At 59.8% G+C, this 57,671-nt stretch carries 43 protein-coding genes and 2 CRISPR repeat arrays (1 of these 45 cut by a window edge); of the genes, 13 read left to right on the top strand and 30 right to left on the bottom strand.

Going from position 1 to position 57,671, the window contains the following annotated elements; translation table 11 throughout:
• The 3 genes from QSJ36_RS00680 to QSJ36_RS00670 all read right to left on the bottom strand — a co-directional run.
• Positions 1 to 815: the 5' portion of a phosphatidylserine decarboxylase gene (locus QSJ36_RS00680; RefSeq protein WP_285466101.1), read on the bottom strand. Its footprint begins 82 nt before the window's first position; the window shows 815 of its 897 coding nt (coding positions 1-815); it begins with the start codon at positions 813 to 815; its stop codon lies off the left edge, out of view.
• Between the two features lie 60 nt (positions 816 to 875).
• Positions 876 to 1,535 carry a tetratricopeptide repeat protein gene (locus QSJ36_RS00675; RefSeq protein WP_285466100.1) on the bottom strand — a complete coding sequence of 220 codons (660 nt, stop codon included), beginning with the start codon at positions 1,533 to 1,535 and terminating at the stop codon, positions 876 to 878.
• Positions 1,536 to 1,810: 275 nt separating this feature from the next.
• Positions 1,811 to 2,489: direct repeats of the CRISPR family, unit length 31 nt; unit sequence GTTTCAATCCACGCACCCGTGAGGGTGCGAC.
• Positions 2,490 to 2,980: 491 nt separating this feature from the next.
• Positions 2,981 to 4,126 (bottom strand): thiamine pyrophosphate-dependent enzyme, encoded by a 1,146-nt coding sequence (locus tag QSJ36_RS00670; protein WP_285466658.1) that lies wholly within the window; start codon positions 4,124 to 4,126, stop codon positions 2,981 to 2,983.
• Here QSJ36_RS00670 and QSJ36_RS00665 point away from each other — a divergent pair.
• Positions 4,052 to 4,321, top strand: a complete 270-nt coding sequence (locus QSJ36_RS00665) for a hypothetical protein (RefSeq protein WP_285466110.1) — start codon at positions 4,052 to 4,054, stop codon at positions 4,319 to 4,321. The genes QSJ36_RS00670 and QSJ36_RS00665 overlap by 75 nt on opposite strands.
• Positions 4,322 to 5,030: 709 nt before the next feature.
• Here QSJ36_RS00665 and QSJ36_RS00660 read toward each other — a convergent pair.
• Positions 5,031 to 6,716, bottom strand: a complete 1,686-nt coding sequence (locus tag QSJ36_RS00660; RefSeq protein ID WP_250715264.1) for a sulfatase — start codon at positions 6,714 to 6,716, stop codon at positions 5,031 to 5,033.
• 184 nt (positions 6,717 to 6,900) lie between these two features.
• Here QSJ36_RS00660 and leuS point away from each other — a divergent pair, with 184 nt between their 5' ends.
• Positions 6,901 to 9,474, top strand: a complete 2,574-nt coding sequence (leuS, locus tag QSJ36_RS00655) for a leucine--tRNA ligase (protein ID WP_285466105.1) — start codon at positions 6,901 to 6,903, stop codon at positions 9,472 to 9,474.
• Positions 9,475 to 9,497: 23 nt separating this feature from the next.
• On the top strand, positions 9,498 to 10,151 hold the full coding sequence (gene rpe, locus QSJ36_RS00650) for a ribulose-phosphate 3-epimerase (protein ID WP_022396713.1): 654 nt from the start codon (positions 9,498 to 9,500) through the stop codon (positions 10,149 to 10,151).
• Positions 10,152 to 10,249: 98 nt separating this feature from the next.
• Here rpe and QSJ36_RS00645 read toward each other — a convergent pair whose 3' ends face one another.
• The 5 genes from QSJ36_RS00645 to QSJ36_RS00625 form a co-directional block, all read right to left on the bottom strand.
• The gene (locus QSJ36_RS00645; protein ID WP_146019258.1) at positions 10,250 to 10,936 is read right to left on the bottom strand and encodes a PEP-CTERM sorting domain-containing protein; all 687 of its coding nucleotides are present in this window, start codon (positions 10,934 to 10,936) and stop codon (positions 10,250 to 10,252) included.
• A 618-nt stretch (positions 10,937 to 11,554) separates the two neighbouring features.
• Positions 11,555 to 12,451: a phosphatidylserine decarboxylase gene (locus QSJ36_RS00640; protein WP_285466101.1), complete on the bottom strand. Its 897-nt coding sequence runs from the start codon at positions 12,449 to 12,451 to the stop codon at positions 11,555 to 11,557.
• Between the two features lie 60 nt (positions 12,452 to 12,511).
• Positions 12,512 to 13,171: a tetratricopeptide repeat protein gene (locus QSJ36_RS00635; RefSeq protein WP_285466100.1), complete on the bottom strand. Its 660-nt coding sequence runs from the start codon at positions 13,169 to 13,171 to the stop codon at positions 12,512 to 12,514.
• A gap of 275 nt (positions 13,172 to 13,446) precedes the next feature.
• Positions 13,447 to 14,125: direct repeats of the CRISPR family, unit length 31 nt; unit sequence GTTTCAATCCACGCACCCGTGAGGGTGCGAC.
• Between the two features lie 491 nt (positions 14,126 to 14,616).
• Complete coding sequence (gene ilvB / locus QSJ36_RS00630; protein ID WP_257995609.1) at positions 14,617 to 16,425, bottom strand: biosynthetic-type acetolactate synthase large subunit; 1,809 nt, start codon at positions 16,423 to 16,425, stop codon at positions 14,617 to 14,619.
• A gap of 196 nt (positions 16,426 to 16,621) precedes the next feature.
• Positions 16,622 to 17,230, bottom strand: coding sequence for a beta-phosphoglucomutase family hydrolase (locus QSJ36_RS00625; protein ID WP_022396708.1), 609 nt, complete (start codon positions 17,228 to 17,230; stop codon positions 16,622 to 16,624).
• A gap of 161 nt (positions 17,231 to 17,391) precedes the next feature.
• Here QSJ36_RS00625 and rpsT point away from each other — a divergent pair, with 161 nt between their 5' ends.
• Together rpsT and QSJ36_RS00615 are read left to right on the top strand one after the other, a co-directional pair.
• Positions 17,392 to 17,655, top strand: coding sequence for a 30S ribosomal protein S20 (gene rpsT, locus QSJ36_RS00620; protein WP_022396707.1), 264 nt, complete (start codon positions 17,392 to 17,394; stop codon positions 17,653 to 17,655).
• Between the two features lie 79 nt (positions 17,656 to 17,734).
• The gene (locus tag QSJ36_RS00615; RefSeq protein WP_022396706.1) at positions 17,735 to 17,956 is read left to right on the top strand and encodes a hypothetical protein; all 222 of its coding nucleotides are present in this window, start codon (positions 17,735 to 17,737) and stop codon (positions 17,954 to 17,956) included.
• A gap of 161 nt (positions 17,957 to 18,117) precedes the next feature.
• On the opposite strand, the gene QSJ36_RS00610 is transcribed toward QSJ36_RS00615, so the two are convergent.
• On the bottom strand, positions 18,118 to 19,317 hold the full coding sequence (locus QSJ36_RS00610) for a 4-hydroxy-3-methylbut-2-enyl diphosphate reductase (RefSeq protein ID WP_022396705.1): 1,200 nt from the start codon (positions 19,315 to 19,317) through the stop codon (positions 18,118 to 18,120).
• 82 nt (positions 19,318 to 19,399) lie between these two features.
• Here QSJ36_RS00610 and QSJ36_RS00605 point away from each other — a divergent pair, with 82 nt between their 5' ends.
• The 3 genes from QSJ36_RS00605 to QSJ36_RS00595 are packed head-to-tail and all read left to right on the top strand — an operon-like array spanning position 19,400 to position 22,452.
• Positions 19,400 to 20,446: a tRNA-dihydrouridine synthase family protein gene (locus QSJ36_RS00605; RefSeq protein WP_285466097.1), complete on the top strand. Its 1,047-nt coding sequence runs from the start codon at positions 19,400 to 19,402 to the stop codon at positions 20,444 to 20,446.
• Between the two features lie 12 nt (positions 20,447 to 20,458).
• Positions 20,459 to 21,598: a transglutaminase-like domain-containing protein gene (locus QSJ36_RS00600; RefSeq protein WP_285466096.1), complete on the top strand. Its 1,140-nt coding sequence runs from the start codon at positions 20,459 to 20,461 to the stop codon at positions 21,596 to 21,598.
• Complete coding sequence (locus QSJ36_RS00595; protein WP_285466094.1) at positions 21,595 to 22,452, top strand: diacylglycerol kinase family protein; 858 nt, start codon at positions 21,595 to 21,597, stop codon at positions 22,450 to 22,452. Before QSJ36_RS00600 ends, QSJ36_RS00595 begins: the two co-directional genes overlap by 4 nt.
• A gap of 46 nt (positions 22,453 to 22,498) precedes the next feature.
• Here QSJ36_RS00595 and QSJ36_RS00590 read toward each other — a convergent pair whose 3' ends face one another.
• From QSJ36_RS00590 to QSJ36_RS00535, 12 genes are all read right to left on the bottom strand, one after another.
• The gene (locus QSJ36_RS00590) at positions 22,499 to 22,825 is read right to left on the bottom strand and encodes a hypothetical protein (protein ID WP_285466092.1); all 327 of its coding nucleotides are present in this window, start codon (positions 22,823 to 22,825) and stop codon (positions 22,499 to 22,501) included.
• A 277-nt stretch (positions 22,826 to 23,102) separates the two neighbouring features.
• On the bottom strand, positions 23,103 to 23,885 hold the full coding sequence (locus tag QSJ36_RS00585) for an enoyl-ACP reductase (protein WP_285466090.1): 783 nt from the start codon (positions 23,883 to 23,885) through the stop codon (positions 23,103 to 23,105).
• 66 nt (positions 23,886 to 23,951) lie between these two features.
• Entirely contained in the window at positions 23,952 to 24,827 is an 876-nt protein-coding gene (gene folD, locus QSJ36_RS00580; RefSeq protein WP_285466088.1) for a bifunctional methylenetetrahydrofolate dehydrogenase/methenyltetrahydrofolate cyclohydrolase FolD, read from the bottom strand.
• Positions 24,800 to 25,528, bottom strand: coding sequence for a lysophospholipid acyltransferase family protein (locus QSJ36_RS00575; protein WP_022396698.1), 729 nt, complete (start codon positions 25,526 to 25,528; stop codon positions 24,800 to 24,802). Before QSJ36_RS00575 ends, folD begins: the two co-directional genes overlap by 28 nt.
• Positions 25,529 to 25,543: 15 nt before the next feature.
• Positions 25,544 to 27,187 carry a hypothetical protein gene (locus tag QSJ36_RS00570; RefSeq protein ID WP_285466086.1) on the bottom strand — a complete coding sequence of 548 codons (1,644 nt, stop codon included), beginning with the start codon at positions 27,185 to 27,187 and terminating at the stop codon, positions 25,544 to 25,546.
• Positions 27,188 to 27,208: 21 nt separating this feature from the next.
• Positions 27,209 to 29,722, bottom strand: a complete 2,514-nt coding sequence (locus QSJ36_RS00565; RefSeq protein WP_285466085.1) for an Amuc_1098 family type IV pilus outer membrane protein — start codon at positions 29,720 to 29,722, stop codon at positions 27,209 to 27,211.
• A gap of 135 nt (positions 29,723 to 29,857) precedes the next feature.
• Positions 29,858 to 31,582 (bottom strand): alpha-amylase family glycosyl hydrolase, encoded by a 1,725-nt coding sequence (locus QSJ36_RS00560; protein ID WP_285466084.1) that lies wholly within the window; start codon positions 31,580 to 31,582, stop codon positions 29,858 to 29,860.
• Between the two features lie 71 nt (positions 31,583 to 31,653).
• A complete protein-coding gene (locus QSJ36_RS00555; protein ID WP_285466082.1) occupies positions 31,654 to 33,036 on the bottom strand; it encodes a CCA tRNA nucleotidyltransferase in 1,383 nt (460 codons plus the stop codon).
• Positions 33,037 to 33,044: 8 nt separating this feature from the next.
• On the bottom strand, positions 33,045 to 34,346 hold the full coding sequence (locus tag QSJ36_RS00550) for a hypothetical protein (RefSeq protein WP_285466080.1): 1,302 nt from the start codon (positions 34,344 to 34,346) through the stop codon (positions 33,045 to 33,047).
• Between the two features lie 518 nt (positions 34,347 to 34,864).
• A complete protein-coding gene (locus QSJ36_RS00545) occupies positions 34,865 to 37,105 on the bottom strand; it encodes an inorganic phosphate transporter (RefSeq protein ID WP_102722810.1) in 2,241 nt (746 codons plus the stop codon).
• A 114-nt stretch (positions 37,106 to 37,219) separates the two neighbouring features.
• Complete coding sequence (gene hrpB, locus QSJ36_RS00540) at positions 37,220 to 39,805, bottom strand: ATP-dependent helicase HrpB (RefSeq protein WP_285466078.1); 2,586 nt, start codon at positions 39,803 to 39,805, stop codon at positions 37,220 to 37,222.
• A gap of 37 nt (positions 39,806 to 39,842) precedes the next feature.
• Entirely contained in the window at positions 39,843 to 40,808 is a 966-nt protein-coding gene (locus tag QSJ36_RS00535) for a phosphatidate cytidylyltransferase (protein WP_285466076.1), read from the bottom strand.
• A 561-nt stretch (positions 40,809 to 41,369) separates the two neighbouring features.
• Between QSJ36_RS00535 and QSJ36_RS00530 the strand changes: the two genes are divergently transcribed.
• Positions 41,370 to 43,589: a carboxy terminal-processing peptidase gene (locus QSJ36_RS00530; RefSeq protein WP_022396689.1), complete on the top strand. Its 2,220-nt coding sequence runs from the start codon at positions 41,370 to 41,372 to the stop codon at positions 43,587 to 43,589.
• Between the two features lie 175 nt (positions 43,590 to 43,764).
• Positions 43,765 to 45,453: a ribose 5-phosphate isomerase B gene (gene rpiB / locus QSJ36_RS00525; protein ID WP_285466074.1), complete on the top strand. Its 1,689-nt coding sequence runs from the start codon at positions 43,765 to 43,767 to the stop codon at positions 45,451 to 45,453.
• Between the two features lie 421 nt (positions 45,454 to 45,874).
• Here the strand turns inward: rpiB and QSJ36_RS00520 are convergent, their stop codons facing one another.
• From QSJ36_RS00520 to dnaG, 7 genes are all read right to left on the bottom strand, one after another.
• Positions 45,875 to 46,564, bottom strand: a complete 690-nt coding sequence (locus QSJ36_RS00520) for a hypothetical protein (protein ID WP_285466073.1) — start codon at positions 46,562 to 46,564, stop codon at positions 45,875 to 45,877.
• A gap of 32 nt (positions 46,565 to 46,596) precedes the next feature.
• Entirely contained in the window at positions 46,597 to 47,010 is a 414-nt protein-coding gene (locus QSJ36_RS00515; protein WP_022396686.1) for a hypothetical protein, read from the bottom strand.
• Positions 47,011 to 47,235: 225 nt separating this feature from the next.
• Entirely contained in the window at positions 47,236 to 47,532 is a 297-nt protein-coding gene (locus tag QSJ36_RS00510) for a hypothetical protein (RefSeq protein ID WP_146020038.1), read from the bottom strand.
• Positions 47,533 to 47,822: 290 nt separating this feature from the next.
• The gene (locus QSJ36_RS00505; RefSeq protein ID WP_285466069.1) at positions 47,823 to 48,875 is read right to left on the bottom strand and encodes a TQO small subunit DoxD; all 1,053 of its coding nucleotides are present in this window, start codon (positions 48,873 to 48,875) and stop codon (positions 47,823 to 47,825) included.
• 95 nt (positions 48,876 to 48,970) lie between these two features.
• Positions 48,971 to 49,720 carry a M15 family metallopeptidase gene (locus tag QSJ36_RS00500; RefSeq protein ID WP_285466067.1) on the bottom strand — a complete coding sequence of 250 codons (750 nt, stop codon included), beginning with the start codon at positions 49,718 to 49,720 and terminating at the stop codon, positions 48,971 to 48,973.
• A gap of 20 nt (positions 49,721 to 49,740) precedes the next feature.
• The gene (rpoD, locus tag QSJ36_RS00495; protein WP_102722820.1) at positions 49,741 to 51,834 is read right to left on the bottom strand and encodes an RNA polymerase sigma factor RpoD; all 2,094 of its coding nucleotides are present in this window, start codon (positions 51,832 to 51,834) and stop codon (positions 49,741 to 49,743) included.
• A 59-nt stretch (positions 51,835 to 51,893) separates the two neighbouring features.
• A complete protein-coding gene (dnaG, locus tag QSJ36_RS00490; RefSeq protein WP_146020039.1) occupies positions 51,894 to 53,696 on the bottom strand; it encodes a DNA primase in 1,803 nt (600 codons plus the stop codon).
• Positions 53,697 to 53,928: 232 nt separating this feature from the next.
• Between dnaG and QSJ36_RS00485 the strand changes: the two genes are divergently transcribed.
• Both QSJ36_RS00485 and rimO read left to right on the top strand, forming a co-directional pair.
• A complete protein-coding gene (locus QSJ36_RS00485) occupies positions 53,929 to 55,365 on the top strand; it encodes an NfeD family protein (RefSeq protein WP_285466063.1) in 1,437 nt (478 codons plus the stop codon).
• A gap of 26 nt (positions 55,366 to 55,391) precedes the next feature.
• Positions 55,392 to 56,750, top strand: a complete 1,359-nt coding sequence (gene rimO, locus QSJ36_RS00480; RefSeq protein WP_102727001.1) for a 30S ribosomal protein S12 methylthiotransferase RimO — start codon at positions 55,392 to 55,394, stop codon at positions 56,748 to 56,750.
• A 112-nt stretch (positions 56,751 to 56,862) separates the two neighbouring features.
• Here the strand turns inward: rimO and QSJ36_RS00475 are convergent, their stop codons facing one another.
• Positions 56,863 to 57,480, bottom strand: a complete 618-nt coding sequence (locus QSJ36_RS00475; RefSeq protein WP_102731142.1) for a hypothetical protein — start codon at positions 57,478 to 57,480, stop codon at positions 56,863 to 56,865.
• A gap of 32 nt (positions 57,481 to 57,512) precedes the next feature.
• On the opposite strand from QSJ36_RS00475, the gene QSJ36_RS00470 reads away from it, so the two are divergent.
• Positions 57,513 to 57,659 carry a hypothetical protein gene (locus QSJ36_RS00470; RefSeq protein ID WP_156340816.1) on the top strand — a complete coding sequence of 49 codons (147 nt, stop codon included), beginning with the start codon at positions 57,513 to 57,515 and terminating at the stop codon, positions 57,657 to 57,659.
• The last annotated feature ends 12 nt before the right edge of the window (positions 57,660 to 57,671 follow it).

The following is a 57,671-nucleotide window of genomic DNA, read 5'->3' as shown; positions in this document are numbered from 1 at the left end:
GCCAGGCGTATTCTGCCCGGTTCAAAAAAGCACATCACCGTGGAGCCTCCAAAGGCAAAATACCCCTTCTCCCCCCCTCTTGCGGCGGGAACGTCCGGAACGTACGTCTCCTCAATCAGCCCCACCCCGGTGGCGCCCACCTCCAGCATGGCGACCTCTCCCCACAACTCCGACCGGATCAGGGTCAAATTCCTTTTATTAGTCCATAGCCACGCCAGCCGGCGGCGCAGGCAGTACGGAGACACGCTCGCCAGCGGACCGCCCAGCCTCGTCCACGGGCCGGGCACCCCGGACACCGGAAAATGAAAACGGTGGTAATCCGTGGGGCACAGGCGCGACAAAACGACGGCGCCTTCCGCATACCGTCCGGCCAGCGCTTCACTCCCCATAAGGGAGGGCAGGTCAAAACTCTGCCCCTTCACGAAAACGCTCTTGATTCGGTCAGCGCGTTCCCAGCCCATGTGCCGGGCATCCGCGGGAAAAACGGCCGTATCCTCCCCACCGGCCAGAGGGCGAGCTCCCGGTTTCAGGCGGCGGTAGAAAAAATCGTTGAAATGCTTGAACTCTCCCATCCCCTTGAGGGAATCCTCCATATTGATGCCGTACTCCTCCACAAAAGAGTGGATGGAACGCGCGCTGGAAGGACGGTTCTTCAGCCACCCCAGCAGACGGGAAAAAACGCCGCGCTTGATCAGGACATGCAGTGCAGCCCGGCCTGTGGAAGTGCCGTAAATCCATTGCAGGTACTTCTCCCCCAGCACCTGTTCCCGTTCTTCCCTGCCCGTGTAGCGGTTGTAATAGCGTATGCCCTCCATGAAACGCCTAGAGTGTCGCCCGCTTCCCCATTTGTCCAGCCGAAAGAGACTCGCCGCTTCCTATTTCTCCTGTGCGCGCTCCGGATCCTCCTCCATACCGGAATCCTTTCCTTCCGCCGCGCGGTCATACCATTCCCGTGCAAGATTCAAATCCTGCGGAACTCCATTGCCGTGTTCATAACAGGCGGCCAGCAGGTACTGGGCGTCCCTCTCGTCCGCGTCCACAGCCTTACGCAGCCAGTACATGAACAAATCCTCATTCTTCTCCACCAGGCCGCCTTCCCGGTACTCCAGGGCCAGGTCAAACATGGCCTCCGGCTTGCCCTGCTCCGCTGCAAGCTGCAGCCAGTGCAGGGCCTGCGTATCGCTCTTCTCCGCGCCCAGGCCTTCATGAAAACAATCATACAGGTCAAAGGCGGCATCCGCATCTCCCGCATCCGCCTTCTGCTTCAACCCGGGCAACGCCCTGTGAAACCACTCCTCCGCCCGGTCCGGGTCCTTCTCCACGCCGTCCCCCTCCTGGTAAATGCGCCCCAGACGGAACTGGGCGGAGGGATTCCCGGCTTCCGCCTGCCGGACGATCTTACGTTTCCACTCCTCCAGAAACTTCTTCATCCTGCCGCTTCTCCATTTCAGCGCCACCAGAAAAACGACCGCTACCAGCACCATCAGCAAAATAGGCGTCCATTCCAAAAAATCATTCAACCAGTCTATATGCATCTTATCTTTATATTGGATTGCTCCGGCTTCATCCATCACAAACTGTGAACGCGGAAAAATATCCCATGCCGCAGGAAATGCACCGCTTGCCTGCTTCCCTTTTCCGGACAGACTGTCCGGAAACCATAATAAACCATCCGGAAAGTTGTTCATCCGGCGTCCTCCCCAACATAAAAACCCTCCTTAAAAGAATATTAAATAAATAACCATTTAAAACCATTTATCAAAATAATCACCTCCCTTACCATGCAGACATCATTAAAAACAACTGCACTATTCATTCTACGCACCCCGTGAGGGTGCGACTGACATGGACAAGCCGCTTTGTCTTGGCTCCCGGGTTTCAATCCACGCACCCGTGAGGGTGCGACCCCATCAGCCCCCCCCACTAAATTTGATTGGCAGAGTTTCAATCCACGCACCCGTGAGGGTGCGACTCTGAAATCGGGGAGTTGTTCACCATCCCCAACAGTTTCAATCCACGCACCCGTGAGGGTGCGACTGCTGACTGGCAACGGTAATCCTCAGCAACTCTGGTTTCAATCCACGCACCCGTGAGGGTGCGACCCTCATGTGCCGGACATGGCCGCGGCTGGTGAAGTTTCAATCCACGCACCCGTGAGGGTGCGACACGATTCAAGATGCGGTTAATGCCGGAATTGTGGTTTCAATCCACGCACCCGTGAGGGTGCGACCTAATACTTTTATATCTCTAATACACCTTCGGTGGTTTCAATCCACGCACCCGTGAGGGTGCGACAGCTTGGAAGGAGCCGAAAATGGCCGATATGGTAGTTTCAATCCACGCACCCGTGAGGGTGCGACTGCATCCTTGCAGTATGCTATGACATTAAGCCTGTTTCAATCCACGCACCCGTGAGGGTGCGACAACTAGTGTATGACAAGAGTTTTGCCCATGACCTGTTTCAATCCACGCACCCGTGAGGGTGCGACGGCCTGGAGGATACGGGTTGAGCATCAAGGACGCAGCAAGGGGTTTGCGCCAACCTGATGCGGAAGCCGGATACGGTCAGGCCCGATAAGAGGTGATTCTTTTGTCAATATCCATTTCCCAATCACTTGCAGCAAGCGTCGGTCTCCCGGGAATTTTCTGTGAGCTTGGGGTTGGCGCAAGGCGGCATCAGACGCGGCGTTATTCCGTAATATTCCATCTTCGCCGCGTCCGGTCCGGCTTGCATTCAACTTGGTTCATTGATGCTAGCCGTTCCCCTCTGCCGCGTCCAGCAACATCTTCCATGTTCCTTCAAACAGAACCGTGCATCCCCGGAGCCGCCAACATGGAGACACATAAACAACAGGCCTCCCGGGCGGCGCGCCGTTTTCCCCATTGCCGGAAGCCGAATTCCCCTCCGGTTTCCGCTGCCATTAAAAAGGAGCCGCCCTTGCGGACGGCTCCCGTTAACGAATGAATGACGGAATATCCCTTACAGGGCCGTCGGAATTTCCTTGCCCAGTTCGGACGCCTTCTTGGCGGAGCCGTCCCCGGCAATGCGTTCCAGAATCACGTCCTTGTAGCTCATGCCGCCCAGGATGATCGGCAGCACATGCACGTCGTGAGGAACCATTACGTCCAGCACGTACGCCTCCGGGGATTCAATCATGCGGGTGATGGCCGCCGGAAGTTCCTCTATGCGGAGCACGCGCTCGCACTTGACGCCGAATCCGGCGCAGATGAGCGGGTAGTTCGGGTAGATGACGTCTTCCGTCTTGTGGGTGGGGTCATAGCTGTCGTGCGGGTCCGCCAGGAAGGTCTGGGCCCGGTTGGAGTCATATTTCAGGTCTTCCCACTGCACCACCATGCCCAGGTGCTGGTTGTTCAGGATGATGCATTTGACAGGCAGGCGCTCCACGTGAATGGTAGCCAGCTCCTGAATGTTCATGAGCATGGAGCCGTCTCCGTCAATGTTCACCACCAGCTTGTCCGGACAGGCCAGGCACACGCCCATGGCGGCGGGAAGGCCGTAGCCCATGGTTCCCAGGCCGCCGGAGGTAGCCAGACGACGGGGCTTGTCGAATTTGAAGAACTGGGCGGCAAACATCTGGTGCTGGCCCACGCCCGTGCAGATAATGGGATCCTTGTCCGCCGTCTGGCGGTAGAGTTCCTCAATGACGGCCTGCGGGGAGATATAGCCCTTGCGGTCTTCATAGGAGAAGGGGTATTGCTTCTTCCAGTCTTCAATCACTCCGAACCATTCCGGAGTGCGGGTAAAGCCGGAGGATTTGCGTTCCCAGCCTTGAGCGGCCAGAGCGGCGTTGAGAACCTGGAGGGCGTCCTTCACGTTCGCGCGGATGGGGTGCGCCACCTTCTTGTTCTTGTTGATCTCGCTGGCGTCAATGTCAATGTGGACGATGGTGGAGTCCGGGCAGAACATGTTGACGGCGCCGGTCACGCGGTCGTCAAACCGGGCGCCCAGGGCGATCACCAGGTCCGCTTCATTCACGGCGTTGTTCGCAAACACGGCTCCGTGCATGCCCAGCCAGCGCAGGGAAAGAGGGTGGGTCTCCGGCATGGCTCCTATGCCCATCAGGGTGGTCGCCACGGGAATCTGGGTGCGTTCCGCAAATTCCAGCAGGTCCGCGGAGGCTTCCGCGGAGATGATGCCGCCGCCGCCAAGCCTGCCGCAGCTCCGGCTGCCGAACCCGGCACGACGGAGGAAACTCCTGCGGAAGACGCTACCGGAACGGAAGAAACTCCCGCTGCGGATAACGCGACTGAAGGCGGCGACGCCACGGCGACGGATGACGCCGCTTCCGACGACTTTTAAGATGCCTCCCCTTCCGGGGATGCCATCGCCTTAATTTCCACCACGCTCCGCCGGCACGTACGGCGGGGCGTTTTTTATCCCCGTTCCTCCGGAACAAAAGCAAGTTTGCCGTTATTTTCACCTTCTCCTCATCCTGAAAAAAGAGAACGGAAAAAATGCGTTTTTAAGCGGGACCGTATTTCCGGGAAGGGGAAACTTCCTCCGCTGAATATCGGAAAAGCTACCGCAGGAAAGGCAGGGAGGCTCCCTGCCCGGATGGGGGCAGAATGGCCGTGCCGGGGAATACGCCGTTTTCCCGTGTTTTCCCATGGACAGCCTGCGGAGGAATGGCTTGCCTGAAAAGCCCGGAGGATTTCACGGGAACCGCATGGAGCGCCGCAAGCCTTTGCGGCAGATGAAAAGAAACTGAGAGCCAGCGAACGGATATTGAAAAAAGTCCGTTAATCAAAACAGCGTACGCCCTCCGGCCGCCTGTTCATGCGGAAGCCGCAGAAATTGGCGGCGCTTACCGCAGGTCTTTTCAGAACAGGAACGCGGCGCGGAGAAAAGCGCCTGTGAACAGCCCGTTTCATGGAGAAACTGCCCTTCCGGCAAAGGCGGTCACAAGCTGGATGCCCTGCCGGAAGCAGGGCATTCCCATTCACCCGCCTTCACCAGAGGCACATCTGCCGGCCCTGATGGAAAAGAAACCGGAAACTGCTGCGGAATCTCAATTCCCGCCCTTCTTCACCTGGTCGGGCCACGGAACGGAGCTTCCTTCCGGCGCGCCCAGTTCATTACCCTTCTTGTAGGTGGGCATCTGCGCCTTCCGCTCGCGGAGCAGCTTGCCCATCAGGCCGGCCATTTCCTTCAACTTCCGCGGCTCCCTGGCAGCCAGGTTTTCCTTTTCACCGATATCCTTCTTCAAGTTGTACAGCTCAAAGCTCTGGTTCCCATGACGGTAAATCAGCTTCCAGTCCCCGTGGCGCAGGGCGGTGGAAGCACCGTACTGAGGAGCCTGACGATTGTTTTCCCCCCAGTTGTTGGGCTGGTGGAACAGCAGGGGACGGTCCGCAGGGAACCGGCCTCCCTTGAGCAGCGGGACCAGGCTCAGGCCGTCCAGCTTCTGCGGAACCTTGGCGTTCCGGCATCCCGCTATATCCAGAAGGGTCGGGAAAAAGTCGTCAATCACCACCGGAACAGCGCACCTGGAACCGCCCTTCGTCACGCCGGGCCAGGAAACGATCATGGGCTCCCGGATGCCGCCCTCCATGCACGATCCCTTGCCGAAGGAAAGGGGATAATTGGCGTCCTCATTGCCCAGCCTGCCGGAAATGGCCAGGCCGCCGTTGTCCGACATGAACACCAACACCGTGTTCTTGTCCATGTCATGCTCCTTGAGGTACTTCATGATATCCCCCAGGCTCTTGTCCATCCCCTCGATCAACCCGGAATAATGCTTCTCCACCGGAGACCACTTGTGCCCGTCCTCCGGATTCTTGTAGGAATCCGCAAACCTCTTGTCGTAGGCGCGTTCATCCAGCGGGGAGTGCAGGGCGTACTGGGCCATGTACAGGTAAAAGGGCTTGCCGGCCTCCTTCGGATTGGTCCTGATGGCTTCCAGCCGCTTGAGGGCCTCAAGAGTCAGCGCCTCCGTCAAAAACACGTCGTCCTGGTAATAATTATTCTCATCCAGCCCGCGCACATGGTTGAACCCTTTTCCGTAATGCTTGGAACCCCGGTAATCTGCCGGGTGACCGATCTCCGTACCCGCAATATTGTAGTCAAACCCCATATTCAACGGGTTGGATCCCGGCGTTCCCTGGGTGCCGAAATGGGCCTTCCCGCAGTGCACGGTGACGTAGCCGCACTTCTTCAGCATCTCCGGCAGCGTGGCCGCCGTGACGAAGGGGCGCGTCATGTTGTAATGCATGTCTTCCCCGGAAATGGGGCGTTTCGTCGTCCCCCGGGCGGGAATCCCGACCGGCTGGAGGCCGTTGAGGGCCCAGTCCGGCGGCTGGAGATTTTTGTTGTTGCGGTCCGTCGTTCCGTTCTGCTCCCTCACCCAGCAGGTCACGCGGTGCCGCGCCGGATTCATGCCGGACATCAGGCTCACGCGGGAAGGCGTGCAGAGGGGGTGGGCGTACGCATCCGTAAACGTCATGCCCTGCGCGGCCAGCTTCTCCATGTTGGGCGTGCGGTAGCGCTTGTTCAGGAACGTCTTCTTCGGGTTGCCCCGGTCGTCGGACCAGAACGGGTGGGACGTATCCTGCCAGCCCATGTCATCCACCAGGAAAACGATGATATTGGGCTTCTTTCCGGAAACGGGGTGGGAAGTATTGCTCTGGGCGGACGCCCCGGCAAGCAGGGAAAACGCGCCGCAGGCGGCGGACAGGAGACAGGCGGAGAACTTCATGGTCGCAACATATTTAATATAATCGTCAAAATCCTTTCAACCTAAAAATACGCACAAGCAACCTCTGGTCTTTCCTCTTTTTTCCGGAAAAAGGCATCATCCTCCGGGAAGCGGCGGAAACGCTTTTGCGCCACCGGGTTTAGGCTTGATTGGCCAGCGGGCGGAGTATACATTCCTCCCCATCATGTCCGAGCGCAAGAAACCATATCCCTTTGACGTTTTTGAACCCAAATGGCAGCAGATCTGGGACGAAAGGAAAACCTTTAAAGTAAGCAATCCCGGAGAAGAGGGCTTTGACGCGTCCAAACCCAAATACTACGTGCTGGACATGTTCCCCTACCCCAGCGGCGCGGGCCTGCACGTGGGCCATCCGGAAGGGTATACCGCCACGGACATCGTGGCGCGCTTCAAGCGCATGAACGGCTTCAACGTCCTTCACCCCATGGGGTGGGACTCCTTCGGCCTTCCCGCGGAGCAATACGCCATCAAGACCGGGCAGCACCCCTCCGTCACCACCTTCCGGAACATTGACAACTTCCGCCGCCAGCTCAAGATGCTGGGCTTCTCCTATGACTGGGACCGGGAAATAGCCACGACGGACCATGAATACGTACGCTGGACCCAGTGGATCTTTCTCCAGCTCTACAACTCCTACTACAACAGGGAACTGAAAAAGGCGCGCCCCGTCTCCGAACTGGAGGAACAGGGGCTGAGCCGCGAGGAAATCGACCAGCGCCGCCTGGCCTACGTGGCGGAAGCGGCCGTCAACTGGTCCCCGGACCTGGGCACCGTCCTGGCCAACGAGGAAGTGGAGGAATGGAAATCCAAGGGCCACCGGGTGGAACGCCGCCCCCTGCGCCAGTGGATGCTGCGCATCACGGACTACGCGGAGCGCCTCATTGACGAACTGGAGCCGCTGGACTGGCCGGAATCCATCAAACTGCTCCAGCGCAACTGGATAGGCAAATCTGAAGGGGCGGAAGTGGACTTCACCCTGAACGGGGAAACCATCACCGTTTACACCACCAGGCCGGACACCCTCTTTGGAGCCACCTACATGGTCCTCTCCCCGGAACACCCGCTGGTGGACACCATCACCACGCCGGAACAGAAAGACGCCGTGGAACAGTACCGCGCCCAGTGCGCCTCCAAGAGCGACCTGGAACGCACGGACCTCTCCAAGGAAAAAACGGGCGTCTTCACCGGAGCCTATGCCGTCAACCCCGCCAACGGGGAACAGGTCCCCGTCTGGATTGCGGACTATGTGCTGATGGGTTACGGCACGGGAGCCATCATGGCCGTTCCGGCCCATGACGAACGCGACTTCGCCTTCGCCCAGGTATTCGGCCTCCCCATTCTCCAGGTGGTCCAGCCGCCCAGTGAAGACATTGACTGGCGCGGCTTCTGCGGTTATGAAGGCGCCAGCGTGAACTCCGGCTTCCTGACGGGGCTGCCCACTCCGGAAGCCAAGGAAAAAATGATCCTCTGGCTGGAGGAAAACGGCAAGGGCCGCCGCAAGGTAAACTACAAGCTCCGTGACTGGCTCTTCTCCCGCCAGCGCTACTGGGGGGAACCCTTCCCCATCGTCTGGGAAGACGGCCGCCACCGCGCCCTGCCGGAAAGCGAACTCCCCGTGCTCCAGCCCGATCTGGACGACTTCGCCCCCACGGGCGACCCCCGCGGCCCGCTGGTCAGGGCCACGGAATGGATTGCGTACACTCCCACGGCCCACCGTGAAACGAACACCATGCCCCAGTGGGCCGGCTCCTGCTGGTACTACCTGCGCTACCTGGATCCGGAAAACACGGAACGCTTCGTCAGCCGTGAGGCGGAACAATACTGGATGGGCTCCACCGGCAACCCCGGAGGCGTGGACCTGTACGTGGGCGGCACGGAACACGCCGTGCTCCACCTGCTCTATGCCCGCTTCTGGCACAAGGTTCTCTTTGACCTGGGCTACCTCACCACCAGCGAGCCCTTCCAGAAGCTCGTCAACCAGGGCCTCATCCTGGGGGAAGACGGCCAGAAAATGTCCAAGTCCCGCGGCAACGTCGTCAACCCGGACGACATCGTCCGCGAATACGGAGCGGACTCCCTGCGCCTGTATGAAATGTTCATGGGGCCTCTCAAGGACGTGAAGCCCTGGGCCACCAAGGGGGTGGAAGGCATCTCCCGCTTCCTGGCCCGCGTCTGGCGCGTGGCCTTCCGGGAAAACCAGGAAGGCGAATGGGAAATCAACCCCAAGCTGGCGGCGGACGCTCCGGAAGCCGACGTGCTCCCCGTGCGCAAGGAACTGCACAAAACCATCAGGAAAGTGACGGAAGACATCAATGACATGTCCTTCAACACCGCCATCGCCAAAATGATGGAATGCACCAACGCCATGACCTCCGCGGACGTGGTGGACGTACAGGACTATGACGCCTTCCTGACGCTGCTGAACCCCTTTGCCCCCCATCTCACGGAAGAAATTCACAGCCGCCTGCAAGCGAAATTCCCCGCCCTGGCGGAAACGCAGCTCTGCCAGAAAAACTGGCCTGTCTGGGAGGAAGCCCTGCTGGTGGAAAACACCGTTCCCATGGTCATCCAGGTGAACGGCAGGCTGCGGGACAAGCTGGAAGTGCCCAAGGACATCTCCCGGGAAGAACTGGAAAAGCTGGCCCTGGCCTCCGCCAAGGTAAAAATCTTCCTGGACGGCGTCACCGTGCGCAAGGTAATTGTCGTGCCCGGCCGCCTGGTCAACATCGTAGCCAACTGACACCCCGGAAAGACTCTGCCATCATGACCATGATCGCCCCGTCCCTGCTGGCCGCCGACTTCTCCCGCATCGGGGAGGAAGCGCGCCGTGCCTTTGACTCCGGAGCCGACTGGCTGCACCTGGACATCATGGACGGCCACTTTGTGGACAACATCTCCTTCGGCCCGGAAATCTGCGCCGCCGTCAGAAAAGCGGTGGGGCCGGACCGTTTCCTGGATGCCCACCTCATGATTGAACGGCCGGACCACTACTTTGACCGCTTTGTCAAAGCGGGCGTCAACCTCATCTGCTTCCATGTAGAGCTGGGGGACCCCCACTACATCCGCGACACCCTCAGGCGCATCCGGAAAGCCGGAGTGAAAAACGGTCTGGCCGTCAACCCGGCCACTCCCTTTGACGCCGTAGTTCCCTACCTGGAGGAAATAGACCTGCTGCTGGTCATGTCCGTGGTGCCGGGCTTCGGCGGACAATCCTTCATGCCCTCCGTGCTGGACAAGGTGGAAAAAGCCGCCGAATGGCGCACGGAGCACCAGGCCCCTTTCCTGATTCAAATGGACGGAGGAATCGGCAAAGACAATGCCGCGCAGTGCGCCCTGGCCGGGGCGGACGTGCTGGTGGCGGGCTCCTCCACCTTCAAGGCTCCGGACATGGCCCGCGCCATTGCGGAAATGAAGTAACCTGCGAACGGTCCTTACCCAGCCCGTTATTCCGGAAAATCAAAAAATCCGGCATTCCCGGGAGGAGTGCCGGACTCTTTCATTCATGGCTCCGTTAATCAGAACCTGCGGCGGCGCATCAGCAGGGCGGCCAGCCCCAGCAGGCCGAGGGAGGCGGAAGCCGGTTCCGGCACGGCAGCCAGCGTCACTTCCGCCCTCAACGCCGGTCCCCATACGGAACCCTCCGTACTGGTAAAGCCCGCATTCTTATACACATCCCCGATGTCCACGCCGTCGGCTTCCTTGCCAAGCCTCAATCTGGCGGAGGAAAAGCTCACGTCACCCCAACTGGTGGCATCTGAAATCTGCGTCGTCGTAAAAGCCACGTAATAAGTTACGCCGCTATCAAGCTGCAAATTATTGAACACGGCCTTCTCCCAGGAGGCCGCTCCGTCTCCGGCGCCATCTCCGGCCATGTCAATGGTGGTCGTGGACTGCCCCACGAACGTCGTTCCGTCCTTGGTGGCGGCGGAGGAAAAAATCGTCACGTACAGCCCGTCGGTGGCATCCGTCCTGTTCGTCGCCTTGGCAATATCCAGTGATTGCAGGAACACCGTGGAATTCGGTGAAATCCCTTCCCCGGAGGAAAGAAGCATGTGGTCCAGGTCAAAGGAAAAACCGTAATAGGCTCCGTATCCCCCGGAAGTCAGGGTGGAAGGATCGTCTTTGGTCGTCGTGCTCAACACAGTAGCCGCCTGTGCCGTTGCCAGGCTGGCCAGAACACCAAGAATACATAGGCACTTCATAAATTTATTCTTATTAATGGGTGAAATACGGAATGGAACCCGTTGCCCAAGGAAATAGCGGATTATGAATCCGTTAAAGATTCTACAATCCGGAAAAGCTGTCCATCTCCAGGCCCCGGCTTGGCTGGAAAAAACACCAAATGGACATTCCATCAACATTTCCCACATTCACTTTTTACGGCCGCATATCGTCTGGTAGTCCAGGACCTCCCGGCTCTGATGGATGCCCTCACCGGAATGCAGTGACGGCTATTAAAAAAAACTTCCGCTATGCTCCAGAAAGAGTTTCAACAACGAAAAGCAGGAACTCTGCCGCTTTCAGGCGCCAGTGCCGCAAAGCCACACTCCATCAACACTTCCACCGTCCCCTTTCACAGCCGCATATCTCCCGGGAGCCAGGGCCTCCCGTCCTGATGGAGGCCGCCGCTGAAGCGTAAAGATGGTTATTAACCATTACTGGAACGAAAAGAAAGCCCATTACATCAGGAACACCCTCTGACAATTCCCATGATATGGACAAGCTCAAATTCTCCAAAACCTTTTTCTTTCAATTTTGTAAGCTTGACTCCGGATTCATAATCCGGAGACATCATGGCCGCACCCCTTCCCGGACCGCAGCTACTCCGCAGAGACGCCCATCATATCTCCCTGACGGGCAAACAACTCCATGCCTTCCGCCGTCTTTTCCAGAAGGTCGGGAGCCAGGCGTATTCTGCCCGGTTCAAAAAAGCACATCACCGTGGAGCCTCCAAAGGCAAAATACCCCTTCTCCCCCCCTCTTGCGGCGGGAACGTCCGGAACGTACGTCTCCTCAATCAGCCCCACCCCGGTGGCGCCCACCTCCAGCATGGCGACCTCTCCCCACAACTCCGACCGGATCAGGGTCAAATTCCTTTTATTAGTCCATAGCCACGCCAGCCGGCGGCGCAGGCAGTACGGAGACACGCTCGCCAGCGGACCGCCCAGCCTCGTCCACGGGCCGGGCACCCCGGACACCGGAAAATGAAAACGGTGGTAATCCGTGGGGCACAGGCGCGACAAAACGACGGCGCCTTCCGCATACCGTCCGGCCAGCGCTTCACTCCCCATAAGGGAGGGCAGGTCAAAACTCTGCCCCTTCACGAAAACGCTCTTGATTCGGTCAGCGCGTTCCCAGCCCATGTGCCGGGCATCCGCGGGAAAAACGGCCGTATCCTCCCCACCGGCCAGAGGGCGAGCTCCCGGTTTCAGGCGGCGGTAGAAAAAATCGTTGAAATGCTTGAACTCTCCCATCCCCTTGAGGGAATCCTCCATATTGATGCCGTACTCCTCCACAAAAGAGTGGATGGAACGCGCGCTGGAAGGACGGTTCTTCAGCCACCCCAGCAGACGGGAAAAAACGCCGCGCTTGATCAGGACATGCAGTGCAGCCCGGCCTGTGGAAGTGCCGTAAATCCATTGCAGGTACTTCTCCCCCAGCACCTGTTCCCGTTCTTCCCTGCCCGTGTAGCGGTTGTAATAGCGTATGCCCTCCATGAAACGCCTAGAGTGTCGCCCGCTTCCCCATTTGTCCAGCCGAAAGAGACTCGCCGCTTCCTATTTCTCCTGTGCGCGCTCCGGATCCTCCTCCATACCGGAATCCTTTCCTTCCGCCGCGCGGTCATACCATTCCCGTGCAAGATTCAAATCCTGCGGAACTCCATTGCCGTGTTCATAACAGGCGGCCAGCAGGTACTGGGCGTCCCTCTCGTCCGCGTCCACAGCCTTACGCAGCCAGTACATGAACAAATCCTCATTCTTCTCCACCAGGCCGCCTTCCCGGTACTCCAGGGCCAGGTCAAACATGGCCTCCGGCTTGCCCTGCTCCGCTGCAAGCTGCAGCCAGTGCAGGGCCTGCGTATCGCTCTTCTCCGCGCCCAGGCCTTCATGAAAACAATCATACAGGTCAAAGGCGGCATCCGCATCTCCCGCATCCGCCTTCTGCTTCAACCCGGGCAACGCCCTGTGAAACCACTCCTCCGCCCGGTCCGGGTCCTTCTCCACGCCGTCCCCCTCCTGGTAAATGCGCCCCAGACGGAACTGGGCGGAGGGATTCCCGGCTTCCGCCTGCCGGACGATCTTACGTTTCCACTCCTCCAGAAACTTCTTCATCCTGCCGCTTCTCCATTTCAGCGCCACCAGAAAAACGACCGCTACCAGCACCATCAGCAAAATAGGCGTCCATTCCAAAAAATCATTCAACCAGTCTATATGCATCTTATCTTTATATTGGATTGCTCCGGCTTCATCCATCACAAACTGTGAACGCGGAAAAATATCCCATGCCGCAGGAAATGCACCGCTTGCCTGCTTCCCTTTTCCGGACAGACTGTCCGGAAACCATAATAAACCATCCGGAAAGTTGTTCATCCGGCGTCCTCCCCAACATAAAAACCCTCCTTAAAAGAATATTAAATAAATAACCATTTAAAACCATTTATCAAAATAATCACCTCCCTTACCATGCAGACATCATTAAAAACAACTGCACTATTCATTCTACGCACCCCGTGAGGGTGCGACTGACATGGACAAGCCGCTTTGTCTTGGCTCCCGGGTTTCAATCCACGCACCCGTGAGGGTGCGACCCCATCAGCCCCCCCCACTAAATTTGATTGGCAGAGTTTCAATCCACGCACCCGTGAGGGTGCGACTCTGAAATCGGGGAGTTGTTCACCATCCCCAACAGTTTCAATCCACGCACCCGTGAGGGTGCGACTGCTGACTGGCAACGGTAATCCTCAGCAACTCTGGTTTCAATCCACGCACCCGTGAGGGTGCGACCCTCATGTGCCGGACATGGCCGCGGCTGGTGAAGTTTCAATCCACGCACCCGTGAGGGTGCGACACGATTCAAGATGCGGTTAATGCCGGAATTGTGGTTTCAATCCACGCACCCGTGAGGGTGCGACCTAATACTTTTATATCTCTAATACACCTTCGGTGGTTTCAATCCACGCACCCGTGAGGGTGCGACAGCTTGGAAGGAGCCGAAAATGGCCGATATGGTAGTTTCAATCCACGCACCCGTGAGGGTGCGACTGCATCCTTGCAGTATGCTATGACATTAAGCCTGTTTCAATCCACGCACCCGTGAGGGTGCGACAACTAGTGTATGACAAGAGTTTTGCCCATGACCTGTTTCAATCCACGCACCCGTGAGGGTGCGACGGCCTGGAGGATACGGGTTGAGCATCAAGGACGCAGCAAGGGGTTTGCGCCAACCTGATGCGGAAGCCGGATACGGTCAGGCCCGATAAGAGGTGATTCTTTTGTCAATATCCATTTCCCAATCACTTGCAGCAAGCGTCGGTCTCCCGGGAATTTTCTGTGAGCTTGGGGTTGGCGCAAGGCGGCATCAGACGCGGCGTTATTCCGTAATATTCCATCTTCGCCGCGTCCGGTCCGGCTTGCATTCAACTTGGTTCATTGATGCTAGCCGTTCCCCTCTGCCGCGTCCAGCAACATCTTCCATGTTCCTTCAAACAGAACCGTGCATCCCCGGAGCCGCCAACATGGAGACACATAAACAACAGGCCTCCCGGGCGGCGCGCCGTTTTCCCCATTGCCGGAAGCCGAATTCCCCTCCGGTTTCCGCTGCCATTAAAAAGGAGCCGCCCTTGCGGACGGCTCCCGTTAACGAATGAATGACGGAATATCCCTTACAGGGCCGTCGGAATTTCCTTGCCCAGTTCGGACGCCTTCTTGGCGGAGCCGTCCCCGGCAATGCGTTCCAGAATCACGTCCTTGTAGCTCATGCCGCCCAGGATGATCGGCAGCACATGCACGTCGTGAGGAACCATTACGTCCAGCACGTACGCCTCCGGGGATTCAATCATGCGGGTGATGGCCGCCGGAAGTTCCTCTATGCGGAGCACGCGCTCGCACTTGACGCCGAATCCGGCGCAGATGAGCGGGTAGTTCGGGTAGATGACGTCTTCCGTCTTGTGGGTGGGGTCATAGCTGTCGTGCGGGTCCGCCAGGAAGGTCTGGGCCCGGTTGGAGTCATATTTCAGGTCTTCCCACTGCACCACCATGCCCAGGTGCTGGTTGTTCAGGATGATGCATTTGACAGGCAGGCGCTCCACGTGAATGGTAGCCAGCTCCTGAATGTTCATGAGCATGGAGCCGTCTCCGTCAATGTTCACCACCAGCTTGTCCGGACAGGCCAGGCACACGCCCATGGCGGCGGGAAGGCCGTAGCCCATGGTTCCCAGGCCGCCGGAGGTAGCCAGACGACGGGGCTTGTCGAATTTGAAGAACTGGGCGGCAAACATCTGGTGCTGGCCCACGCCCGTGCAGATAATGGGATCCTTGTCCGCCGTCTGGCGGTAGAGTTCCTCAATGACGGCCTGCGGGGAGATATAGCCCTTGCGGTCTTCATAGGAGAAGGGGTATTGCTTCTTCCAGTCTTCAATCACTCCGAACCATTCCGGAGTGCGGGTAAAGCCGGAGGATTTGCGTTCCCAGCCTTGAGCGGCCAGAGCGGCGTTGAGAACCTGGAGGGCGTCCTTCACGTTCGCGCGGATGGGGTGCGCCACCTTCTTGTTCTTGTTGATCTCGCTGGCGTCAATGTCAATGTGGACGATGGTGGAGTCCGGGCAGAACATGTTGACGGCGCCGGTCACGCGGTCGTCAAACCGGGCGCCCAGGGCGATCACCAGGTCCGCTTCATTCACGGCGTTGTTCGCAAACACGGCTCCGTGCATGCCCAGCCAGCGCAGGGAAAGAGGGTGGGTCTCCGGCATGGCTCCTATGCCCATCAGGGTGGTCGCCACGGGAATCTGGGTGCGTTCCGCAAATTCCAGCAGGTCCGCGGAGGCTTCCGCGGAGATGATGCCGCCGCCGGCGTAAATGACGGGACGGCTGGCGCCTTCAATCAGCGGAATGAGTTCTTCCAGCTTTTCCGTGGGAACGGGCAGCACAGGGTTGTAGCCGGGGAGATCCATCTCCATGTCGAAGTCCGGCGCAAACACGGCTTCCTGCACGTCCTTGGGCATGTCAATCACCACCGGGCCGGGACGGCCCGTGGAGGCGATGTAAAAGGCTTCCTTGATGATGCGGGGCAGTTCTTCCGGTTCCGTCACCAGATAGCTGTGCTTCACGATGGGGGCGGTCATGCCGAACACGTCCGTCTCCTGGAAGGCGCCGCGGCCGATCAGGGAACGCATGACCTGCGCCGTAATCGCCACCAGCGGAGTGGAGTCCAGATAGGCGTCCGCAATGGAGGTGATCATGTTGGTGGCGCCGGGGCCGGAAGTGGAGATGCAGACGCCCACCTTGCCCGTGACGCGGCCGTAGCCTTCCGCGCCGAACGCGCCGCCCTGTTCGTGGCGGGGCAGGATGGTCCGGATTTTGGGCTGATGGCTCAGGGCCTGGTGAATCGGCATGCTGGCGCCGCCGGGATAGGCAAAGACGACGTCTACACCTTCACGCACGAGGCATTCCACGAGCACTTCGGCTCCTGTCATGCGGGTTTTCGTCGGGGCGGATGATGTTTTGTCGTTTGTGCTCATGTGCAAATAATATTTTATTTGTTCAATAGGAAAAAAGGTTCTAGCGCATTCCGGGCGTAATGTGAAGCCTTTTCATTAAAATGCAGGCGTGCATCCCGGGAGGAGGGGAAGGCCGGAAAGCGCCCCTCTGCGGAAGCCGCTGGAGAGGGAATCAGGCCAGGGACGCGCGGCGGACGTGCACGCAGTCCATTCCGGCGGCTGCGGCGGCCTTCATGCCGGGTTCCGCGTCTTCAAAAACCACGCAGCGGTCCGGGGATGCCCCCAGAAGTTCCGCCGCTTTCAGGAACATGTCCGGCGCAGGCTTGCCATGCTCCACTTCATCCGGCGTCAGAATCACGTCAAAAAGACCTGAAAGTCCGGCGGCGGCCAGCGTCCGGGACGCTCCCGGCATGGCGCTTCCCGTGGCGATCGCCTTGGGGGCGTCTCCCAGGGAATGCACGAATTCCACCACCTCCCGGATGGGCTGCATGCCCTCCTCTTCCAGCATTTCCAGATAAATGCGGCGCTTGTCCGCAGCGGTAGAAGCAGCATCCATGTGCATGCCGTACCGTTCGTTCAGAAAACGCACCACGTCGTTGGCGGATTTACCGCCGCAGGAATAAAATTCATCCGCCAGGAACACGCGGTCCGGCGCCCCCGCACGGGCCAGGGCCTTGCGCCATGCCTTGTAATGGAGCGGCATGCTGTCCACCAGGGTGCCGTCCAAATCAAAAATATATCCTTCATATTTTTTTTCAGGCAAATCCACGCGTTTCTTCATAACGGGGGCACAGGATGCCACAAACCCTTTTTCCGGTAAAGCCCGCAGTCTGCCCGCGCTTAGGAGGAATGCCTTAAAAAATATATCAAGAGCTTGACATTTTGTCCTGTTATTCTAATGTTTCTGCCACCTCGAAACGGAAACCGAACCTCTTTTAAAACATGGCCAATACCAAATCCGCACTCAAGCGCATCCGTCAGACAGAAACCCGCACCGCCCGCAACCGCGCTGTGTCCTCCAAGCTGAAGACCCTCCGCAAGAAGATTGCCACTGCGGTGGAAACGTCTGACAAGGAAGCCGCTGCCGTTGCCTATAACACTTTCTCCTCCGCCGTTGACAAGGCCGCCAAGGTGGGCACCATTCCCGCCAACCGCGCCGCCAACTACAAGAGCAAGGCCGCCAAGGCCATCGCAAAAATCGCCTGAGTTTTCACTTCGGTTTTCTGACGATCTTTATGGCAAGCCGCTCTGTTCTGCTGAGCGGCTTGTTTTATTTTCCCCTCCCATGCAGCAATCCCGCCTGGATAAAGCCAAACTGATTATTGACCGTCCCGGGGACTTCAAGGTTTGCGAAGCCTGCGGCTCCATCGTGTCCCTGACCACTGCCGTGTGTCCCAACTGCAACGCCTACCGTTTCGACTCCAATACGGAGTACGTCGTGGAACAGGCCGTACTGCTTGCCTCCCGGGAACAGCGTTCCGTCACCCCGGAAGACCTGGAAAATTAAGGAGTCCCGCCCGGCGCCGTTTTCCGCCGTATTCCTGTTTCTCTGTTTTCCTCTCCCGCGGGTTCGGCCACCGCTCCGTTTTCGTGAGAAAAACGGCAGATGCCTTCCCGACGGAAGGCGTGCCCATTTCTCCGCATCCCTCCAGCTCCGGATGCGCGCCGCTACTTGCGCAATTCTGCAATGCGCAGGATAGTGGCCTCAATCAGGTTGGCCGGGCATGAAGCGCCCGCCGTAATCCCCACCTTCAGGGATTTGCCCAGATTCTGCACCACCGGTTCCGTGGTCATGCGGCGGACTTCCCGCGTTTCCGTGTCAAAGGCATCCACGTACTGGATGGATTTGATGCTTTCTGCGGATTCAATGAAATACGTGGGCACATGCTCCTTGGCGATATCCACCAGGTGCGTGGTGTTGGAACTGTTGTAGCCGCCCACCACGAACATGACGTCCAGAGGGTTCTTCAACAGCTCGTACAGGGCGTCCTGGCGGTCCTGGGTAGCGCCGCAAATGGTGTCGAACACATAAAAATTATCATCGTCCCCGTCCCTTTGGACGACGGCGTCCTTCACCATCCTCTGGAGCGTCTGCGTCTCCGTCTTCAGCATGGTGGTCTGGTTGGCGATGCCCACTTCCTCCAGATCCCGGTCCGGATCGAATCCCGGGGAATAACAGCCTTCAAACCGTTTCAGGAACGCCTCGCGGTCTCCGCGGCCCAGCATGTAGTCGCACAGGATGCGGGCGTCCTCCAGATCGTAAACCACCAGGTATTTCCCCTTTCCCCGTTCCCCCAGGGCCCGGGAGGCCGTGGCGCTGGTTTCCTCATGGGTGGCCTTGCCGTGAATGATGGAGGTAATCCCCATGGCGGCGTAATTCTTCACCCTTTTCCAGACCTTCATCACGTCCCCGCAGGTCGTGTCCACAATCTGCACGCCCTTTTCCTCCAGCGCATCCATGAAGGGAGTGGGCACGCCGAACGCGGGAATAATCACCACGTCGTCCGCGGCAATCCGGTCATAGGAGGAATCAAGCTGCTTCCAGGGAAGCTTCTGAATGCCCATTTCCTCCAGCTGCCGGTTTACCTCCGGATTGTGGATGATGTCCCCGATCAGGAAAATCCGCCGGTCCGGGAATACCCTGCGGGCCGCATACGCTATGTCTATGGCGCGGCGCACGCCGTTGCAGAATCCAAACTCCCTCGCCAGGAAAAATTCCGTGTGGCCCAGGTTGTACACGTTGCCCGCAGACCGGATATGGGAAATCAATTCACTCTGGTAATGCTGCTGGATTTCCTTCTCCACCTGTTCCATCACCTCGGCTCGTCTCACATTCACTCTGGCTTTGCGGGTTGAGTCCTGATTCATGCTCACAGCTTCCACACTTTCCTTCTTTCGTCAAGACAATCACAGCTTGCCAACCGGGGCTTTTCACGGTATGCACAGGCGCATGCTCCTGGCCCTGGCCCCCATGAAAGATGTGACGGATCTGGCTTTCCTCAAGACGTTGAAGGACTTGAATTCACTGCCGGATTATTTCATCACGGAGTATTTCAGAACGGTGGCCCATCATAAAAAGATGTCGCCATACATCCTGCGCTCCATTGATGAAAATCCCACGGGGCGCCCCATTTACGGCCAGCTCGTGGGCCATGAGCCGGAGTACCTGGCGAGGGACGCGCTGGCCCTGATGGAGCACGACTGCGCGGGGGTGGACCTGAACATGGGCTGCCCCGCCCCGATGGTGTGCAGGAGAAACGCCGGAGGGGGCATGCTGCGCTCCCTGAAGGCCATGGACGCGGCCCTGGGCGCGCTCCGGGACGTTCTTCCCGCCGGGGCCTTCACCGTCAAATGCCGCCTGGGGTACGAGACTCCGGACGAGTTTGAACGCATTCTCCCCGTGATTGCCGCCCACACCCCGGACAGGGTGTGCATCCACGCCCGCACCGTACGGGAAGGCTACCGCTCCCCGGTGCATCCGGAATGGGTAAAATGGGCCGTGGAAGCGCTGGACTGTCCGGTGGTCGCCAACGGCAACATTGTGGATGCGGCCACGGCGGACGCGTGGGTGCGGCTGGCCCGGCCCGCAGGCCTGATGATCGGGCGCGCGGCCCTGCGCAATCCATGGATATTTTCCCAGCTTCACGCCCGTTTCCAGGGTAGCGCCCCTGCTTCCCCCACCTTCCGGGACGTGCTGCATTACATCCGCCGCCTCCATGAGCGCACGCTGGAAATGCAGGAGCGTTATGTGGAGGAAAAACACATCCACCGCATGAAAAAATACCTGGTTTACACCGCGCGCGGGCTTCCGGATTCCTTTGACCATTACATGAAAAGGGCGAAAACCTCCCGCGATTTCATGCGCATTTGCGAGGATATCCTGGACAATGACGCCCCGTTTGCCCCCACGCCGCCGGAAGACACGCACCTGTTCGCCCATTTCCATGCCCTACTTGCGCAAGAGGAAGCTTGTCTCCCTCCCGGAATTCAGGTATGAATTCCGGTGTTCATGAATCCGCTGCCTTCCGCCCTTCTCCTGGGCCTGACCGCCGCTCTCTGCGCCGCCCATGACGCCATTCCGGACGGAGTGGAATTCCTGCGCGCCTACATGCCCGCGCAGGACAGGGAAACGATTACGGAAGAACGGCTGAACCGGGAAGTCCGCCTGGCGCTGGACGCCCGCAGCCAGTTCCCCTGGGCCGGCAAGGTTCCGTGGGAGCTTTATGAAAACAACGTGCTCCCCTATGCCGTGGTCAACGAGCCGCGCGACGAATGGCGGGAACAGTTCCACAACCTCTTTGCGCCGCTGGTTTCCGCATGCAAGACGGGCCGGGAAGCCGCCCTCACGATTGCCTCCTGCATCCAGAAAACCCTGAATGTGCGCTATTCCACGGAAAGAAGGGTTCCTCACCAGGGGGTGAAGGAATCCCTGCAATCCGGCAAGGTTTCCTGCACGGGCCAGAGCATCCTGCTCGTCTGCGCGCTCCGCTCCGTGGGCATTCCGGCCCGCATGGCCGGCGTCCTTACCTGGAACCATGTGCGCGGCAACCACAACTGGGTGGAAGCCTGGTGTGACGGGGAATGGAAAATGCTGGAGTACAACGAGAAGGATTTCAACACCCCGTGGGTGATGTCCGCCATCAGCATGCTGGACCCCCGCAAACCGGAGAACGCCATTTACGCCACCTCCTGGAAGAAGGAGGGCGCCGGAGAGTTCTTCCCGCTGATATGGGAAGCCCGCTACGACGAAAAACGGCGCGCGCTGACCTTCCCTCCGGAAAGCCGGACCGTCCCCGCCGTCAGGATCACGGACCGTTATATGAAACTGGCGTCGGACTGGGTGGCGGCACAGCCGGAGTACCTGCCGGGCAGCAGGCTGATGCTGGATATCAGGGATGGGAAGGAAGGCAGCGGCAGAAGACTGCCCCTGCGCGTCGTTCTCAAGTCGGAAGAAGGGAAAGTCCTGGCGGAAGGCACCACCCCCGGCCCATCCCACGACATGAGGAAGTTTCTGGAAGTGCGCCTGCCGGACAACGTCTCCCGCGGCATTCTGGAATTCATGCTGCCCGACGGAACAGTGCGCCATGAACCCGTGGCCCATACGGAAGCCCCGGTGCAGATTTTGAATTTCTCCGTGACCGCTCCATGAGGATTCCCCTGTTTTTCAATAATACGGCGCGCAGCGCCAGGGCCGACCGCTTCCGCCGCTGGCTGGACGGCCGCCGGGATCTTTTTGACGTCATTGAGCCGGAAAGCAGGGAAGACATGCTGCGCCACCTGGCCGCCCGGGCGGATTCCGGAACTCCCGTCGTGGCCGTGGCGGGCGGGGACGGCACGCTGGGCGTGGCGGCCAGGGCCCTCTGCAATACGGAAACGGCGCTGGCCCCCTTCCCCGCGGGAACCATGAACGTCTTCTCCCGTGAAATAGGTATCCGGCAGGATTTTGACCACGCCCTGCATGTTCTGAATGCGGGACGTCCCAGAGACGTGGACCTGTTCGCCTTCAACGGGCAGCCCTTTCTCCAGATGGCGGGCATAGGCGCGGACGCCCGTGCCGTGGAACTGACCACGTGGGAAATGAAAAAGAAATGGAAGGCCTTCGCCTACGTCATTGCCGGCGCCCGGGTTTGCACGGAGCGGCAGCCCCGGCTGACCCTGTCCACGGATGACGGGCGGGTGGTGGCAGGCCGTTCCATCCTCTTCGGCAACGGGCGCAGGTACGGCGGACCGCTGAATTTCTTTGCGGAAGCGGATAATGACGACGGTCTTCTGGACGCCGTGGTTTTCAAACATTCCATTCCCTCCATCATCGGGGAATGCCTGATGGCCGCCGTCCACGGAGGCTTCCATTCCCGGCGGAACGGCTCCTTTGAATATATCCGGATGACGGGGGGAACCGTCATTTCCGCCGGACAGGCCGCCTGTGAACTGGACGGCGATTATATGGGCAACGCCCCGGTCCGCATCACGCGCCACGGCACGCTGAAGGTATTCGCCCCCTGAAGCGGAGCCGCAAAAGGCTTCCTTCAACAGGCCGCCCCTGCGCGCCTTAACTGAGCAGAAAACGGGTAAACGTATCCAGCATGCAGGAAAGATGGACGGTGTGGCCCTCCGGAAGCCCGGTGAAGGCCAGTACAATGGCGGCATCCATCAGGGCCGCGACGCCAATCCATTTGACCATCGCCGGAAGCGGAGAGGCGGAAGGTTCGTAAAAGCTCCAATCTTCCTTCACAAAGGAGAAATCCTCCCCTGAATCAAAACGGCGGAATTGTTCCTCCAATTCCTCAACCGGCATTTCATGGGGGCAGACGTAGCCATGGGCGTCATCCCCCACCTCGCAATAATAAAGGCCGTTACCCACCGGAACGGACTGCATGTGCATTCCGTCCCCGCCAACAAGGGAGATATGGGCTTTATGAGAAGAGTTCCCGTAGCGGAGGAACAATTCATCCAAGCTGCCGCACGTTTCTCCGTTAAACAGATAACGAGGGGAGGCTGTCATTTTCTTATTTATAAAAATGAGACACCGGAACACAAGAATTTTTGACAGGAGAGATGGCGCATCCCTGTCATACCCGCGGAAACAGCGCAAAAAGACCGTACCGGCAAGCGGTACGGCCTGAAACAAAGGGGAAATTTTCCCGGAGGGAATGCTACATGCCCATGATCTGATAGCCGCCGTCCACGTAAATCACCTGTCCGGTGATCGCGGCTGCGCCATCGCTGGCCAGGAAGACGCCGGTAGCGCCCAGTTCCTCGCCCGTGCAGGAACGGCCCAGGGGGGCATGTTCCTCATACACCTTGAACATGGTGTTAAAGCCGGAAACGCCGCGTGCCGCAAGCGTCTGCATGGGACCCGCGCTGATGCAGTTGACGCGGATGCCGCGGGCGCGGCCCAGATCATACGCCAGATAACGGGTGCAGGCTTCCAGGGCGGCCTTGGAAACGCCCATCAGGTTGTAGTTCGGCACCACCTTTTCGGAACCCAGGTAGGACATCGCCAGAATGCTGCCGTTGTCGGACATCATGGGCTCCACGGCGCGGGAAAGGGCCACCAGGGAGTAGGCGGAGATATCCAGGGAAATCTTGAATGCCTCGCGTCCCGTATCCAGGAAACTGCCGCCAAGGGCTTCCTTCGGGGCAAAAGCCACGGAATGCAGCATGCAATCCACCTTGTCCGTGTGTTCCCGGACTTTTTCAAAGAATGCATTGATGGATTCATCATTGCTGACATCCAGATCGTAAACGGGGACGTCTTCGCCGAAGTTTTCATGGATCAGCTTAAGCACGCCGTCCTTGAGGCGTTCGCCCTGATAATTGAAGATGAGCTTTGCGCCCGCTTCATGCCATGCCTTGGCAATTGCGAACGCGATGCTGCGCTTGTTCGCCACGCCGATTACGACACCAACTTTGCCTTCGAGTAATTTACTTGACATAATGGTAAGTGAATACTGCCCTACTTTCCTTCATTTGACAAGAAAAACGGACGTCACGGCGCTCCGTCAGGCTCCCGTCTGCTGGCGGCAGGCCTTGACCGTGTTAGCCATCAGCATGGCGATGGTCATCGGCCCCACGCCGCCGGGCACGGGGGTAATGGCCCGGCACTTGGGCGCCACTTCATCATAGGCCACGTCTCCAACAATCCGGTAGCCGCGCTTGGCGGAGGCATCTTCCACGCGGTTGATGCCCACGTCCACTACCACGGCGCCGTCCTTCACAAAATCAGCCGTCACGAATGCGGGCCTGCCTATCGCCGCCACGATGATGTCTGCGGAACGGCAAAGCTCCGGCAGGTTCTTCGTGCGGGAGTGGGCCACCGTAACGGTGGCGTTCGCCTGCTTGGACATCAGAAGATGGGCCATCGGCTTGCCCACGATCATGCTGCGGCCGATGACCACGGCATTCGCGCCCGCCGTTTCAATGCCGGCCGCCTGCAACAGCCTCATGCAGCCCAGCGGGGTGCAGGGCACAAAACCGGTTTCATCCTCCAGCACCAGCTTGGCGACGTTCTCCGGGTGGAAGCCGTCCACATCCTTGGCGGGGTCTATTTCCAGGACCACGGCCGCCTCGTCGATATGGGGGGGAGGCGGGCTCTGCACCAGAATGCCGTGGATGGAGGGGTCCGCATTCAAGTCACGGACGATCTGGAGCAGTTCTTCCTGGGAGGCATCCGCGGAGAGAACGATTTTACGGGAGTTCATTCCCAGCTCCGCGCATTTTTTCACCTTGGAATTCACATACACCTGGGAGGCGGGGTCCTCCCCCACCAGAACCACGGCCAGGCCGGGCGTTATTCCCTGTTCCCTGAGCCGGGCAATGTCCTTTCCAACCTCTTCCAGCACCTGGGAGGCTACCTGTTTTCCGTCGATGATTTGCATAATAATGATTGATTAAGTGGCGGGAAGTCCGGAAGCCCCTCGCTCAGCAGCCCGGCCAGAAGGCGGGCGTAGTCCGCTACCTGCTCATCCGTTGCGTCCGGAGGAATGAACAGGCGCTTTTTCCATAGAATGTTCACGTTGGAACACGGCTTGGGAATGGCGTAGCGGTCCCAGGCCTTGTTCAGCCTCCAGCAGCTTTCATATTCGATGCACACGGGAACGATGGGAAGACCGGACTGGGAGGCCATCTTGATGATGCCGTGGTGCACCTGGTAAATGGGGCCCTGCGGACCGTCCGGGGTGAGGCAGAAGCAGACGTCCCCCTCCTGCACCTTCCTCATCATTTCCATGTAGGCCAGGGCTCCCCGCCGTCCTGAGGAACCGCGGACGGAATCCAGGCCGAAGTGTTTGCATACGGCCTCCACCAGGGCGCCGTCCTTGCTGGCGCTGGTGAGCACGCACATCTTGAGCGGCTTCTGGGCCAGGGACCAGGCGTAGCCGGGCACCGTCGTGCGGTTGTGCCAGAGGGCCACCAGGAAGGGCGCCGTGTAGACGTCGTCGTGCTCCTCCTTGATGGAGCGGATATTCAGGCTCATGCAGATGGGCTGGAGCAAGGACCACAGGCCGAAGCCGGCCAGCTTGGTCCACCAGCGGGAACGCTTTTCGGACGTTTTTCGGACAATGGGATTGAGCAGCAACATGAATCCTCGGCAATATCACATGAATCCGTCCACCGTAATGCGGGCGGGCGGGGTACTTGACGGAGCGGGAAGAGCCGTTCCGCGGGAGGGGGCAGTCCCCATTCCCGGACGATCCGCGCGCGGCTCCACTTCCTGGAGCATGCCGGCGGAGTTGTCCTGCGGGGATGCCGGCGTACCGGAAATTTTCACGGGGAGAATGATTTCATGCCCCTCCTGCGTAACGCCGGACGGCAGGCGGCGGCTATCCACCATGTAGGAGGGGATTTTAAAGACCAGCTCTCCCGTCACGGCGGAACCGTTGCTGTACAGAACCCCGGTCACTCCCAGGAAACCCTGCTCAAACAGGGAAATCTCTTTCAGGGAGGCGGAACGGTCCGTTCCGTCGCTTTCCAGCAGAAAGGAGCCGGACGTAAAGACTGGGGAAGAGTAAGGCAGCCTTATTTCCGTGTTCCGGGCGGTCATGGCCGCCAGCAGGCGCAGGACGGGCAGCCTGAGCATGGTCGCCTTGATGACGGAACCGCTGTACCCTTTTACGGAGGGCCTTTTCTGTTCGTCCGTCACGGGCAGCGCAAAGTCCAGCTTCAATTCATGCTTTTCATCCACTTCCTGTTCCCCCATCTGTACCTTGAGGAAGGAAGCGAAGTCATCCCCCACCAGGGAGAGGAGGTCAAAATTCCTGCCCGTCAGGGTCCAGGCCTGGTGGCGGAAATCCGTACCCAGGAGGAAATTCCCCGTAATCATGAAGGGGCTGAGGTCCGTAGGCTTGTTGAGCAGGCGCCCCTTGTCCAGAAAACCGGAGAAGGTGAGCTGCTTGACGCCGTTTCCGTTTAAAATGATGGAGCCGGAGTCGACGCCCATCAGAGGCCAGCCCTTGATTTTCAGCTTTTGCTGTGACAGATCCAGCACGTATTCCGGTTCCGTACCGTCTCCGGACGTGCGGATGTAGGCTTCCGCCGTCATGTAGAAGGGGCCGTCATTCCGCTCCAGGGTAAATTCCTCCGTCTTGTGGGCGTAACCTACCTCCAGGCGCGGAGAGGTGTACCGCCGGAAGACGAACGGGAGTTCCCGCTTCGTCTGCGGCACGGCAAATTTGGAGAATCCGGGGCGCAGGCCAATCGTGACCTTGGCCATGTTCAGGCTTTCCCCCTTGATTTTTCCCATGAACAGGGACGTGGCGGAGATTTCTCCGGAAACGCCTTCCATCATTACAAAAGACAGACAGGAATCCTGCGGGAAAGTGACCTTGATGCGGGCGGCCTTCATGGAAAGGCCGTCCATCGCCATGCCGGAGGCTTCCACCTTCCCGCCCCAGGCGGCGGAGAGGTCCGATTGCAGCCGCCCGGCGAATTCCTCCGTATTGAAGGAAGTCAGGCGGTACATGTACGTTCCCGCCAGGGCGCCCACAACCAGCAGGACCAGGATGCAGAGGCCAATGAGGAAACGCTTGTTTTTCAGCACGGCCTGCTTGGCGTCCCCGTGGTCGTCATTGTAGGTCCGCCGGCGTTTTTCCACACGGATGACCTTGCTGCCGTCCGGGCGCACCACTACTTCCCTCTTTCGCTCCACGCCCTGGGAATCCGAGGCATGCAGCTGGCGCATGATATTGTCCGCCCCCTGGGAGGAAGAAGAGGACTCAGGATCGGAATCACTGTTCTTCAATAGTCTTAATCCGGTTAAAGGTTACTGGGCATTGCTGAGGGCGGGAAGAGGCGCGAGCCCTGCCGGAGCTTCCTCATCCGGAACGGCGGTGCCCGGCGTGTAAAGCTGCTTGCCGCCCGGGTCCACCACTTCCGCCTTCACCATGATGATGATGGCCTTGCGCTCTTCCTTGGATCCCTTGGAGCGGAAAAGGCGGCCCACCCAGGGAATATCCCCCAGAATGGGGATTTTATCCTCATACGTGATGGAGGTGGATTTTTTCAAGGCGCCGATGACGAGCGTGCTGCCGGTGGCAATGCGTACCGGAGCGGTCAGGCGGCGCGTGGAGAATACGGGCTGGAGAATGAAGTTGTCGGAAGCCTTCACCATGACGATGTCTTCCTTCGCATTTTTCTCCTGGGAGGCCACGGGGACGAAGAGCGGCGTACCGTAGTTGATGAAGCCGTCAAAGTCCACGATTTCCGGCACTACGGTCATTTCCACGATGGATTTGTCATCGCTGATGCCGGTTACCTCCACGTTGAATACCGTGCCGAGCTGCCTGGTTTCATAGGCGGATGGGTGGGCGGGCGTGATGGGCATGACCGGCAGGCGGTCTCCGCCATCGTCATCATAGTCGCCCCAGTCGTCTCCGTTATTGTTGTTGCCCGTGCTGTTGGGAACTTCGGGCGGATCGTATTCCGTGGGGTAAATCAGTTCCTTGCCGCTGAAGAAGGTGGCTTTTTCCCCTGGGCGCACAATCACGGAAGGATGCTGCATGATGTCCGTGCCTTTCTTCTGGCTCAGGCCGCGCATGATCATCGTGATGTCCGCCTGGCTCCACATGCCGCGCATGGTGACGATGCTGGGCGCACCGCCGGGAACGTAGGCCACGCCGGTGCTTCTGGCGGAGGAACCGCGCTCAATCATGCCGTCAATGCTGTCTTCCGTAAAAACCTGGTTGCCGGACCTCAGTCCACCCACCACTCCTGCCGGGACGGCGGCTCCGACCACGCTGGCGGCGCTGTCCAGCACGGTGTTGTTGTAGTCATTCTTGTTGGTGCCCGCACCGCCCATGAACCACTTGGAGGGGTCCAGGTTCAGGTTCACGATCCAGTTGAAGCCCAATTCTTCCAGGTCCGTCTGATTGACTTCCAGGAACGTCGCGCTGACAACCACCTGCAGGGGCTGTTCCGCCGTCTTGGACGCCACCAGCTCCTCCAGCATGCTCAAATCCTTGGGCGTGCCGTGGAAAAGGAGGGTGGAGTTGCCCGAGTTGTATTTGATGAAGCTGCCTTCCGGGAATTTCACGCCCAGGGAGGCCAGGGCCTTCTGCGGGTCCACCCGTTTCAGGGTCATGCTGGAAGAACCGGCATCCCCGGAACCGAAGGGATCGGCATTTTCCGAATCGGAGGATTCCGACAGGCCGGAGAAGAAGCCCGGAGGAAGGGCAATGGCCTTGGTCACCATGTAGGAGGTGCCGTCAGAACTGGATACCAGCTCCGCGCCAAAGGCGTTCGTGCGCAGAATGAGGCCGGAAGCGCGCGCCACGTATTCCAGGGCGTCGCGGAGCGGCACGTTTTGAAGATTAAGCGTAATTCTCTTGCCGGCGGTCTCCTTGGCGGAAACGCTGTCCGCAGGACCGGGGTCCACGGAAATGTTCACGCCGCGCTCCGCCGTCGTCATGGCCGTTGTATCATGCGTCCTGGCCAGGCTGCGCAGATAGTCCACGGCTTCCTGCACCGTTGCGCCGTCCAGCTGCACGCGGGGCAGACGGATCATGCCCAGCTTCTGGTCCACATTCACCACCGGATTGTCCAGCGGCTGGGAGAAGGAAGCGGGTTCCTCCGGCGTTTCCGTCAGGGGAACGGGCATCTCCCACAGCTTGGAGACGTCCGCCAGGGCGCTGCTCCGGGTTTCATCCCTGGCAGCGTCAAAGTAAGCGGTTCTGGCGCGGTTGACCAGCTCCATGCCGCGCCGCGCCGCCGTGTTGTAAGGGTCCGTCTGGAGGACGGAGGTAAATTCCTTCAGGGCCGCATCATACTGGCCCAGTTCATAATAGCCGTAAGCCAGGCGAAGCAGGCGGTTGACTTCCTCCACGTTCTTGACGTGTTCCGGGGATAGGGCCGGATTCGTGCGAACCGGGTCCCGGGCTATTTCCAGCGTGCGCTTGGCCAGGGCATGGTCCGGCGTGGCTTTCAAGGCATCTTCCAGCAGCTTGACGGCCTCGTCGTAACGCCCCACCTTGATGTATTCCTGCGCCACGGCCACGCTGGCGTCCGCAATGCTGGTTTCCAGAAAACGGCGCCGCTTCTCCATGTTGGGGGACTTGGGCAGCGCGGTCAGGCTCCTGCGGTAATTGTCCAGGGCTTCCTGGTACTTGCCCTCGGAATACAGCTGACGCGCCTGCCCCAGCAGCAGCATGGAAGCCTGGGCCTGCTCTTCCATCCGGGCCGCAGTCCGGCGGGCGGCCCCTGCTCCTTCCTGGGCCAGCCCCTGGCCGGCTCCAATACCGGCAACGGCAAGCGCCAGGGCAATTTGCTGAATGGCAGACATGGAGTGAGGGAAACGTCTAGTCATAGGAATTTCCGGGACTATACCGAATTAAAAACCGCCCGTCATTATAAAAACGCCCAGCAGAGCAAAAAATATCGGAAAGAGCAGCCGCACCCCTCCGGAGGGAATGCGCCTTTAAACGGCAGAGAGTTCCAGCACGCCCACATGCCCCGGTTTCAGGGGATGGGGAAGCCCGCGTTCCATCAGTTCCTTCCGGTCAAAAACCCGGTCTTCCCCCTCTCCGGCCATCAGGTTCCTGACACGCACGCGGTCCGTCTGGATGCCGCACCAGCCGAAGGCGTGCTGGGGAATGGAAATGCGGAGGTTGTAGAAGTTGATCTCCGGGGAAAGGTTCCCCACCACCAGCACGGTGGCCCTGGCACGGGCATCATGCCGGAGCATGGCGTACACCCAGTGGCCGGAGGTGTCTTCCGCAGGTTCCCTGCCAAAGGTGGTGTTTTTCATGTTGGCCCAGTTCAGGCCGTAAAAATCCCCGCGGTCCAGCGCCGGATGCTGCATCAGGGGAAGCAGCCGCTGATGAAAGTTCCTCAGCTCCGCGGAGTCCTCCGGCAGCAGAGAGGCGTCAAACCGTCCGTCCGCCACCCAGGGCTGGAGCTGGGGCAGGCAGGTGTAGTCAAAAATGCTGGTGCGGCCGTCATGGCCGCCGTAGCCGCCGGGACTTTCCGCCCTCTCTCCTACTTCCTGCCCGTTGTACACCAGCACGGGACCGCGACCGGACGCGTACACCAGCGTCATGATGGCCGGCAGGACGGTACGCCCCACGCCGCCCCAGGAGAGCGGGGAGCACACGCGCGTTTCATCATGGTTCTCCACATAGCGGACGCCGTTGGTCATGTACTTGGGGTTGCTGCGGAAAAGACGGTCGAAATCGTTGGCCCAGTTATTCTCCGTGTACATGTGGAGCGCCAGATGGTAGCAATCGGAATCGTAAACGGCATTGAACCCGGCATCCAGCAGCGCGGCGCAGGGATCGCCGGGAGTGGTCTTCATGTGGTCGTTGTACGCCTCCGCCATGAAAAACACGTCAGGCAGACGGACGCGGGAACGGGAAATGGCCCATTTCCAGAAGGCCATGGGGATCATTTGGGCCATGTCGCACCTGAAACCGCCGATGCCCAGGCCCTGCCAGAAGGAAAGGATGTCGTCCATGATGCGCCAGGTCTTGGGCACGTGCTGCTTGGGGCTGGTCCAGTCCGGCAGCAGGCGCAGGGCCGGCAGTCCGGCCATGAAGTTATAGCCGTAGTTGAGTTTGACCGTCTCATACCAGTCATACTTGGTGGGGTTCCATGTCACGGCATTGTTGCCCGTGACGCGGCCGAAGGTCATTTCCCCTTCAAACAGGCCGTCCGGCAGATGCAGGGGGGGGCCGTCCCCCGGGCTGTTGGAGGTCAGGTAAAAGTACCCCTGCTCCGGAGAAAAAAACGTATGGTGGTCGTCCCCTTCTCCAAAATCGTCATGCCCGTCCCAGTCCGCCAGGTAGGCGCGGGAAACATGGTTGGGGATGAAGTCGATCAACGGCACCAGCCCCACCGTTCGGCAGCGTTTCACGAGTGTCTTGAACTCCTCCATTCTTTTTTCCGGCATGGAGGCCAGGTCCGGGTCCACGTCAAAATAATCCACCACCGCATAGGGACTGCCGGCCAGGCCTTTTACGATGGATTCCGGCTGGGCGGGCAGCTCGGGATAGGCCGTCTGCGTGGCGTGCCTCAGCACCCCGGTCAGCCAGATGTGGGTAAAGCCCATCCGGGCTATTTCCCTCAGGGCCTTGTCCGTCACGCCGTTAAAGGTGCCGCACCCGTTCGTCTCCCGGGTCCCCCAGTCCACCCCATGGGTTTCCATGTTGGAGAAATGGCGGACAAACAGTTGATAAATGACCGGGCGCATGAGCTGAAAGGATGAGGTCTTGCGGCCTATAATGCTAACTTTTCCAGGTACTCTGCAAGTGTATTCTGTTCCACCGGGGCAATTTGCCCCAGCATCAGCAGGGCCTCCTTCCTGGTCCGGAGCGTTCCTTCCAACTGGAGCTCCTGCAAACGGGACAGCCATTTCCTGAAATCGGGACCGGGGGGCAGCCCCAGGTCCAGCAGATCGCGCCCGGTCACCAGGGGCGGAGGCACCAGGGGTGCGTCCCGGTAGGAATCCATGGCGTCCCGGACAAACTGCCAGTTGTCCATCAATCCGTTGGAGGAAAGGCAGTCCAGGCGGTGAAGCTCCAGCTCGTCGCTGAAATGCGGAGCGCTCATGAACATCCGCAGGGTGGACTTCTTCATCTGTTGCACGTTCATGAAGCGCATGTGGCGCTCCACCATGGCGCACACCGCATCAATCACGGCATTGGAATATTTCAGTCTCCTTAAAATGTCCCGCGCCATGGAGGCGCCCTCCTTGTCATGACCGGAAAAACGGATGCGCCCCGTTTCATCCACCTGGCGGCAGGGAGGTTTTCCGACATCATGCAGCAGCACGCCCAGGGCCAGCTCCAGAGACACGGGGGCGCCGTCCTTCCCCAGCGCGTCCAGCATCATCAGCGTATGGGTGTACACGTCCCCCTCCGGGTGCCACTGGGGAGGCTGCGTGCAGCCGATCATGCCGTATACCTCTGGAATAACATGCTTCATCAGCCCCGTTTCCACCAGCATTTCCACGCCCCGTTTCCTTCCTGGAGACAATAGAATCCGGTCCAGTTCCTCCCGGATGCGCTCCGGCGCGATGCGGGCCAGCAGCGGGGCGTTCCTGCAAATGGCGGCATAAGTTTCCGCTTCCACCCGCACTTCCCTGGTAACGGCGAAACGGACGGCGCGCATCAGCCGGAGGGAGTCCTCCTCAAAACGGCGGTCCGGCTCCCCGATGCACCTCAGCACGCGGGCCCGGATGTCTTCCACGCCGCCCACATAATCCACCACATAACCCGGAGGAACGGAAAACGGATCTTCCAAGAGGCCGTTCATGGTAAAATCACGACGCCGGGCGTCCTCCTCCGCATCCGTGAAGCAGACGGATTCCGGGCGCCTGCCGTCCCTGTAGCTGCCGTCCCTGCGGAACGTAGCCACTTCAAAGGAGAAACCGCCACGGCGCACCAGCACCACGCCGAAGGCGGCGCCCACTTCCCAGGCGTCCGGGAACAGGCGCAACACCTCGTCCGGACGGGCGGAGGTGGCAATGTCAATGTCCTTCACGGGATATCCCAGCAGCCTGTCCCGGACGCAGCCTCCCACAAAATACACCGTGTGCCCCGCTCCGGCCAGCACGCGCGCCACAGCCTCCGCGGCCTTTCTCAATGGAATATTTTCCATGGAACAGGCTATTCGGGCATGGGCCGCAAGGGGGGAGCGGAAAGAGAAGAGGGCTGCTCCGCACCGGAGGAAGCAGGCGGGGCCGCTGGCCGGGGCGCGGCAGGCTGCGGAACGGAGGGAATGCGCGTATCCGGAGAGTTGATCCTGGCCGGCAGCGGAGCCGGCTTCACGGCAGCGGGGGCGGCCGGGGCCTTTTTCTCGTCCGCCTTTCCATTCTTTTTCCCTTCCAGCTTGCCCATGACCGCGTACAGATTCGCGTCAAACAGCATGTCCGGCGTGCCGCGCATCAGGATTTTCCCCGCAGGGTCCAGCAGGTACACCCGCGGCGTGAGCATCACGCGGTAATCCTTGAACGCCGCCGCCTTTTCATCTACCAGGGAGGGAGTATCCATCTCCAAATTCAGCAGGGCCTTTTTCACGTCCTCATTGTTTCCGGGGGCCACCGGCATGACCGTCAGGCCCGGAAATTCCTTCCGTAGGGAAACGGCCTTTTGCAAAAACTGGACAGAGCGCACATCCCGGGGATCCCAGAAAACCAGCAGCATGGGCTTGTCCCCGGAGGGGACCGTCACTTCCGCGCCCGCGGCGGTGGAAGGCAGGCTTATTTTGGGCCCGGTCTGTCCAATGTTGAGATTGCGTATTTCATACAGCTCTTCCTTCACCAGATTCCGGACCGGAACGGGACCGAAGCTGGAATCATAGCATTTGATGATGGCGTCTTTCAGCAGCTTTCCGCGTGCCGCCACCAGCCTGACGTCATCCTGGAGCATTCCCGTCGTTTCCTTCATCACCATGGCCAGCCCCAGGGCGGACAGCCCCTGGTCTTCCGGAAACTGGTTGTAATCCTTGATTTGTTCCAGAATAACGCGGCAGCGCAGGTCGCGGGAGTTGCTCAACGCATACGCCGCTTTTCCCGCTCCCTTTTCCCGGAACAGGGTATTTTCCAGGGAGTCCAGGCAAAGCACGACAATTTTCCTGGCAACGTCTCCGTTGGGGAAAGCCTGCGCCACGGCCTGGGGATGGTCCAGAAACCAAATGACAGCCGGGAGAAGGTAGGGTTTTTGAGTCTCGGGCTTTTGAAGGTCCCTCCCCACCTGCCTCCACAATTCCTGCGCCACCGGAATGGCATTCGGACGGCTCTCCATCAGTTCCGCTCTTTTTTCATCGCTCTCAGCCGTTTTGAATGCGGATTCCCAGTCGGACTGCCTCATTTGCCAGTCCGCCAGCGCATTCTTCATGCCTGCCTCGTCCGCCGGAGCCCATCCAAGCAGGCTGCATGCACCGGCTATCACGCAAAACGCTCTCTTCATACCCTGCCACTATGCCCTGATGCGTCCCGCTCGTCAATCAAACCCCGCGGCAAAACGCCTCCTATTCTTCCTTCCCCGCTTCCTTCCAGCCGTTTACGGCGCGGAACGCGCCATCCGGAGACGAACAAACCCCGGCGAATCCCTTCGCCGGGGCTGCTGTTCAACTAACTACCTATGAAGACGGTTGAGTCCTTAAGTGGATGAAGTGCTCTCTCTTTCACTGCATCCGGATCATAACCGTTATGGGTGAGACAGCCGGGCGGGAAATATGTTCAAACATTCCTTCTTTTGTATGACACAAGGTCCGCCCCCCTCCTGCGGGGGCAAAAAAGCGGCTGCGGAATTCCTTCCGCAGCCGCTCCAACTAACTACCTATGAAATCAGGGTCGTTCCTGGTGATTCGGAAGGCTCTCGTTCCTTCCTTATCGAACACCCCTGTCCATTCAGCATACTTGCATGAACCAAACGCTCAAGATTTTTCTTTCCTTTTCATGCAAAAAGCCCGGTTCCCCGCCGCCTTACGCCGCCACGAAGTTGCGTTCGTCATTGGTCAGGGCCCGCACCTGCACGGCCATGAACCTCATTTCATTAAGCATGTTCAGATAAAGGAGGGAGGAACGGGTGCGCGTCTGGTTGCGCTGGGCGCGCTTGATCTGGCGCTTGGTGGCCTTTGCCACCAGTTGAAGGAGCTGTTCCTGGGCCACCATGGTATAGTCGAACTGGATGTACGTTCCCGTCTGGAGCATCTTGCAGTATTCATCCAGAAGCTTCATGAGAGCGGTATGCACCTCCTTCAAGTCGTCCACCTGGTCAATCGTGAACGGCGTGTGGTTGTTGTCCACATACGTGAAGATGGACTCGGAAAACTGCGCCAGGCTCTGCGTGGCTTCGTTCAAATGCTCCAGGGCCTGCACGAAGTGGTAGCCCATGTCCAGGGAACGGGACTGCATCTTGTACAGGATGGGGAGAATGTCATACTTGTGGTGCTCGCTGCTGGTCAGGGCCAGGCGTTCCGCGGCGTCCGCTAGCTCTTTCAGGGCCTTCCGGTCCCCCTGGAAGAAGTTTTCCACGGTGTCATTGTAGATTTCCCGCAGCTTGAGCGTGCTGTCCACGACCTGGTGGCTGCACACGTCCAGAATGTTTTCCTCCGTAATCTGGTCAAAACGCTCTACGGAAAGCTTGTTCTCCCGCTTGCGGTGCATGATGGTGGATTTCACCAGGATGACGACCACCAGGGCCAGCAGCCCGAAGATGGCGTACACCTGCCCGTAGTGCAGGACGGTCGCCATGACGGCGGCCAGCGTGAAGGCGGCCAGGCCGGTCATGAACCAGCCGGAGATTACGGTTAGTACGCCGGTCACGCGGTAAACCGCGCTTTCCCTGCCCCACGCCTTGTCCGCCAGGGAGGAACCCATGGCTACCATGAACGTCACGTATGTGGTGGAAAGGGGGAGCTGCTTGCCCGTGGCCCACGCGATCAGCAGGGAAGCCACCGTCAGGTTCACCGTGGCGCGGATCAGGTCAAAAGCCACGCGGTCCTTGGGGTTCAGTGGCTGCGGGGCAGCATCCCACTGATGGTTCATGCGCACCAGCATGCGGGCGGGGATAAGCTTTTTCACCCCGCGCCCCAGCGCGATGGCGCTGCGCACGATGGCGCGGGCGGGGGGAACGGAGCCGAAGCGTTCAATGCCTCCTTCACCCTGCCGGGAAAGCTCCACGCCGGTGGCGATCACCGTCTTCGCCTTCTTGGAGAACCACAGCGCAAAAATCATCATGCATCCGGCGGCAAAAAGAATGTAATGGTTCACCGGAACGCCCTGCCCGGGCATCAGGCATTCCATGGCGGTGATGGAGGAGGCGGAGCCGCCGGCCTCCACTACGCCTGTGGCGTACTGGAAGGAATCCAGGCCGCCCATGAACACGCCGATGAAGTTCACGAGGTCGTTGCCCGCAAAGGCCAGGGCCAGGGAGAAGGTGCCGGCCAGCACGGTCAGGCGCAGGATGTTCGTCATGAACAGGTGCTGGAGCAGGAACATGAGCACGGAAAAACCGCCGAAGGCCACCAGCAGGGCCATGCCCAGGTTCTGGTCAATGTATTGAATGAAGGAAGGCTCCATCAGAGTGGATTCCTTCAAGCCCTTGAACACGGCAAAGTAGGCCACCGCCGTCATGGCGATGCCGCACCAGAAGCAGCCGAACCACTTGAAGCGGGACTGGTATTTGAACGTAAACGCCAGGCGGGAAACCCACATGACGATGGTGCCCACCGTGAAGGCGATGGCTACGGAAAGGAGAATGCCGGTGACGATTTCAAACGCCTTGTCCGTATTGATGAAGTCCCACACGGACTGCGTCATGTGAAGCTTGGAAATCTTGAACAGGGCCGTCGCCACGGCGGAGCCCAGAATGCCGAACACCAGGGAAACGGTGGTGGACGTGGGAAGGCCGAATGTATTGAAGGTATCCAGGAGTATCACCTCGCTGATCATCACCCCCAGGAAGAGCAGCATCACTTCGTGGTAACTGAACATGTTCGGGTGAAAAATGCCGTTGCGGGCCACCTCCATCATGCCGCCGGAGAAGCAGGCGCCCACCAGCACGCCGATGGAAGCCACGGTCAGGATCACCCGCACGGGGGCGGCCTTGGAACCAATGGCGGAGTTGAGGAAGTTGACGGCGTCATTCGCTACGCCGTTGATCAGGTCAAATGCCGCCAGAAGCAGCAGGGCTACGATGATAATCCAGTAAATTGAGTCCATAACTGTCTCTTGTGAATGGTGGGCGGAGGGCGTCCGCGAGCTGCACCACCGCCTCTTTACACGGAAACGGACGATTTTGCTACTGTTTTGTTACAGAAAAATCCTTTCGCCTTCTCAACGGGAACGGGGGAGGAAATCCAGCTCTTCAGGATCGGGCCAGCGGTGCCGGGGATAGCGCCCCGCCAAGTCTTTTTTCATCTGGCCGTAGCCGTTCCGCCAGAAGCTTTCCAGGGAGCCCGTCACCTGCCAAGGCCTCTGGCTGGGGGCCAATACCTCCACCTTCACGGTCACGGAGCCGTTGGCAATGCGCGGAGACGCCGCCACGCCGAACAGCCGCTGCACCGTAAGGCCGATCACAGGCGTGGAATCCTCCCCGTACCTCACTTTCGCGTGCTGGCCGTTGGTCAGCGTGAGGCTCACCGGAGCGTAATCGTCCAGCGCCTTCGCCTGCCAGCCGGAGAGCCAGTCCCGGAGCACGGGAATGATCTCCCTCTCCTTGATGTCCTTGTAGCCCACGGCTCCCTCGCAAACCAGGGAGATGGCAACCAGCTTGTCTTCCTCTGAAAAACGGGGGAGTTCCAGTTCCGGCATCCAGACGCTTAAACCATTCAGGCGGCGTATCCACTGCTCCACGGCGTCATCCCATTTCACCAGCTTCAAGGTTCCGTCCACCACCCTTTCCGCCAGAATGGGGGCGGCCAGCTCCGGCGGAGCGTCCCCGCGGTCCCGGTCTTCCAGCACCAGGTCTTCATACATCAGTCTCCGGTGCAGGCGCACGCGGCGCAGCGCGGCGTCAAAGACGGCCGCCTCCCCGCCGGAAAAACGCTCCGGCCAGACGGCGCGCAGCTCCTCCGGGTCAATGAGCGTACAGCGGCCCACACGGGTTTCCACCGCCTTTCCGGACAACTCCGCCACCTCCGCCGCCACAAAATGCTCCCCGTGGAACGCCACGCTGCCTTCCGCCAGCCTGCCCCCCACGCCGCCGGCCATGCGGCACGTGTTGGCGGCCACTCCGTTCCGTACGCCCACATGGTCAGCAAAGCTCTCCATCATGGCGCGGACCACGGCAGGCCGCGCCGCCGTGAAATCCGGCTCCGGCATTTCCCGGGATTTCCCCCGGCTGCCGATGGACAAAAGCTGCCGGTACGCCATCCACACTTCCCGCGCCCCGCGGGCGGAAATGCCCCAGCGGGTGCACGCCCCCGCCTCAAACCCGGCGTCCACAGCCTTTTCCACCGCGCGCCACTCCGCCTGAAAATCCGTATAGTCCGCAGAATCGCGCAGGTTGTCGTTCAAGCCGCCCTTCATCGCTACGCCCTCCCCCTGCATCAGGGCCGCAATGGCGGCAAGCTCCACCACGCACTGTTCATCCTGCCCGGCCGCCATCAGGCGCGCCAGCCGCGGCGGCAGAGGAAAAGCGGTCATCCTTCTTCCCACGTCCGTCAGGCTCCCGTCCGCCTCCGTAGCTCCCAGGGCGGCCAGCAGGTTCACGGCCCGCTGCATCACCAGGGGGTCCGGCGCATCCAGCCAGCGGAACCCTTCCGGCGCGGTTATGCCCCACGCGGCCAGATTCAGCACGGCCCCCGCCAGATCCACCCGGAAACATTCGGGCGGATCAAAATCCGCCTTCCGCGCCTGCTCCGCCTCACTCCACAACCGGAAGCAGCGGCCCGGAGCCACGCGCCCGGCACGGCCCGCGCGCTGGGCGGCGGACGCCTTGGAAATCTTCGTCAGGTGCAGCGTATCCATGCCCCTGTAGGGGTCCCAGCCGGACCGGCGCACCAGACCGGAATCAATCACCGTGCGCACCCCCTCAATCGTCAGGGAGGTTTCCGCTACATTAGTGGAAACGATGACGCGGGGATTTTTCCCCTGCTCCACGGCGCGATTCTGCTGTTCCGGGGTCAACGCTCCGTAAAGAGGAAAAACGTCCCGGCCGCCCATCCACAGCCTGCCTGCCAGCAACTCCGCCGTTTTCCGGATTTCATACACGCCCGGCATGAATACCAGCACGTCCCCGCAGGCGTCATCCTTCACCGCCTCCTTCACGGCGTCCGCCGCCTGCTCCCATACCGGAGGGGGGGATACCCTGCCGCGTCCATCGCTGACCAGCCGGGGAGCCCGGTAAACGGTTTCTACGGGATACTGCCTTCCGTGCGCCTCCAGCACCCGGCAGGAGGCGCCCATGTAATCCCGCAGGCCGGATATTTCCAGCGTGGCGGACATCACCGCCACGGCCATGTCCGGGCGCGGGCCTTCCTGCAAGTCCAATACGCGCCCCAGGGACAAATCTCCGGAGAGGCTCCGTTCGTGAAACTCATCAAACACCACGGCGCTCACCCCTTCCAGGGCGGGCCGCTCCGTCAGCCAGCGTTCCAGCATGCCGTCCGTCACGTACGCAATGCGGGTGCGGGGGGAAATGTGCCGTTCAAAGCGCACCACATACCCCACTTCCTTCCCCAGCTCCACTCCGCGCAACCGGGCCACGTGGCGCGCCAGCAGGCGCGCGGCCATCCGGCGGGGCTGAACGACGACGATCAGGCCGCGTTCCCCCAGCCCGGCGTCATCCATCATGGGGGGAACGCCGGTAGACTTGCCGGAGCCCGTGGGCGCTTTCAGCAGGATGCGCGGAGAGGGGGCTTGCAGCGCGTCCAGCAATTCTCCGCGGATTTCCTCAATGGGAAGGGAGGGGGAATCCATACCGGGTTACAGGGGAATCCGTTCATGCCCGGGCCGTTCAACCGATGCAGGCCAGCAGGAACCAGAAGAACGGCACGGTAAAGGAAGGACTGTCAATCAAATCAAAAATGCCGCCTATCCCCGGCAGCAGGGAGCCGGAATCCTTGATAGCCAGGCTGCGCTTCACCAGGGAGCCCGCCAGGTCCCCGTAAACGGACAGCAGGAAAATGAAGGAGACGCAGCCCACCAGCACCAGCATCTGGGGCATGGACAGGACGGAGACCCTGAACATCGGGAAAACCAGCCCGATGGCCGCCGCATTCGTCAGCACCCAGGAACCGAGGATGCCCTCCCACGTCTTCTTGGGGCTGATGTGGGGAATGAGCCTGCGTGAAAAAATGCGGCCTCCCAGCAGGAACCCGCTGACATAGGCAAAAATGTCCGCCATCTTCGTCACCAGAATGACCCATAGCACGCACATGACGATGGACGGATAAACATACCCTACCCTCATATAGGCCAGATGCAGGGCCAGAATGGCAAAGGCGAACAGCCAGCCGGGATAAATGAAGGAAAGCAGCGTGGTCCCGACGGAACGGAGCGCCCGGCTTCCCACCACCGGATACTTCATTTCACGGATAAAGGAAATCACGACCAGAAGGACCGGGGCGGCAAGCGCCACCAGAAGAGGAAGGGGAATCAGGAACGGGGCATTCTCCGTAGGGGCGATTTCCCGGAACTTGGTCACGTAGCACGCCCAGGACAGCAGCACGGGATACGCCGCGCCGAAAAGAAAGCTCAGGTTCGGCTGGCAGGCTTTTCTGGAACGCAGCAGCATGTGCCTCCATTCCCAGGAGGCCAGGATGCAGAAGATGCAGACCAGCCCGTAATACCCAAGTTCACGGTCCCACCACAGGGCCCCCGCCAGCAAACCCAGCAGAACCACGGTGCTGAATGAACGCTGCAGCAGAACGCCCATTTTGCTTCCGGAAGGCTTCTTGTCCTGGTTCGGTGTTCTCATCATCACGCGAAGTGTACAGAAAACCTCCGTGACCTCAATCCTGAAATGCTCCCTTCCCCGCAGGGCCATACTGGAAACATCCGCGCTCCGTCCGGCCCTCCCCCGCCGCTGACAAGGAAGGAATGCCTTCCCCGCTCCGGGAGAAATGCGGCGGCGGAAAAAGAAAAAGGCTGCCGTCAAGCGGGCGGTGCTACGGTGCACGGGAAAAAGCCTCCGGAAACCGCGTTCTCCTTCCTGTACGGCCCCAATATGACAAATGCCGGACTTCCGCACAGAATTTCAAACTTTATGGTGTATTTGTCCACTAATGAATTTGCCTCTTTCTTCCTCTCTCCCGCGCCCTGCACCCGCAGAGGATTGCAACCCCGCCGGATGCCGTTCCTTCCGGACGGACGGGGGTTCTTCCGCCCTCCGGCAGGCCCTTTCCCCCTTCCGGAAACCCGGCGCGTAAAATAGCGTCATGTGGACGTTTTATAAGATAGACAATCACCTACAAATCAGTAACACTCACATCCCAGCACTAGCTTTTTTTCCCTGATGGAGAAAACCGCACCCTTTTCCGTTATGAACATGCACTCATTCCGTTGGATTCGACTTACAGCATTCTCGGCCCTGGCCGCAGCCGCCATCACCTCCTGCGCCTCCGCGGCCACGGACTTCAACCAGGTGGGCAAGCAAATGTCCCTCCTGCTCCAGAACTTCCACTTCTCCCGCAAGGAATTCAGCGACGAACTGTCCGGAAAATTCCTGGAAACCTACCTGCGCAAGGTGGATCCCAACAAGATATTTTTCACCCAGCAGGACGTGGACGCCCTCAAGAAGAAATACGGCAGGGAACTGGACGACTACCTGATGTCCGGCCAGATGATGGACGCGGCCCAGGCCATGCACGCCCTGTACCGGCAGCGCGCCATGCAGCGCATCGCCTATGCGCGGGACCTGCTGAAAAAGGGCGGCTTTACCTTTGACAAGGACCGGTCCATTGAACGCTCCCGCCGCAAGACCGCCGCATGGCCCAAGGATGAGGCGGAAATGCAGCAGGTCTGGAAAGACATGGTGGAGGAACAGCTTCTGTCTGAAATCCTGCGCCGTGAAACCGTGGCGCGCCTGGCGAAGGAACAGAACAAGCCCGACCCGCTGGCCAATGAAAAGCCTGCGGAGGAAAAACTGCTCATGCGTTATGAACGCATCCAGCGCAACATTCAGGAAACGGACCTGGAAGACGTGGCGGAAACCCTGCTCAGCGCAGTAGCCATGACCTATGACCCGCACACGGACTACATGGGCGCCCGCCAGGTGGACCGCTTCAAGATTTCCATGGGCACGGAGCTCACCGGCATCGGCGCCCTGCTGGGCAGTGAAGACGACGGCTCCACCAAAATCACGGGTATCGTCGTGGGCGGTCCGGCTGACAAATCCGGAGAGCTCAAGCTGAACGACCGCATCGTGGCCATTGACTCCAACAACTCCGGAGAAATGGTGGACATCCTGTTCCTGAAGCTGGACAAGGTGGTGGACATGATCCGCGGGGCTGAAAACACCCAGATGCGCCTGAAGGTGGAACCGGCGGACGCTCCCGGCCAGGCCAAGATCATCACGCTGACCCGCTCCAAGGTGCCGTTGAAGGACGAACTCGCCAAGGGCGAAATCATCGAACTCACCGGAGCGCCGGAAGGGCAGAACCGCATCGGCGTGCTGAGCCTTCCCTCCTTCTATGCGGACATGGAAGGCGGCGACCGCCGCTGCGCCAAGGACGTCAAAAAAATCCTGGAACGGATGAACAAGGAAAACGTGGACGGCCTGGTCATTGACCTGCGCAGCAACGGCGGCGGCTCCCTGGAGGAAGTGCGCCTGATGACGGGCTTCTTTACCGGGAACGGCCCCGTGGTGCAGATCAAGGACACCCGCGGCAACGTGGACATCAAATCCGCCCACAACCGCCAGAAGCTTTTCAACGGCCCCATTGTGGTGCTCATCAACAAGCTCAGCGCCTCCGCCTCTGAAATTCTGGCCGCGGCCCTCCAGGACTACGGCCGCGCCGTGATCGTGGGGGATGACTCCACCTTCGGGAAGGGTTCCGTGCAGCAGCCGGTGGACATCGGCCAGTACCTGCCCTTCTTTGCAGCCAGGGACCGTGCCGGCCTGCTGAAAGTCACCACCCAGAAATTCTACCGCGTGGCGGGCGGCTCCACCCAGCTCAAGGGCGTGGAGAGCGACATTCAGCTTCCCACCGCTACGGCGGCGTTTGAACTGGGGGAAGACATTCTGGACTACGCGATGCCCTATGACCAGATCACGCCCTGCACCAATTACAAAAAGGACTCCTCCATCACGGCCATGCTGCCCGCATTGAAGGAAGCCAGCGCGAAGCGCGTGGAAAAAGACCGCGACCTCCAGATTGCCAGGGAAGACATCGCCATGATGAAGCAGCGCATCAAGGACAACAAGCTCTCCCTGAACAAGAAGACGCGGGAACAGGAAAACTCCACGCTGGAAGAGCGCCGCAAATCCATCAACAAGGAACGCAAGGGCCGCTTTGCGGAAATGGCCAAGGAAGACGCCACCAAGTACAAGATTTACCGCCTGACGCTGGACGACGTCAACGCCAGGGAGCTTCCCCTGGCGGACCCGGACAAGGACAACGAACAGTTCATGCACCTGGCGGAAGACCCCACGGCGGAACTGGACGACTCCCCGGAATATCCCTCCGGCCTTGACCCGGAACTCCGCGAAGGCATCAACATCGTCCAAGACATGTTGAAGCTGGAATCCTCCGGAAAATAACGGTCCCTTCCCCATTCCTTCCCACTCGCCCCGGTTTCCTCCAGGAACCGGGGCCCTTTTTTTCCGGGGTAAAAGGCGGCCGCCGCTCCTTCCGGAACGTGCCGGAATGAATCCGGGACTTGCCAGCCGGGGTGAAATAAGGCAGTATCTTTGCCCGTCAGCAATGAGCACCATCATGAATACGACATATAAAATTGCCATCGGCGCGGACCACGCCGGAGTCGACCTCAAGGAAACCGTAGTAGAACTCCTCAAGGCATGGGGCCATGAAGTGACCGACATGGGTACCATGACCAAGAATTCCTGCGATTATTCCGACTACGCCAATGAAGTCGCAAGCAGCATTGCTGACGGTACCAACGACCGCGGCATCCTCATCTGCCGGTCCGGCATCGGCATGAGCATCGCCGCCAACCGCTGGGTGGGCGTGCGCGCCGCCCTCTGCCGCACGGCCCCCGCCGCGGCCCTTTCCCGCCAGCACAACGATTCCAACCTGCTGTGCCTGGCCTCCGCCTATGTGGACAATGAAAGCGTGGAAGACGTGCTGGACGCATGGCTGCACGCGGACTTTGAAGGCGGCCGCCATGAACGCCGCGTCGTCAAATCCTCCGGCAGCCCCCTGCAATGGACGGACCCCGAACTGGCCGCGTTCATCCAGGAGGAAGGCCGCCGCGAAAGCAACAACATTGAGCTGATCGCCTCTGAAAACTTCGCCTCCCCCTCCGTCCGGGAAGCCCAGGGCTCCCTGCTGACCAACAAATACGCGGAAGGCTATCCCGGCAAGCGCTGGTACGGCGGCTGCGAGGTAGTGGACAAGGTGGAACAGCTTGCCATTGACCGCGTGCTGAAAATCTTCGGCGGGGACCATGCCAACGTGCAGCCCCACTCCGGCTCCCAGGCCAACATGGCCGTTTACTTCTCCGTATTGAAGCCCGGCGACACCATTCTTACGATGGACCTTTCCCACGGCGGCCACCTCACCCACGGCCACCGCGCGAACTTCTCCGGCAAGCTGTACAACGTAGTTCACTACGGCGTATCCCAGGAAACGGAAGCCATCGACTATGACGCGCTGGAAAAACTGGCCCTGGAAGTGAAGCCGCAGATGATCACGGCCGGAGCCAGCGCCTATTCCCGCACGATCGACTTTGAACGCATGGGCCAGATCGCCAAGGCCTGCGGCGCCTACCTGTTCGTGGACATGGCCCACATCGCGGGCCTGGTGGCCGGCGGACAGCATCCGAACCCGGTTCCCTATGCGGACTTCGTCTCCTCCACCACGCACAAATCCCTGCGCGGCCCGCGCGGCGGCTTCGTAATCTGCAAGGAGGAATACGCCAAGAAGCTTGACGCCGCCGTCTTCCCCGGCATGCAGGGCGGCCCTCTCATGCACGTGATTGCCGCTAAGGCGGCCTGCTTCGGGGAAGCGCTGAAACCCGAATTCAAGGACTATGCGGCCCAGGTCGTGAAAAACGCCAGGGCCATGGCGGCCAAAATGGCGGAACTCGGCTTCCGCGTCGTCTCCAACGGCACGGACAACCACGTATTCATGGTGGACCTCCGCAACAAGGGCATCAACGGGGCGGACGCGCAGGAAGCCCTGGATCGCGTGGGCATCACCGTGAACAAGAATGCCATCCCGTTTGACACGGGTTCCCCCATGAAGCCCTCCGGCATCCGCATCGGCACGCCCGCCGTGACCACCCGCGGCATGAAGGAAAAAGACGTGGAACAGGTAGCGGAATTCATCGCCCGCGCCCTGGCCCTGTACGTAGGCGACCAGGTCTGCCCTAATCCGGAAGGCTTCGCCCAGCTCAAGGAGGAAGTCTCCGCTTTCAACCGCAACTTCCGCCTGCCTCACTAATCAAATTGCTCTTTCACGTTCAAGCCGTCCCATTGCCAGCAATGAGACGGCTTGCGTTTTTCACAAGAAAAGAGGGAAGTGCCGCGAGCTGCTTCAAGGAGCATCCCTTTCCGCGTTCAACTCCCTCCGGTACACTAGCGAGGATCTGCCGGGATGTTTCCCCCACCCCCTGTAGCCGCCATATAACAGGCGGCTACATCGGCAATGCCATGGCCGTTGGAAAGGGGCGCGTTCTGCCTGGGGATGCGGTACCGGCCGCCCACCAATCCTCCGCCATACGTACTGACCGGATCACAGTAAGTGGTTATATGGTCCAAGACGCCGGCAGCGACCGCCAAACGGTCTGCACCCAGCGCCTGCAAGGAATTACCGGACAATCCCGCAGCATTCACCGCGACGCCGCCAACCGGGAGAGGTGACCCTACATTGGCCGCCACCCCGAATTGGGCCATGCCGCCGCCCAGGGAATGCCGGTGGCCTGCAAGGACACTATTCCCGGCACATGATTCAACAAATGGCGAATCAGTCCCGCCGCCCTAACGTAGCAAATGTCACAGGAATACAACTGGAAAATATCCGTCAATACGTTGGGAACCAAGACACCCCAATGTCCCGTATCCGTCTCCCGGAAGGCAACATAAATGTTATTGCCCGAGCACTTGATGTAGGCATTAAACCCATGGCGCACATGGACATGCCCACTAACGGGATCGTACCCGGTTGCACCGCCAAAAGGAGAGAAGGCATGATTCAGGGAGGACAATGGAACGCCTGGCAGAAGGGCTGCGTCCGGATGCGGCGCCATTCCCATCAGATACCCTCCGGCTCCCGGATTAAGGTAGGCATACCGGGAAAAAGTGATCCAAGTGGGAATGCGGGCAGGATAATGCGTATTGTCCCTGTAATGGAGGCGGCAACTTATCACCGCCGTCACAATGCCGGCCAATATCTGGACTAAGGCGGAATGCCGGGTCAGAGGCAACCCCGAAAGCCTTTCCATGATATAATTATAATGAGGAAGCGCCGCATGGCCTTCCTGAACGAGAAAGGCATCCAGCCTGCGCCTTCCATCCTGGCGGGAAAAATACCTGGTTGCTATAAAGTCAAACAAGTGCCTGAGATGAAGTAATGGAGTCATGGTATTTATCGAATTGAATTTTGAATATAATTCAGCACATCACGTTCTTCATCCGTCAGCGTGCCGCCCAATTGCTCTTTTCTGGACAAAATCTCCCGGGAGAACAGGAGGGCGTCCTGGTATAGAGACGCGATCTGGTTCTGTTCCAGTTGGTCCAGGGCTTCAAACCCCTTCAGCTTGCCCAATTGGGTTTCCACCCACTTCCTGATTTCCCGTTCGCCGGGTTCAGGCGCAGAGTTCGTAAACTTTTCCCATTCCTCCAGCCAGGTATTCGGGATTTCCACTTCAGACAGAGCCTGGAGCACTTGCTGCTCCAGATCATCCAGCTTGCCTTCCAGCCGTTCCATTTTTTCCAAGAACTGCTTTTCATCCGATTCCGGAAAATGGAAGGATGAATCATTATTTTTCTCGTCAGACATGATGTTTCAACATGGGTTGCGGTTTGCCGCCGCATCCGGAAAGGACGCGTCCAGCGGCAAACGCTGCACGAATACCCTAGCCTCCCGCGTCCGGAAAGAAAACAGGGGCTTTCCCAATACGGGGAACCATCATTCACAACAGCCATGCGCGCCTTTCAGCGGCATGGAAAAACCCGGCATGAACAAATGCCGTTTATACCGCCACCGTGCAGCCGCAGCTTCCGGCTACTTCCCTTCCCCTCCCAAACGGCTCTCCATGGACAACAGGGTGCACTTGGCGGCAAGCCATGCGTCCCGGCCCTTGAGAACCATCATTTTATCTCCCACGCTGGAAGCATAGGCCTTTTCCGCATCCCGAAAGAGCTGCTCCAGATACTTGACCAGTTCCTTCTGGACGGCGATGGCTTCTTTCAGAGATCCGGCGTTGTTTCGGCGGAATTCCAGCAAGTTCAAGTTGGCCCGCGTCACTTCCTCCCAGGGAACCATGCCGGACTTGTACTGTTCCTGCGCCAGTTCAGCCATGCTGGATAAAAGCCGTTCCCTTTCCTTGAGAAGGGATTTCAAGGTTTCTTCCGCCGGGGAAACGGCCGAAAAGCAGGCGAAACAAAGTATGATCAGGGTAGTTTTCATTACTCCCCTTTTATCCCCTCCCTTCATTCTGTCAAGATGGAAAGGAACGTATCGCTTTGAAACAAAGAAGCTCTCGAAGATGAAAAACAGCGCGGCACGGACAAACATAGCCACCTCCGGAAAGAATCCCCAGCCGGGAATTCTTTCCTTTTATCCCGCCTTTCTCCTTCTTCCGGGGCCGCTCATACGCCGCCGGCCTTCCGGACCGGGGCGGACCATTCCTTGCCGCTTACATCCGTCAGCACTACGGAAAGCGGACCTTCCGGAACCGCAGAAAGCGCGGCGGGGAGTGTTACGCCGGCCCTGGCCCCCAGCGGAACGACCAGCCCGAAGGCGCCCGGCTTGACCTTTGCCAGATAAGCGTTCTCCATAGCGGAGGGGGGAAGCGCGGAAAGCTGGTCCGCCTCCATTTTCCACAGGGTGTTGCCCTGGCCGTCCGTCAGCCTGATGCGGACGAGGAAGGAGCCGTAGGTATCCACGCCTTCCGTGCGGAATACGTTGAAGCGCAATTCCTGCCCGGACAGGGAGGCCCCGCTGACTTCCAGCAGGGGCTTCACGGATTTGTTATGGAGCGGCCCCCATACGCCGCCATGAAAGAACTGGTTGGTTCCCAGCGTGACCAGCATCATGAACACGGATCCCCAGATGGAAACGCGGGCCATGCGGCCGTATCCCAGCGGCAGCGGACCGGACCCCACCCAGGCAAACAGGGAGGAACGGCGCGCGCAGCACGGAAGTTTGGAAAGCCTGCCGTCCAGCGAACAGGAACCGCCCCCGGTCAGGAACAGGAGCAGTCCGGCGCACATGCCCAGAATGCCTATCTGCCATTCGTCCAGGCAGGTGGTTCCCAGCCAGCCGGAACCCAGCAGAATGCCCAGCGCCAGGCAGAAAACGCCCACGCTCGCCAGGCGCGTCAGCAGCCCCAGCATGAGCATCAGCCCCACCAGGAATTCAATGATGGTAAACGCCACCATGAACCACCAGAGTTCGGACGGGTGCGTCACCAGATATTCAATGACCGGCTTGATTCCCAGCGCATTGGGAAGGAAGTGGTTGAATTTGACGCCGATGTATCCCGGATCATCCGGAATCAGCTTGTTTTCCAGCACCAGGCGGCGCCAGAACGCGGAGAAGTACGTCCAGCCTACTACCAGACGCAGAGGGAGGGCCATTACGGCAGCCCAGCGGTAGGCTTCGGGCTGCATGGCGGAATCATGGGAATGTTCTTCTTTCATCTGGTCAAATTCTTCAGTATTCCGCCATCCTATTTCCGTCGGAAAAAAATCAAAGGATAAAATGCCCGGTCCGTGACAGCGGACGCGTCAAAGATTTACCGGGAGGCCATGCCGTCCCACACCGGGAAGTAATAATGCAGGGAGGGCGCGGGTTCATTCAGCAGACGGTAGTGCCACCATTCCGGAGAATAGTTGGCGAACCCCTGCTTTTCAAAAGCCTTTTTCAGAATCATCCGGTTCCGGTGCTGGACCGGGGTCACCAGCGTGGTATCCGTAGCGGAACTGGGGTCCAGCAGGTCATGATGGCCGCCCATGTCCACGGGCTTTCCGGTTTTGGCATACAGCAGGGAGACGTCCACAGCCACGCCGCGTGAATGTTCCGAGAAGTCGCGCACGTAGTGGTCCCCGAACACCTTGGCCTTGTCAATGTTCGGGTAATACCGGGCTTTCATCTTCTGGTCTCCGGCGTCCGCGCCCCATTTGCAAATGTCCAGCACGGCGGTGTGGGGGCGGTAGGCGTCATAGATTTCCAGCAGGTAGCCCTGCCTGTACAGGTCTTCCGAGACTTTTTTCAGGGCGTGCGCCGTCTGGGTGCGCAGGATGGCGCGCCTGCCGTGGTAGCCGTCCAGCGGACGCCCCACGAAATTGTCATACCCGGCATACTTCAGGTTGGTCTTCACCAGCGGAGCCACCTGGTCCACGTACACAAAGCCCGGCTGCATCACGGGCTGGAGGGGCTGGTTGAAAGAGGGCTTGAATTCCCCGCTGCCTGAGCAGGAAGCCAGTAAAATGAAAATGCCGCATGCCGCGGCCACGCAGGTCTTCATGACCACGGAGCGTAGCACGGCATGCGGCGCAAATCCGGTCAGGATTCCGTCATTTCCAGGAATCCCTTGATCTTGCTGATGCGCGTGGGATGGCGCAGCTTGCGGAGGGCCTTGGCCTCAATCTGGCGGATGCGTTCCCGCGTGACGCTGAACTGGCGCCCCACTTCCTCCAGGGTGCGGGGGCTGCCGTCCCGGAGGCCGAAGCGCTGTTCAATAACCTCGCGCTCGCGGTCCGTAAGGGTGTCCAGCACATCCTTGATTTTCTCTTTCAGGAAGGAGAAGGAGGCTTCCTCCATGGGATTTTCCGCCGCCTTGTCTTCAATGAAGTCACCAAAGGAGGTGTCGTCGGAATCCCCTACGGGGGCTTGCAGGGAAATGGGCTGCTGGGCCATTTTCAGCACGGAACGCACGCGTTCCACGGGCAGGTGGATTTCCTCCGCGATTTCCTCCGGCGTAGGTTCGCGGCCGTATTCCTGCACCAGCTGTTTCTGAACGCGCATCAGCTTGTTGATGGTTTCAATCATGTGCACGGGAATGCGGATGGTGCGGGCCTGGTCCGCAATGGAGCGGGTGATGGCCTGGCGGATCCACCAGGTGGCATACGTGGAGAATTTGTAGCCGCGGCGGTATTCGAACTTTTCCACCGCCTTCATCAGGCCCATGTTGCCCTCCTGAATGAGGTCCAGGAAGGAAAGGCCGCGGTTGGTGTACTTCTTGGCAATGGAAATGACCAGGCGCAGGTTGGCTTCCACCATCTCGTCCTTGGCCCGGCGGGCTTCGCGGAGCCACTTGCGGAGCTCCTGATAGGCTTCCCCCATTTCATCCGCAGTCATCCACATGCGCAGTTCCAGTTCCGCAAGGTGTTCCTTGAGCTCCTTGTTGGACGGGTCCTGGGCTACCTTCTTCTGCATGCGGAGCACGCGGTCGCGGGCCTCGTCAATCATGGAGCAGAAATCCTCAATCACCTTGTGCTTGAAGTACAGGCGGCCGAAGAGCTTCACCAGAACGCCGGTGATCTTGTCAAACTCCGCCTGGCGGGCCTTCACGGACTTGGCGGCCTCCTTGCTGCGGTACAGCTTGCGGAAGGCGCTGGAAGCGTCCTGATGGGTCTGCTGGATTTGGGCGCAGAGCTGGGCCAGCCCCTTCATGTAGCGTTCGCGGGAGTCGATCTTCTTGTCAAGGATGACGCGGTCAAAGCGTTCCTCGTTGTCCAGCAGGCGGTAGGCCACGTCCAGATAGGCGTTCGCAATGAAGCCGAAGCGGTGCACGCAGCGCTGGACGTTCTGTTCCGCATCCTCAATCCTCTTGGAGATGGCCACTTCCTCTTCACGGGTGAGCAGGGAAACCTGGCCCATCTGCTTCAGGTACATGCGGACGGGGTCGTCCAGAATGTCCATCTTGGCTTCAAGCTTTTCCTCCTCGTCTTCTTCCTCCGTGTTGATGCGGGTGCGGTCCGTGTAGCTGTCCACGTCGGACGCGTCAATGATGTCAAACGCCATGCTGCGCAGGCGGTCCATGATGGCCTCATAGTCCTGCTGGTCAACGATGTCGTTGGGAAGGGAGTCATTGATGTCGTCAAAAGTCAGGTAGCCCTGCTCCTTGGCGAGCTTGATCAGTTCACGGATTTTTTCCTGGATTTCCGGGGCGTCAATCGGATTCGTGACCTTGCGGCTGGCGGCCCTCTTGCGTTCCTCTTCCAGGATTTCGCTCAACTTCTTGGGAGCTTCCGCCTTAGCGGCAGGCTTGGAGGCCTTCTTTTCGGCGGGTTTCTTTTCCGCCGGCTTGGCAGGAGCCTTCTTGGCGGCGGGAGCGGCGGCTTTCTTGGCCGGTGCGGCCGCGGGCGCCTTTGCCGGAGCCTTTTTGGCGGGTACTGCGGCCTTCCCGGCGGCAGGGGCCGGAGACGCCTTTTTCACCGGGGCTTTCTTTTCCGCTGAGGGCTTGGCGGCTGCGGGCTTTTTAGCCGCCGGAGCGGCGGCCTTGGCGGGGGCTTTTTTGGCAGGGGCTGCCTTGGAAGTGGTTTTGGAAGTTTTTGCGGCAGGCTTGGACGCTACTTTTTCCTTGGATTCAGAAGCTTTTTTGCTGGCGGAAGTCTTCTTGGGAGAAGAGGAGGATGGGTCACCGGATTTGGACATATCTTGAAAAGAAGAGGGCACAATTCACCATTATATCAATACCCGGAGGTATCGAGGCACTACATTGTACCCAGCAAACGCTTCAAGTCAACACTAAGTTTGGATAATTCCAGCCTTCTGGCGGCGTCCGTGGAGGGGTCCGCCAATTCCGCCATCAGGGACGCGATATGCCTTTCCAGGGCCGCCTTCGCAATGCCGGAGCAGGCTTCCTGGACGCTCCGGTCCACATCGGGGATGGGCACCGGGTCCAGGTTCAGCAGGTTCAGGGCATCCCGTTCCGGCTGTGGCAGGGACGCCAGAAAAGCCTGAATGGCCGCGGGACTGTCCGGAGAAGGAAGCCGTGCCAGGATTTTTTTCAGGATTCCCCCCCCTTGCAGCATCCGCATCGGCTCCAGCAATTCTTCAATACGGTCCACGATGAGCCCCTGGGCACGGGCGTTCTGGAGGGACAACTCGCAAAGCACGGCCACGGCGCGGTCCATCTTCACGGGGGGCTGCGTCTGAGGAACTTCCGCAGCCGCCGCACGATCCGCGGACTGTGCCTGTTCCCTTCCCTTGCGGCGTCCGGCCGTCCTGACGGCGCTCCGCAGGTCATTCACGGTCGTGCGCATCCTGGTGGCGACGTCCGCCGTTGCCAGGTCGCGGGCCACGGGGTCGCTCATGCAGGCCAGCAGGGCCGTCATCTCACGGGCAAAGGCGGCGCTGGCGGCGGCGTCAGTCAGCAGGCCGCGTTCCTTGGCGCGTTCAATGCGGACCTCAAAGAAAGGACGGGCCTGCTCCACCATCTCTGAAAACGCTTCCTTCCCTTCCCTCTTCATGAAGGAGTCCGGATCGTCCCCCTCCGGAAGATTCACCAGGTAAACATCCTTGCCGAATGGGGCCAGCTCCCGGAAGGCGCGGTCCGCCGCCGCCATGCCCGCCTTGTCCGCGTCAAAACATACGACAATGCGGGAGGCATAGCGTGAAAGCGTTCTGGCGTGCTCCGGCGTGAACGCCGTTCCCAGAGGAGCCACGGCAAAGGAAATGCCGGCCTCATGGCAGGCGATGACGTCAAGCTGCCCTTCGCACAGCAGGGCCTTGCCGCTCTTCCCCATGGGGCTGCGCGCCCTGTCCAGGGCAAACACCACATCCCCTTTCTTGAAAATGGACGTTTCCGGGGAGTTGACGTACTTGCCCACGTTTTCCTGGGGCCGCAGAATTCGTCCGGAGAACGCCACGCATTCCCCGTACACATTGTTAATGGGGAACATCAGCCTGTCCCGGAACCGGGCGTACAGGTCCCCGCGCTCTCCGCGGTTGGCAAGGCCGGAATCTATCAAAACCTGGTCCGGAAGCCCCTCCTTACGCGCCCAGGCCAGGAACTCCCGTGAAGAATCAGGAGCCCAGCCCACCTGCCAGCGCTTCGCCATGTCCGCCCCGTATCCGCGGGAATTCAGGTAGGCCCTGGCCTCCGCCGCCTTCGGGGAACGGAGCAGGAGCCTGTGAAAAAACTCGGCCGCCTTCTTATGGGCCACCAGCAGGGCCGTGCGCGCCTTGCGCCGCTTTTCCTCCGCGGCGTCATACACTTCCTCCACCAGGGTAATGCCGGCTTTTTCCGCCAGCCGCCGCACGGTATCCGCAAAGCCCAGGTTTTCCATCTTCATCACGAAGGTGATGGCGGATCCCCCTTCCCCGCAGCCGAAGCATTTGAAGTTCTGCCGGGTCTGGTCCACGATGAAGGAAGGCGTCTTCTCATTATGGAACGGGCAGCACGCCTTCCACCGGGACCCGGCCCTTTTCAGGGAAAGATAGGAACCCACCACATCTACAATGTCCGTGGCTTCCAGAACGCGCCGGATGCTGTCTTCATCAATCCTTCCCATAAGGCGCGGCCAGTCTATCACAGCCCCGCCGGGTGCACAAGAAGACAGAATCAGGACGCCATTCACAGGAAAACAGGGGGAGGAAACAACCGGGCGCGCACTGGAAAAACAAAGGAGCTCCCGTGTTCCTCAGGAAAACCGGGTGAAACGGCGCGGCGGCATCCGGCCTCCCCGTCCGCACGGAACGCATTTCCCCATTGAGCGCGGGCGCGGAACGTGTTAGCCTGTCTGCATGAAGCACATTCACCTTCTGTTGCTGGCTCTGCTGGCCCTGTTCGCCGGCTCCCCGTTCCGGGCGACCGCGGAGGAATCCTTCCGCGACCGGGTAGTGGTCATTCCGGTGGGGGAGGACTCCCTGACCAGCAAGCAGAGCTTCGGCTTCATGAACCGCATCCTGAAGCGGGCGCAGGAGGAACAGGCGCGCGCCGTGGTGTTTGACCTGAACACGCCCGGCGGCCTGGCCTGGGAAACCAGCGAGATGATGATGAAAAGCATCCAGCCGCTGACCATCCCCACTTACGCCTACGTGAATCCCAAGGCCATGTCCGCCGGGGCGCTCATCTCCGCGGCGTGCGACAAGATTTACATGGCGCCCGTCTCCTCCATCGGCGCGGCGGGCATCATCACCTCCTCCGGGGAGGAGATGGACCCCGTCATGCGCAAGAAGGCGGAAAGCGCCTTCTGGGCCTTCACCCGCTCCGTGGTAACAGAAAAGGGCTACCGCCCGGAAGTAGTGAAGGCCATGATGATCCCTTCCGACCAGGAGCAGCAATTCGGCCCCGTCAAGCTGGAAAAAGGCGCGCTCCTGACCCTGACGGGCAAGGAGGCCGCCACGCGGCTGGAAGACGGCAGGCCCCTGCTGGCCCAGGGAACGGCCACCTCCGTCACGGACCTGCTGGCCCAGGAGAAGGTGGACGCCCCCACGGTCACGGCGGAACCCACCGCCTTTGAACGCATCGGCCTCTGGATTGCGTGGGCCTCCCCCATACTGATCCTGCTGGGAATCGGCGGCATCTACATGGAATTCAAGACGCCTGGGTTCGGCATCGGCGGCATCGTGGCCATTGCCGCGTTTGCCCTGTTCTTCTTCGGCAACAACATCGCCGGGAACCTGGCCGGTTATGAAACGGCGGCCCTGCTCATTCTGGGCGTGGTCCTGCTGTGCGTGGAATTCTTCGTCATCCCGGGCACCTTCATTGCGGCCATTGCGGGCGGTATCTGCATCTTCCTGGCCCTGTTCGGCGGCATGATCAGCTCCTGGGAATGGGACCACATCATCCGGGACGGACAGTGGGACGACGTCAACACGCTGGCGATGGTCCTGGGCATCCCCCTCCTGAAACTGGCCCTGGGCCTGACCGGGGGCGCCATCCTGATCGCCGTGCTGATGAAGTACCTGCCGGACTCTGTCCTGATGCGCCGCGTCACGAACGCCACGGTCAGCGGTGGCCCCGCCGGGGAAGCCGTCAACATTGCGCGCGTGCAGGTAGGCGACCGGGGGAACGCCGTCACGGAACTGAAGCCCAACGGCAAGGCCATGATCCATGGCGAAATATGCGAGGTTTTCTCTCGACAAGGCATACTGATTAAGGGTACCCCTGTGCGCGTCGTGGACATCCGTCCGTTCGACCTCGTCGTCGTCAGGGACGAATCCCCCTCCGGGGACTGACGCCATCACGCTTTTCACTCACTGCCATGCCTCTCACCGTTGGACTCATTTCCCTGGGCTGCCCCAAGAACCTGATCGACTCTGAAATCATGATCGGCCACATGCAGAAGGCCGGCATGACCATGACTCCGGAACCTGAGCTGGCGGACGTGATGGTGGTCAACACCTGCGCTTTCATTGACCAGGCCAAGCAGGAAGCCATCGACGCCATTCTGGACGTCGTGCGCGCCAGGGAAAGCGGTGCCTATCCGGAAAACCAGAAGCTCATCGTGGCAGGCTGCCTGTCCCAGCGCTTTCAGAAGGAACTGCCCGCCCTGCTGCCGGAGGTGGACGCCTTCATCGGCCCGGACCAGATCACCAGGCTCCCGGAAATCATCACGGAGGTGATGGACCGGACCGTGCAGGACCGGAACTTCATCCAAGGCAAGTGCAAGTACGTGCCGGACTGGGACACGCCGCGCTACCGCCTTACTCCCCCGCATACGGCCTACATCAAGATAGCGGAAGGCTGCAACCACGGCTGCGCCTACTGCATCATCCCGATGATCCGGGGACGCCACCGCAGCCGCTCCCAGCAGGACGTGGTGCGTGAAGCGGAAGCCCTCATCCGGTCCGGCGTGAAGGAAATCTGCCTCATTGCGCAGGACATTACCTACTACGGCATGGACAAATGGACGGATGCGCGCCCGAACCGCCGCAGCGCGGTGGATTCCTCCCGCGGAGAGTCCCTGGCCTCCCTGATCCGCGCCCTGAACGCCATTGAAGGGGAATTCTGGATCAGGCTTCTTTACACCCACCCCGCCCACTGGAGCGACGAACTGACCGCCGCCATCGCGGAAAGCCCCAAGGTGGCCCGCTACGTGGACATCCCCCTCCAGCACATTTCCGACAACATGCTCAGCGCCATGCAGCGCGTGACGGACGGGGACTACATCCGCAACCTCCTGCGGGACATCCGGAAGGCCGTTCCGGGAATCGCCATCCGCACCACCTTCATCACCGGATTCCCCGGAGAGACGGAGGACGACCATCAGGAATTGATGGAGTTCATTGAGGAGTTCCGCTTTGAACGGGCCGGCATCTTCACCTTCTCACGGGAGGAAGGCACGAAGGCCTACAAGATGCCGAACCAGGTGCACCACCGCACCAAGGCGCGCCGCTACAATGAAGCCACCATGCTCCTGACCCGCCTTGCCTCGGAAACGGGCCAGGAACAGATCGGCAGGAAAATCCGCGTGCTGGTGGACGCTCCCGGCGTTGCCAGAACGGAATGGGACGCCCCGGACATCGACGGCACCGTTTCCGTCCCCCTGACGCTGCCCGTCGGCGAATTCGCCACCGTCACCGTAACGGATGCCGTGGCGTATGAACTGACGGCAGAATAAGATTCCGCGGGCGGCTGGATGGGAGCATCAGAGACAAGAGCGACAGGCACGGCGCAAGCCGGGATATATCTGATCCCTTATCACTCATCTCCGGCATCTGAGCCAAAGGCGCTTATTGTTTCACGCTTGATTCCGGGAGAGGCGCGCTGGCCGGAGGGGCTTCCTGCGGTGCGGCTCCCGAAGGTGACGGAGAAGCGGAATCCGGAACGGGGACCAGGGAAGTATTCATCCGGGACAAATCCAGTTCGCGGGAAGCCGCAGCGGCTTCCGGACTGACGGCGCCCATGTTCGCGGGCAACGGAAGCAGGGCTCCGTCCGGACCGACCATGTCGGGAGCGGTGACGGGATAAAAGCCCATCATTTCCTGCGGATTGACGATTTCCGACAGACTCACGTAGCCCTGGCTGCCGTCCTCAAACTCAACCTTGGCGAACAAATCACCGCAAACCAGCACCTTCCCGGTTTTCACGCCGCCCCTGACGGTTCCGCTCGTGGAAAAATTATTCTCCGGATTCTGCTCGAACACCATCATTTTTTCCTTCTTGAACGTAACGGATTCCCCCGGCTTGTAAAATGCCTGGTCCGCCTTGTTCTTGGCCGCCATTTTCTTGGAAGTGATGCCTACGGGATCCAGCGCTGAACTCTGGCGGTCCCAGGCATTCAAATGCTTGTTCGGACCGCAGGAAGCCAGCAGCACCAGCAGAGCGGAAGGGAGAAGTGCCAATTTCATTTGCCGGGCATCTTAACTGCCACAGATTGCGGATGGAAGCAGAATTTGCGCCTGTTGATGCAGGATGCCGTTTCAACAAGAAAAATCCCGGCTTTCCCGCCAATAAGCGTTCCTTCGTGCTGGACAGTCAAGAAAACTTCCGTACAGGCTTGCAGCATATCAACCTCACTTCCAAATGATCAAGGGATTTT

The organism is Akkermansia sp. NBRC 115031, assembly GCF_030268505.1.
Taxonomy (GTDB): domain Bacteria; phylum Verrucomicrobiota; class Verrucomicrobiia; order Verrucomicrobiales; family Akkermansiaceae; genus Akkermansia; species Akkermansia massiliensis.
This window is presented reverse-complemented; position numbering and strand designations above follow the sequence as displayed.

What these genes read in the sequence shown, in the direction of transcription:
- QSJ36_RS00675 (WP_285466100.1), bottom strand. Translation starts at nt 1,535, where the DNA reads ATGCATATAGACTGGTTGAATGATTTTTTGGAATGGACGCCTATTTTG.
- QSJ36_RS00660 (WP_250715264.1), bottom strand. Translation starts at nt 6,716, where the DNA reads ATGAAGTTCTCCGCCTGTCTCCTGTCCGCCGCCTGCGGCGCGTTTTCC.
- leuS (WP_285466105.1), top strand. Translation starts at nt 6,901, where the DNA reads ATGTCCGAGCGCAAGAAACCATATCCCTTTGACGTTTTTGAACCCAAA.
- rpe (WP_022396713.1), top strand. Translation starts at nt 9,498, where the DNA reads ATGACCATGATCGCCCCGTCCCTGCTGGCCGCCGACTTCTCCCGCATC.
- QSJ36_RS00645 (WP_146019258.1), bottom strand. Translation starts at nt 10,936, where the DNA reads ATGAAGTGCCTATGTATTCTTGGTGTTCTGGCCAGCCTGGCAACGGCA.
- QSJ36_RS00640 (WP_285466101.1), bottom strand. Translation starts at nt 12,451, where the DNA reads ATGGAGGGCATACGCTATTACAACCGCTACACGGGCAGGGAAGAACGG.
- QSJ36_RS00635 (WP_285466100.1), bottom strand. Translation starts at nt 13,171, where the DNA reads ATGCATATAGACTGGTTGAATGATTTTTTGGAATGGACGCCTATTTTG.
- ilvB (WP_257995609.1), bottom strand. Translation starts at nt 16,425, where the DNA reads ATGACAGGAGCCGAAGTGCTCGTGGAATGCCTCGTGCGTGAAGGTGTA.
- QSJ36_RS00625 (WP_022396708.1), bottom strand. Translation starts at nt 17,230, where the DNA reads ATGAAGAAACGCGTGGATTTGCCTGAAAAAAAATATGAAGGATATATT.
- rpsT (WP_022396707.1), top strand. Translation starts at nt 17,392, where the DNA reads ATGGCCAATACCAAATCCGCACTCAAGCGCATCCGTCAGACAGAAACC.
- QSJ36_RS00615 (WP_022396706.1), top strand. Translation starts at nt 17,735, where the DNA reads ATGCAGCAATCCCGCCTGGATAAAGCCAAACTGATTATTGACCGTCCC.
- QSJ36_RS00610 (WP_022396705.1), bottom strand. Translation starts at nt 19,317, where the DNA reads ATGAATCAGGACTCAACCCGCAAAGCCAGAGTGAATGTGAGACGAGCC.
- QSJ36_RS00605 (WP_285466097.1), top strand. Translation starts at nt 19,400, where the DNA reads ATGCTCCTGGCCCTGGCCCCCATGAAAGATGTGACGGATCTGGCTTTC.
- QSJ36_RS00600 (WP_285466096.1), top strand. Translation starts at nt 20,459, where the DNA reads ATGAATCCGCTGCCTTCCGCCCTTCTCCTGGGCCTGACCGCCGCTCTC.
- QSJ36_RS00595 (WP_285466094.1), top strand. Translation starts at nt 21,595, where the DNA reads ATGAGGATTCCCCTGTTTTTCAATAATACGGCGCGCAGCGCCAGGGCC.
- QSJ36_RS00590 (WP_285466092.1), bottom strand. Translation starts at nt 22,825, where the DNA reads ATGCAGTCCGTTCCGGTGGGTAACGGCCTTTATTATTGCGAGGTGGGG.
- QSJ36_RS00585 (WP_285466090.1), bottom strand. Translation starts at nt 23,885, where the DNA reads ATGTCAAGTAAATTACTCGAAGGCAAAGTTGGTGTCGTAATCGGCGTG.
- folD (WP_285466088.1), bottom strand. Translation starts at nt 24,827, where the DNA reads ATGCAAATCATCGACGGAAAACAGGTAGCCTCCCAGGTGCTGGAAGAG.
- QSJ36_RS00575 (WP_022396698.1), bottom strand. Translation starts at nt 25,528, where the DNA reads ATGTTGCTGCTCAATCCCATTGTCCGAAAAACGTCCGAAAAGCGTTCC.
- QSJ36_RS00565 (WP_285466085.1), bottom strand. Translation starts at nt 29,722, where the DNA reads ATGTCTGCCATTCAGCAAATTGCCCTGGCGCTTGCCGTTGCCGGTATT.
- QSJ36_RS00560 (WP_285466084.1), bottom strand. Translation starts at nt 31,582, where the DNA reads ATGGAAACCCATGGGGTGGACTGGGGGACCCGGGAGACGAACGGGTGC.
- QSJ36_RS00555 (WP_285466082.1), bottom strand. Translation starts at nt 33,036, where the DNA reads ATGGAAAATATTCCATTGAGAAAGGCCGCGGAGGCTGTGGCGCGCGTG.
- QSJ36_RS00550 (WP_285466080.1), bottom strand. Translation starts at nt 34,346, where the DNA reads ATGAAGAGAGCGTTTTGCGTGATAGCCGGTGCATGCAGCCTGCTTGGA.
- QSJ36_RS00545 (WP_102722810.1), bottom strand. Translation starts at nt 37,105, where the DNA reads ATGGACTCAATTTACTGGATTATCATCGTAGCCCTGCTGCTTCTGGCG.
- hrpB (WP_285466078.1), bottom strand. Translation starts at nt 39,805, where the DNA reads ATGGATTCCCCCTCCCTTCCCATTGAGGAAATCCGCGGAGAATTGCTG.
- QSJ36_RS00535 (WP_285466076.1), bottom strand. Translation starts at nt 40,808, where the DNA reads ATGATGAGAACACCGAACCAGGACAAGAAGCCTTCCGGAAGCAAAATG.
- QSJ36_RS00530 (WP_022396689.1), top strand. Translation starts at nt 41,370, where the DNA reads ATGAACATGCACTCATTCCGTTGGATTCGACTTACAGCATTCTCGGCC.
- rpiB (WP_285466074.1), top strand. Translation starts at nt 43,765, where the DNA reads ATGAATACGACATATAAAATTGCCATCGGCGCGGACCACGCCGGAGTC.
- QSJ36_RS00515 (WP_022396686.1), bottom strand. Translation starts at nt 47,010, where the DNA reads ATGTCTGACGAGAAAAATAATGATTCATCCTTCCATTTTCCGGAATCG.
- QSJ36_RS00510 (WP_146020038.1), bottom strand. Translation starts at nt 47,532, where the DNA reads ATGGCTGAACTGGCGCAGGAACAGTACAAGTCCGGCATGGTTCCCTGG.
- QSJ36_RS00505 (WP_285466069.1), bottom strand. Translation starts at nt 48,875, where the DNA reads ATGAAAGAAGAACATTCCCATGATTCCGCCATGCAGCCCGAAGCCTAC.
- rpoD (WP_102722820.1), bottom strand. Translation starts at nt 51,834, where the DNA reads ATGTCCAAATCCGGTGACCCATCCTCCTCTTCTCCCAAGAAGACTTCC.
- dnaG (WP_146020039.1), bottom strand. Translation starts at nt 53,696, where the DNA reads ATGGGAAGGATTGATGAAGACAGCATCCGGCGCGTTCTGGAAGCCACG.
- QSJ36_RS00485 (WP_285466063.1), top strand. Translation starts at nt 53,929, where the DNA reads ATGAAGCACATTCACCTTCTGTTGCTGGCTCTGCTGGCCCTGTTCGCC.
- rimO (WP_102727001.1), top strand. Translation starts at nt 55,392, where the DNA reads ATGCCTCTCACCGTTGGACTCATTTCCCTGGGCTGCCCCAAGAACCTG.
- QSJ36_RS00475 (WP_102731142.1), bottom strand. Translation starts at nt 57,480, where the DNA reads ATGAAATTGGCACTTCTCCCTTCCGCTCTGCTGGTGCTGCTGGCTTCC.
- QSJ36_RS00470 (WP_156340816.1), top strand. Translation starts at nt 57,513, where the DNA reads ATGGAAGCAGAATTTGCGCCTGTTGATGCAGGATGCCGTTTCAACAAG.